The sequence below is a fragment of the Exiguobacterium artemiae genome (assembly GCF_033342815.1).
Classification (GTDB): Bacteria; Bacillota; Bacilli; order Exiguobacteriales; family Exiguobacteriaceae; genus Exiguobacterium_A; species Exiguobacterium_A artemiae_A.
On the sequence record NZ_JAWPEN010000016.1, the window covers coordinates 1 to 57671 of the forward strand.

The window sequence follows — 57671 nt, forward strand, 5'->3', positions numbered from 1 at the left end:
CCAAAGTATTGCCCGAGGGGCAATTTGATAAGAGGTGACGAAAAAATAAGGGATTGCGCATCGTGACGATGGCAATCCCTTATTTTCTTTACAAGTCAGCTAGTTATGTCCCAGCCTCTTTACTAGTTAATTTGGCTTAGTCTGCCATGGAACGTCTTTCACATTAAAGTATGCTTTCACTAAATCATGACCAATTTTCGAGTTGACGGTTTCCTGCTCCATATATGGAAGGAACACGGCCCATGCCATCTCCGGATTATCGTACGGTGCCCAGCCGACCAAGTTCGAGTTTAATGAACGAACCGGTTGTCCGCTGCCGTCCCGAAGTGCAATTCCGTCTTCGCCGTATACACTGACCTGAGCCGTTCCCGTTTTCGCTGCCGCATCAATACCGGTTTGGGCGATGATTTTGGCTGTCCCGCGTTCCCCTTTGACAACACGGTGGAATCCTTCGCGGACATGATCAATATTCGCTTGACTGACTTCAATCCGGTTTAAATAGTTCGTTTTAAAGCTGTAATCGACTTTTTTCGTTTCGTCTTCAATCGAGTTCGAAGCCAAAACTTCTTTTAAGAAGTGCGGCTGCACCCGGTATCCGCCGTTTGCGAGTGTCGAAACATACTGTGCAACTTGAAGCGGTGTAAAAGCATCATACTGACCAATCACGCGGTCCATCAAGAGTGTGACACGGTCCGGCGTCCCTTGTACCCCTTTGGCTTCGTACGGAAGATCGATACCCGTCGTTACGCCAAGACCAAACTGACTGTAATAGTTCTGCATGATCGCTGCCGCTGCATCGACGCTTGCACCGGCGACACCGTTACTCGGATATTTTGCCATCCGCATCGCAATATTAAACATGTAGACGTTTGAAGAACGTTCGAGTGCCGTCAGGTCCGTAATAGGTCCCATATTGACATACGATCCTTTTTTCGTACCACCAATTGTGATCGGTGCATCATTGATGACTTCGTTTTGACGGATGACTCCTTCTTCAAGTCCCATCGCGACCGTTGCCCCTTTAATCGTTGAACCGATTTGCAGAGAAGTCAACACGTTATTAATCGCAACATCACTGAATTTATTGGTTGCCGTATCGAGCTTTTGACCGGACATGGCCAAAATCTCACCGGTTTTCGGATTCATGACGACGGCATATCCTTCTTTCAGATAACCGCTTCCCATACCGCGCCCCATCTTGATGGCTTGTTGCAAGATCTGATCAACTTGTTTGTTGTATTCTGCATCAACCGTCAAGACAAGGTCTTTCCCGGATTCGCCTTCTTCACGATTCGGTTCACCAACCGGTTCACCGTTAAACGTTTCATAGACATCGTATGCCGGTTTTCCGCGGAGCAGATCTTCATACTGTTGCTCAAGGAATGATGTTCCGACCCGGTCGTTCAGGCTGTATCCTTTTGCTTTAAACTCCGCCTGCTGTTCAGCCGGAATTTTCGAGTACTTGCCGAAGATATTTCGCAGCGTTCCTTCATACGGATAAGAGCGTTCATAAAACGGCTCCACCGATACACCCTTTAAATCTTCCAGGTTTTCATCGATAATCGCCATCTCCTTGGCGCTCGCTCCTAGTTTAACGAGTTGCGGGTCAAGCGCGTAACCGACTTCCATGTTGTGTTTGATGGCGATGATTTCCATCGTCTTATCATCAAAATCGATATCTTTTTTCGTAATCGTATCGAGACGGATTTGATCCTGTTCCGAAATCGACAGCTTGTTCTGCTCTTCGGCATCTGGATAACGTTTTTCCACTGCCTGCTTATAGCGTCGATCCGATTCTTCACTGTTGACGGCTACCCAGTAATCTTTCATGTCGCGTTCCGTTACTTTCCAATCGTCTTTCGGAAGATTGATGATTGCCGCAAGACGAGATGCGATTTCAATCCGTTCGTCGACTTTCGTATTTTGGGAACGACGATAGACAATTGAATATTTCGAAATCGTATCGACCAACAGTCTTCCGTCCCGGTCATAAATCTTTCCGCGGGGAACTTCATATTTTGATGCAATCATTTCCGTCTTTTGAACTTCCCGTGAAATCTTTTCACCATTCACAATCTGGACGACACCTAAGCGAAAGATTAAAATCGCAAACAATAAAAATACTACAAAAAACATTAAGTTAAGGCGAAGCGGCAGATGATTCCGCCGTTTTCCCTTCACCGTGATTCGTTTCGCCATGGCGTACTCCCCTATCGTTCAAAAAGTCATCTTGTTTCATTATATAGAAGGAAACTTTCCATAACAACCTATCCCATCATTTTCCGCATTAAAAAAACATCGGTTCCCGGAACAGGAACCGATGTTTTGATATAACGATTATTTTGCGTCAGCGTAAAGTTTTGCCACGTGATCCCAGTCAACGACGTTAAAGAATGCGTTGATGTAATCAGGACGACGGTTTTGATAGTTGAGGTAATACGCATGTTCCCAAACATCAAGTCCAAGAATCGGCGTTTTCCCTTCCATGACTGGTGTGTCTTGGTTTGGTGTTGAAACGACTGCTAATTTACCGCCGTCAACGATGAGCCATGCCCAACCTGAACCGAAACGTGTTGTCGCTGCTTTTGCAAACTCATCTTTGAACGCGTCGAACGAACCGAATGACTCGTCGATTGCTGAAGCAAGTTCTCCAGTTGGAGCTGATCCGTCGTTCTTTTTCAAGAGTTTCCAGAAGAACGAGTGGTTCCAGTGACCGCCACCATTGTTACGGACAGCTGTTTGAATGTTTGCAGGAAGTGAATCCAGGTTTTGAAGTAATTCTTCAAGTGATTTCCCTTCGTGCTCTGACCCTTCAAGTGCTGCATTAACGTTCGTGACATACGTATTGTGGTGTTTAGAGTGGTGAATCTCCATCGTACGAGCATCGATATGTGGCTCCAGCGCATCATAAGCGTAGCCGAGTTCTGGTAATTCAAATTTTGACATTTTCATGTCCCCCTTTATCCTATTTTCGGAATTTCACTACTCTTTAAGACTAGCAAAAATAGTTGGTCAGGCGCAAGCAATGACCCTCAGAAATTACTGTTCGTCACGCGGGGCGAATACCGAGACACCGCCACCTGGAACAGGGAAAACACCGAAACCTTCTTCATCGATCACAACAGGCTCTTCTTGGTGATTCGTATAATCAAACCACTCTTCTCCGGCACGCGTTTCGCCGACGAACATCCGTTTTTCGCACATATCCGCATTCGAAAGCAAGACGGCACATCCCGAGTTCGGGAATTCTTCGACACCGCGACGGACCCAGCCGACGCAATGTGCATCATCCATATAATCTTCCTGTTCGCCGTATGCTTTATGGTAACGTGTATACAACAATGCATCGATCATCTCTTTTTTACCTTCGACCGGATGCGGTCCCTGGACACCGTAGTAGTCTCCATAAAAGACACACGGATAACCATCTTTGCGTAATAAAACAGAGGCATATGCATGTTGTTTGAACCAGTCATCAATCCACGACTCAAGCGATTCGCCCGGTTGGGAATCATGATTATCAACAAACGTCACGGCATTCGTCGGGTGGGATTCGACGAGTGTGTCCGCAAACAACGTCGTCAAATCAAAATCCTGTCCTTGTTGTGATGCTTCATGGAATTTATAGTGAAGCGGCACATCAAATAAGTCGATGGTGTAATCCACGCTGTCTAAAAATTGACGGCAATCATCTAAATCTGATTTCCAGAACTCACCGACCATATAAAAACCGTCCGGATCGTCTCCGATCATCGATTTCGCGAACTCGTTGACGAATTCGTAGTTGATGTGTTTGATCGCGTCCAATCGGAAACCTTGGCAATTGATCGTTTCCTTAAACCAATTCCCCCAGTTAATCATCTCTTCCCGTACTTCCGGATGGTTGTAATCAATGTTGGCGAACATCAAATAGTCATAGTTTCCGAATTCATTGTCTACTTGATCGTTCCAATCTTTATTTTTACCGGAAATCTTAAAGACACCCGTTTTTTCTTCGCGGGCATCAAAATCCGTCCCGTTGAAAAATTCATGTGTCCAGATGAAATCCGAGTATTTACCGTTTCGGCCCGGGAACGTAAACTTCGTCCAGGCTTCGATTTCAAACTCTTCTGAAATTTCTTGCGAACGGTCTTCCGGATGTACTTCGACTACTTTAATCGTTTCGAGTTCATCGGCGGCTGCTTTATGGTTCATGACGACATCGGCATAAATCGCGATATCATTCTCGTGAGCAACTTGAATCGCTTCGATCAACTCATCTTTTGTACCGTACTTCGTACGAACCGTTCCTTTTTGGTCGAACTCTCCTAAATCATAGACATCGTAAATGCCATACCCTGTATCTTCATCTGATTGCCCCTTTGACGCTGGTGGAATCCAAACAGATGTGATGCCTGCAGCACGCAGTTCCGGCGCTCTCTCTTTCAAGCGTTGCCAATGCTTCCCATCATTCTCTACATGCCACTCAAAAAACTGCATCATCGTATGGTTACGTTCCATCTCTCTTCGCTCTCCCTTAAATTGCCATAGTATGAATATTATTGTATGAACATTATTACAATATCTTTAATATTCCCCAAGCAACCAAAAATAAACGCACACCCTAAAAAAAGAGTGTACGTTTATACAATGGACCCTGCAGGACTCGAACCTGCGACCGGACGGTTATGAGCCGTCAGCTCTAACCAGCTGAGCTAAGGGTCCTTAAGTAATAGTAGCGGCGGAGGGAGTCGAACCCACGACCTCACGGGTATGAACCGTACGCTCTAGCCAGCTGAGCTACACCGCCATGATGGTTAAAAACAACTAATATTAGATTACTAAAACCGTTCTGAAATGTCAATAAATTATCTTAAAAAAACAAAGAGGAATTTCTATTCAGAAATTCCTCTTCCATCATATTTTTATTTATGCCGTTCCAGAACGTTGCTCAAGCACCAAATCCGTAATGTTAACAGCATGGTCCCCAATCCGTTCGAGGTTCGACAACAAGTCAACAAAAATCATACCGGCTTGACCTGTACATTCGCCTGAATTCACCCGTAAGACGTGGTGCTTCCGGAATGAACGTTCCAGTGAATCAAGCTTTCCTTCCAGTTCAAGCACTTGGCGTGCCAATGAAACATCATCGAGTTCAACTGCTTTGATGGCAGTCTCAACGATTTTTTGCGTCAGGATATACATTTCATCGAGTTCTTTTTTCGCTTTTTCGGTAAACGTGATTCGGTTAACGATCTGGAAATCGACCAACTCAATGACGTTTTCAACGTGATCACCAATCCGTTCAAAATCGTTGACCGCATGCATGAGAAGCGAGTGATCATTGGATTCGCGCTCCGATAAGTCATGTGCTGCGACCTTAACAAGATAGCTCGTGACTTCCGTATTCAGATGGTTGATTGCATATTCGATCTGCCCTGCATCCGACACATCTTTTTTATCGTGTGATTGTGTATAACGATGTGCTTTTTGAAGTGCGTCTTTCGAGAATTCTCCCATCCGCAACACTTCCAGTTTTGCCTGACTCAGCGCAAGTGACGACGATTGGTTCAGGATATTTTGATCGAGATGGCGCGGCTTTGAGTCGACGGTCGTATCCGTTCCCGGGACGACTTTTTGGACGAGCCATGCGATTTGGGCGATGAACCAGCATTGAATCAGCGTGTTGACGACGTTAAACGTCCCGTGGGCAAAGGCAATCTGCATTTTCGGTTCCAAATCAAGCGCACCGGTGATCCACGTAATGAAGCTTGAGAACAGCGGTAAAGCCAGTAGGAAAATAACCGTCCCGACGATGTTAAAGATGACGTGTGCCGCGGCTGTCCGTTTTGCAGCAATCGATGCGCCGAGTGCTGCGAGGACTGCCGTAATCGTTGTTCCGATGTTATCACCGAACAAAACCGGCAATGCTGCTTTGATATCAATCATACCGCCGTCATACAACTCTTGTAATATCCCGATCGTTGCAGAGGATGACTGAACGAGAATCGTAAAGATTGTTCCGACAAAAACACCGAGTAAAGGACTATCCGACATTGAAACCGTCAAGTCGCGGAACCACTCGCTCGATTCAAGCGGTGCCATCCCGTCTCCCATTAAGGTCAATCCATAAAAGAGAGCTCCAAATCCAAAGAAAATTTGACCGATGTATTGAATCCGTTCTTTATTGAAGAAGAAAATCAGGAACGCTCCAAGCGCAATCGCCGGGAGTGCTGCTTCTTTGACGTTAAAGCCGATGATGAAGGCTGTGATCGTTGTCCCGATGTTCGCTCCCATGACGACACCGATTGCTTGACGCAGGTTCATTAATCCGGCACTGACCAAACCAACAACGATGACGGTTGTTCCGGATGACGATTGGATAAGAACTGTGACGACAATACCAGCCAAAATTCCGAGAAACGGGTTCGACGTATATTTATCTAAAATATACCGCAGACGGTCTCCCGCTGTTTTTTGAAGACCATCTCCCATATACTTAATACCGAATAGGAAAATACCGAGTCCACCGATAAAGGTGAAAATCATTTCCTGTAAATCATAGTTCATCTTGTCATCTCCTCATATAAAAAGTGGAATTGATTTGTTGTAAAGAATTCATTGTTTCAACCTCCCTTATTATGTAAAGGTCTGATGAACTTGTAAATAGTTTTTTAAACATTCGATTGTTAAGGTTTTATTAATCTGTACCAATACAGTAAAACCCTTAAAAACAAACGATATATCATCATATTTAATCATTGTTATAAAACAGAAGAAAGAGTGATTTTATTGCATTTTTTAAGTCAACTACTTAATTACTTACAAACTACCTTAGTTCCAAACCGCGGTTTTTTAAAGACTCGCCTTGCCGATGTCTCCCTTTATTTTTGTGGATTAGCATGGATTTCCTTGTGGTCAACAATCATTGACAGCATCTTTCTTCAGCAGTCGATCCCGTTCGTTATTTGGTTCATCCTGCATTTCATCTTTATCGCCATCGCGATTTTATTGTATCTGTTATTCGTTTCCTATCTGAATCGATGGTTCATCCAATGGGTTCTGCCGAGACCCTGGGCTTACCGCCAAGTGTTTCCTTATACGGTCGCTGCCAACATCTGGACCTTTCCAATCGGTGTTTTCCTGTATCAGTTCGGCCATCCGACTTTAGGAGTTGTCTTCATCATCGCCGGTCACTTGATTTATTCGTTGACCCCGCTCCTGCTTGCCCGGCAAAAGAAAAAATCATCCCGTCCGTCTTCTTAATAACAGGAAGGACTGGATTTTCGTGAAAAACGTCCGTCCGGCGACGGATTGACTTTCCACTATTCGTGTTAAACAATTGTAAATGTTCAATTTTCGTTCTTGTTTCTCGATTTTTAGGGAATAGTTCGATATGATAGTACAAGTAGTCACAAACAATCTGGCGTTATGCCACAAAAGGAGATTTTCGATATGCCGAAAATGGTCCATCGCTCTAAGACTCGTCCCGTTCGTGTTGGGGACCTTGTCATTGGTGGAAATAATGAAGTCATCATTCAAAGTATGACGACAACAAAAACACACGACGTCGAAGCGACTGTCGCTGAAATTTTACGCCTTGAAGAAGCAGGATGCCAAATCGTCCGCGTTGCTTGTCCAGAAGAACGTGATGCGCTCGCACTTGCAGAAATCAAGAGCCGGATCAACATCCCGCTTGTCGTAGATATTCATTTCAACTATAAACTTGCGCTCATGGCAATCGAAGCGGGTGTCGATAAAATCCGCATCAACCCGGGTAATATCGGACGCCGCGAGAAAGTCGAAGCGGTCGTTACCGCAGCAAAAGCGAAAAACATTCCAATCCGGATTGGTGTTAACGCCGGTTCACTTGAAAAACACATTCTTGAGAAATATGGTTATCCGACAGCTCGTGGGATGGTCGAAAGTGCTTTGCACCACATTAAGATTCTTGAGGATCTCGATTTCCACGATATCATCGTTTCCTTGAAAGCATCTGACGTTCAATTGGCGCTTGAAGCATATCAACTCGCTTCCGAGTCGTTTGATTATCCGTTGCACGTCGGAATCACGGAATCTGGTCCTTTACGGACAGGTTCTTTAAAATCAGCTGCCGGTCTCGGAGCGATTCTGTCACGCGGTATCGGGAATACAGTCCGTGTCTCTCTTTCTGCTGATCCAGTCGAAGAAGTTAAAGTTGCAAAAGAAGTCTTGAAATCATTTGGTCTTGCTGCCAACGCGGCAACATTGATTTCGTGCCCGACATGCGGACGGATTGAAATCGACTTAATGGCGATTGCAGCAGAAATCGAAGATTATATCGATAAAATTCAAGTTAACATCAAAGTTGCAGTTCTCGGTTGTGCCGTCAACGGTCCTGGGGAAGCCCGTGAAGCCGATATCGGAATTGCCGGTGCCCGTAACGAAGGATTGTTATTCCGTCACGGAGAAATCATCCGTAAAGTTCCGGAAGCAACAATGGTCGAAGAATTGAAAAAAGAAATCGATGCGATCGTTCTTGAAAAAGAAGCGGAAAAAGAAGCCGCTAAAGCCAGTCAAGCATAATAAAAAAGAGTCCTCCTCGGGAGCGACTCTTTTTTTCGTTTCGGCTTTTCGACTGTGTTATACTAGTGGCAGAAAATTTATAGAATGTTGGTGATGTAAGTGAAAATCGGAATTGATATTGATGGAACAATCACTCATCCTTCTTCATGCTTTAACTATATGAACAAATATCTCGGGACATCGATTGATTTTGAGATGGCCTCTGAATACGAACTTCATACCTATACGGATATGGAGCAAATCGAGTTTTGGGAATTCATGGTCAAATCGGGTCATGAACTCGGCATCTACCGTGAATCCATCCCGCAAGAACTTGTCAAACAGCACCTTTGGGATTTAAGAAAACAATATGATCTCCATTACGTGACGGCCCGGTCAGAAATCGTTCGTCCCGTAACGGAAGAATGGATTAAACAGCACGAATTACCGCTCGACTCGCTGATCATGACCGGCTCACACGACAAAGTACAAGTCGTTCGTGATTTGTCCCTCGATCTTTTTATGGAAGATCGTCTCGAGAATGCGATTCAAATTGCAGAGGATACGTCGATTCCCGTCATTTTATTTGACGCTCCTTATAATCGTCGTCCCGTTCCGGACAATATTGTCCGTGTCTCCTCTTGGAATGAGGCCGTCCAACAAATTCATAAGTTTGCCCCAATTCGCTGAAACAATAAAAGCGGAAACGACATCATTCTGTCGTTTCCGCTTTTTTAGTTTCCAGTAAACAGATGATTTCTTCAAGCAGAACAGGTTTCGCAAAAAAATAACCTTGGAATAAATGAATTCCGATGTCTTTTGCAATTTGTACCTCTTCTCCCGTCTCGACCCCTTCGACGATACATTCCACATGCATCGATTGACTCAACTGAAAAATCGACTCTAAAATCGACTGTCTTTTTTCAGACTCTTCGACTTGTTCAATGAATTGTTTTGGTACTTTCAGCTGGCGAAGCGGCAATAACCGTTCCAGAACATGATACGAGGCGTGTCCTGTCCCGAAATCATCCAATGAGACCGGGAAATCCAGTGTCTTAATCCGGCGCAATGCCCGAAGAATCGGCTGACTTTCAAAATCCAAAGACTGGCTTTCTGTAATTTCGATTTTAATCTGCTTCGGCTTCAAGCTGTATTTCAGCAACATCCGCTCAATAAACGGCATAAACGACTCATGCGTCAATTGCCGCGGAGATACGTTGACCGACAGACTAAACTCCTCCGGAACGAGTCCAATCAGCCGTTTTCTTGTTTTACATCCTTCTTCGAAAACCCACTCGCCTAACCGGATGATCAAGTCACTTTTTTCTGCGATTGGAATGAAAACCGTCGGACGTTCTGCTCCCGGAATGGTCGTATTCCAGCGAATCAAGGCCTCTAATCCAATGAAACGGTCCTGATTGGAATCATACTGCAATTGGTAGACCAAATAAAAATCATGATTTACATCTGCTCGCGACAATGCTTTGGCGGCTTCAACACGAAGCGATTGTTCTTTGCGCCATTCTTGATTCAGGCACATCACTTTTTCCGAATCCCGGATACTTTCCGGAAAAGCGGAGGTGATCTGATGAATCCGTTTTGTCATACTGAGTTGATCCACTTCCCCGTCATCGATGACAATGTAGAGATTAACATAAATTTGATGGTGTTCGACCTGATACGGAGCAGACATACGTTGACTGAGACGTGTCATTTCCTCCTCACACGATACGCCGGGCGGTTTCTCCATGACGACCATCAGCGTTCCCCCTTCGACTCGCACCATCGTCAAATAAGGAGGTAACAATGTTTTCAGACGTTCTATGCAATCAAATAAGACCTGTTGCTGAATTTCCTCTCCAAAATATCGTGCGAGTTCATGATAGTTTTCCAGATGAACACCGACCAGTAACAAATTCTTCTGATCCACATGCAGAAATCGTTCTTCCAGTCCGCGGACATTAAGCAGTTGCGTCTGTAAATCGTGGCGGGCCGACTCATGCAATTGATCTGCCAGTTGTTGCAGACGACTGAGATTACGAAGATGCAGATGATTGATGATTAAAGCGATACAGATAGCAATCCCGATCATCCCCAGCCTGGCGTAATGATCTGTCGGATCAATCTCCACAAGAATCGTATCCGAGCGTACCATGATGAATACATTCGTCGCGACGATGAGGACAATGGCATACCAAATCATAATCCGGTCATAGGCAATCAGGGCGATCATTAAAAATAAAAAACAACTGGCCCAGACGGTAACTGCGGCATAAGGCAACATACTGATGGAAGCGAACGGAATACTCAGTAACATGACGGACAGAAAGTGTGATTTATGATGAGCCGTCAACCGACTGCGGCTGATCAAAAAGGTTATGATTCCAATACAAAGCAAAACAGCCACAGTCGTCAACTGATTTAAATAGGCATTTTGAATGGTTTGATCCGTCGTCCCTAAAAAAATCAGGGCGCCGACGCTCATTAAGAACAACGCAAAATTTCCGATCCAGCGCTGTTGATTACGGACAATTTCATCTATTGTTTTAACAGGCATCTGTCTCCTCCTTTCTTAAAATTAGACTGTTTAGCCATTCGGCGTCACTTCATCATACTCCTGCTCTTCCTCTGCCAGCAATTATTCTTTTAACAAAAGAGGTCTACTTCTTCTCAATTGAAGAAATAGACCTCTTGGCTCAGTTTTTTACTTGTCCAAGTTGATCAATCACATCCGTCGCCACGATACTGCTTGGATGAATATGTTGTTCCACCTGCTTGGATGCTTGGGCGTACCAGGATGCACCAAGTGCAATCAACTGTTCAACCGGGATGTGTTTAAAGTATTCCTTTTGACCAAGCAGACTTGTGAGGATACCAAACAGCGTATCGCCACTGCCTCCTTTCGCCAACCCGCTGGATGCCCCGTTTATCAGGTAACCACCGCCCTCTGGTGTTGCAACGAGAATCACATGGGCTTTTAAGACGACGATCACTTGATGCAAGACCGCATATTCGCTCGCCTGTCCGAATAAGTCATCCTGGATTTCCCGGACAGTCCGTTTCGTCATCCGTGCAAATTCCCCGATGTGTGGCGTGACGACAATCGCCGCCTTCCGTTCCGGATAGCTGTCGCGGATCAACGCCCCGGCATCAAGAACTACCGGAATGTCTTGCGCGAATAAGAGCTCGATCCAATCGGAAATCGAATCCGAAGTCAATCCGGGGCCGATTCCCGCGACATCCACCTGATCGAGCACCTCTTGAATGGTTGTCGTTATCTGATTGAGAACCATCGCTTCCGGTGCATTCATGATGAGTCCGATTTGTGCTGTCGGAACCGTTGCGACTTGTAATTTCCCGACTCCGGATCGTAACGCTGCGCGGGCAGCCAGTTGAATCGAACCGGGCATCGTCTCGCTTCCGCCAATCAACAGTGCTGTTCCGTATGTCCCTTTATGACCGTACGGATCACGGGTCAATAACGGCGCAATCGATTCGGACATCAGTTGCCATCCCCCAAAAGCCGGCAATCCCAAATCGATCTTCTCCAGCTTCCCGAAGAACGGAGCCGTCTTCAACAAGAAGGCGGATCGCTTAAAGGCGTGAAGTGAAAAAGTTACATCAGCACGGATTGCTTGTCCGGAAAACCCGGTCGTTTGATTGGACGGGATGCCGCTCGGTATATCGATCGCGTATAATTTTGCTCCTTGTTGTTGTTGTTCACGCACCCAGTCAAATACATCATGGATCGATTTCGTCAGTCGGTCTCCGTCAAATCCGGTTCCAAAGAGACCATCGACGATTACGTCATATTGTCCGCAGACTGCCTCCGTCGCGAGTCCGAAGTTTTCTGCATAGTACTGATGCACATGAGCGGTCGCGGTTTTCGCCTCGCCGAACGGCGCATGCATCGTCACGTCGTACCCGTCCCGGACGAGTTCACGGCCAATCACGTAACCGTCTCCCCCATTATTGCCTGTCCCGCACATAATCAGAATCCGCTCTTCCTTCGTATGCCTGTTCTTGATTCGCTTTGCGATTTCACTACCCGCTCGTTCCATTAATACTTCGAGCGGTAAACCGGATGTCTTTGCCCATTCATCAATTTGGCGTGCTTCTTGTGCATCATAAATCATTTTCATCACCTCTGTTCGTCCTATTCCCGTTTTGTTTCATTTCAAGCCGGGACGAATCGAGAGATTTTCAGCAAAAAGAGAGGGCCGGATGCGATCCGCCCCTCTACTTTATCAGTCGTCACTTTCGTTACACTCTTCAAACGCATCCCGCTTATTTCTGACAAGCGGCACAGCGTCCGTAAATTTCAAATTTATGATCCTCGACCTCAAAACCGGAGTCCTTAATCGGCGAAACCCATTCCATCGGACAGACATCGAGTGTCTCCGTCTTGCCGCATGTCCGGCAGATCAGGTGATGGTGATGATGTCCCGACTGACAGGCAGCTCGAAATTTCATTTCCCCGTCGAGTTCCGTCGTCTCTAAAATGTCGATTGCCGCAAAATCATTTAAATTCCGGTAAATCGTATCGTAGCTGAGCGAAGGATGCGATACACGCAACTCCTCCGCCACTTCCCGCGCACTGACATAACGGTTAGCTTCAAACAGATAGGCCAATAAATCGAGACGCTTAGGTGTCATTTTGAAACCGGATGCCTTCATCCGTTCACGCGCTTGTTCGATGTTTTTTTTCATGCAATTTCCCTCCGATCCAAAACCGTTCAATCACCATGACAAGAATAAGTTCTGCGACCGCCAGCATGACAATCATACCGCCCGGCGCCAAATCAAATTGATACGCCAGAATCAAGCCGGCAACTGTTGCCACTTCGCCAAACACGATGGCATAAAAAATCGTCGCTTTAAAACTTTTGGCAAGTCGAAGTGCTGCCGCAACCGGTAAGGTGATCAAACTGGAAACCAGCAAAATCCCGACGACTCGCATACTAATCGCAATTACCAAAGCAACAACGATCATAAATAGAATATGCACTAACCGAAGACGAATTCCGGAAACGCGTGCCTGTTCTTCGTCAAAGGATAAGAACAATAACTCTTTATAAAAGGCAATCACAAATAAGATGACCACACCTGTGACAATCAAAATCGTATAGACATCCGTCAAGGTGACAGCGGAGACTGTCCCGAACAAAAAGGACACAAGGTCCATCGAAAAGCCGTTTGCCAAGCTGATGAAAATCGCACCAAGTCCCATCCCCGTCGCCATGATGATCGGAATGGCAAGCTCTTGAAAATGTTTATATTTCGCGCGAAGCCAATCAATCGTCAATGCCGCGATGACCGAGGTCACGATCCCGAGGTAAAGCGGATTCAAATCGGCAAGACTCGCTACCATGCCGGATATCAGCAGGCTGAGGGCAATTCCGGCCAGGGTGACGTGTGATAACGCATCCGCAATTAAACTCATCCGTCGGACGACGACAAACGAACCGATTAACGGAGCGGTAAAACCAATCAGGACAGCCGCGACAAGTGCATATTGCAGAAACTTCAATGTCATGAATGCTTCAATCACTGGACGACCTCCCCTTCGTGTATCAGGACACGTCCCGGAACCGGGTACAAGGACCGAATCGTCTGCTCATCCAGTTCCCAGTATTCTTTAATACCACAATTACACCCGAGCCGTCCGTCGACGAGATGAATCACATCCGTCACAAGCTTGCTGACAAAGTGAATATCATGTGTCACAAGGACAAACGTCCGTTTTTTATCACGCCGCAGTTCTTCCAGGATTTCATAAAACTCTTTGACGTACCGCTGATCGACTCCGACCGTCGGTTCATCCAGTATCATCAGATCCGGATCATTGACGAGCGCGCGGGCGATAAAGACCCGCTGTTGCTGCCCACCGGATAAGTCACCGACTTTCGAATCACGTCGATCCCACATGCCGACGGTTTCAAGCGCAGTTCTTACTTTTTGGCGATCCTGTTTTGTCACACGCCGAAATAATCCTTTTTTCGCATACAGCCCCATTTCGACGACTTCAGCGACCGTGACCGGAAATCCTGAATTAAACGATGCTGCTTTTTGGGAAACATAACTGATGCGCCACCAGTCACTGAAGGCCGCTTGATCCTGCCCGAACAACCGGATCGTCCCCTTCGGTTTTAATAAGCCGAGCATACATTTGATCAACGTCGATTTCCCGGAACCATTTTCACCGACGATGGCGAGGAATTGTCCTTGTTGCACATTAAACGTCACTTCGTTTAGAACGCGCCGGTCCGGATAATCATATGTCAGTTGTTTGATTTCAATAATTGGTTCTGTCATGTCTATTCTCTCCTTCCGTCTCGTGTTAAAACGGAATAGTTACGTCTTATCAACTGTCTTATTATAGCGCCAGCCTCTCTGCGTTGCAACCGATGTAACTTTTTTGTGAATAGACGGTTTTCCGGAGATGCACAAGGTACAATAAAAGGATACAAGCTGTCGTTTTCAGAATCCCCGATTCGGGAAAAGATGGATTGAGTACTCAAAGGGGGCGGTTTTGTTTTGAAAAATGAACTAGCAGTCATCGATATCGGTTCCAACTCGATCCGGTACGTCATTTTCCATCCGATCGATTCCGGTCGATATATTGAAAAAATCAACGTCAAGGTCGTCGCTCGACTCTCCGCTCATATCGATGCGGAAGGTGCCCTCGACTCTGTCGGAATCCGCTTGCTCTGTGAAACACTGCAACGTTTTCACGAAATCGGTATTACGCATCATGTCGAAGAAACGATTTGTGTGGCGACAGCCGCGATCCGGAATGCAAGTAACCGGCAAGACATCGTTTATGCTGTCGAACAGGAGACACCCTTTACGATGCGGGTGCTGTCCGATGAGCAGGAAGCTTACTACGGTTATTTCGCCATCATCAATTCTACTTTCCTGACCGACGGGTACTCTGTCGATATTGGTGGCGGATCCATGGAAGTCACCTTAATTGAAAACCGGGAAATGATTGCTTATCACAGTTTTCCTTTTGGTGCGGTCACACTGACCCGGCAATTCCTCTCCGGAGAAACCATGACATCCGGTGAACAAAAGAAGCTGATTAAATTCTTGCGGGAACAATTCGATGAAATTACATGGTTAAAAAACAAAAAACTTCCTTTAATCGGTGTCGGCGGATCGGCTCGAAACTTTGTCCGTATTCATCAATCCACACTCGACTATCCTCTGCATGGTATCCACCAATACCAAGTCCGTTCGAAAGAGTTGGGAAAATTGATTGATGAGCTCGAAGACAAAGCCCCTAAACAGTTAATGAAAGTTGAAGGATTATCTAAAGACCGGGTCGACATCTTCTTACCTGCATTAATCGCAATTCATGAACTGGCACTACATATCGAGGCAGAGCAGTTCGTGATGAGTAATTACGGGTTACGGGAAGGCCTTGTCTACGAATATGATTTACACGAACAGGAACAGCGGCGGATCGAGAATGTACGCGAAGAAAGTCTTTACCAGCTGGAAAGTGATTACAAAGTCAACCGTGACCGGATGAACTATCTCGGAACGATTGCTAAATCAATTTACCGCCAACTGGTCACACTCGATATCATCCCGAACCGGGCGGCTGACTTACGATTACTCGATTCCGCCAGCCGCTTACTTTACTGCGGACAGTACATCAATCCGGATACCCGCTCCAACCAAACGTTTTATCTTTTGACCAATACGGATTTAAAAGGAATGACGCATAAAGACCGGTTAGCTCTGGCACTCGTCAGTTCCTATTCTTCTTCGAAACGGATGCAGCAACTCTTAAAACCGTTTAAGGACTGGTTTACGGATAAATCAATCGAACGGTTTGACTTACTCGGATCAATTCTCAAATTGACGGAAGCACTTGATGTGACAGAACGCCGTGCCGTCGACAGTCTTGAAATCGCACTTGAAACGGATAAAAAAGATATTCGAATCATTCTCGATACCGGTGATCATGATTACGGTTTCGAAGTCGAAAAAGCGGAGAAACAAAAAAAACACTTGGAACGAATCATTGACCGGTCCATTCAGTTTGAAAATAAAGGAGGCGGCCTTACGTGAAGATGGACTCACCTGAGTTTTTTAACAACCGGGAAATCAGTTGGCTACAATTTAATGAACGTGTCTTAGGCGAAGTGACGGATACACGAAATCCCTTGATGGAACGGTTTAAGTTTTTAGGTATCTTCAGTTCCAATTTGGATGAATTTTATATGGTTCGTGTCGGAGGCTTGAAGGACGAAGTACTGGCAGGATTCAATAAACCGGAAAATAAACAACAGCTGACACCAAAACAACAGTTACGTGCCATCGCGACTAAAACGAAAGAGCTTGTCGACCAGCAATATGAAGCATTCAAGGATGTCACTCAAGCATTAAAGGCAGAAGGTATCTCTTTTCTGAAGCATGACGAGTTAAATGAAATGCAGTCAGAGTATGTCAAAGCCTTTTTCAGAGAACAGGTTTTTCCGGTTCTGACGCCGGTCGCCGTCGATGCGTATCGTCCATTCCCGATGCTATCGTCTAAATCATTGAATATCGCAACGGCTCTTGAAGCGGAAGACGGCTCGAAACGGAATCTGGCGCTTGTTCAGGTCCCAGCCGTCCTGCCGCGTTTCGTCGATTTACCGGTCGATGATGAAGAAACGACCGCCGTGATCTTACTCGAAGATGTCATCATCTCCTTCATCGATTCTTTGTTCAAAGGATATCACGTCCTGTCTGCGATGCCGTTTCGGATTACACGGAACGCAGATTTACCGTTCCATGAAGAAGGAACACATGATTTATTGAAGTTGATTGAAAAAGAATTGAAAAAACGGCGCTGGGGAGTCGGAATCCGGCTTGAGATCCAAAAGAACGCCATCAATACGAACTTGCTCAATATGTTACGCGATGTCCTCGACTTACAGGATCGGGACATCTATGCTGTCGATGGTCCGATCGATTTGACATTCGCTTTCGCTTTTTACAACCAGATCGGTGTCGAGTATGACCATTTGATTTATCAGACGATCATGCCTGTCGAACCGCCGGCACTGGAGAAGTCCAAAAACCTATTTGATCAAATTCTGCAACAGGATTATTTGTTGCATCACCCTTACCATACGTTTGATCCAATCGTCCGCCTGATTGTTCAAGCTGCCAATGATCCCAATGTCTTGGCAATCAAACAAACGCTGTACCGCGTATCAGGAGATTCTCCGATTATTAAAGCATTGAAGACTGCTGCAGAAAATGGGAAACAGGTCACTGTCCTCGTCGAATTGAAAGCACGTTTTGACGAAGCCAAAAATATCGAGTGGGCGAAACAGCTTGAAAAAGCAGGTGCTCACGTCATTTACGGTTATAGTGATTTAAAGACCCATTCCAAGATCACATTAATCGTCCGATTACAGGAAGGCAGGATTCAGCGGTTCGTCCATCTCGGAACAGGTAATTACAATGACTCCACGGCTAAACTATACACCGATATCGGTCTTTTGACGGCAAAGGAACAAATTGCAGAAGATGCAACGAATTTCTTTAACTGGTTATCCGGTTATGGGGAGCAACCTGAATGGAATGCCCTTCATACATCACCGAATTCGATGCTCGAGAAATTTTTATCCTTGATTGATGAAGAAATCAAATATCATAAAAAACACGGTAATGGTCGAATCGTTGCTAAAATGAACAGTTTGACGGAAAAAGACATTATCGTGAAACTGTATCAAGCATCGCGGGCCGGTGTCAGAATTGAATTGATTGTACGTGGGGTCTGCTGTCTTCGTCCTCAAATCAAAGGCGTCTCGGAAAATATCCGGGTCACGTCCGTTGTCGATCGTTATTTGGAACATTCCCGTATCTTTTACTTCCATCATAACGGCGATGATTTGATTTATTGTTCGAGTGCCGACTGGATGACACGCAATATGCGGAAACGGATTGAAATCCTTTTCCCAATCGTGGATGAAGAACAGAAAAACTATATCAAGGATTGTCTGGCATTAACGATGGCGGACAACGTCAAAGCACGGGAACAAGACGAATCCGGTAACTATCATTATGTAACAAAAGGCAAACAGGAATGTGAATCCCAAATCCTCATTCAGCTTTATACGAATGGAAAACTAAAAACAAAACCGTCCTTTGAGCATCCGCTTGAGCAAAAATGGACACCGGTCGAACGTGCGGAAGAAAAGATCACCTTTGACCCGACTACCAGTAAAAAATAATCGTTGTTTAACGTCAGACATCTTCATATAATAATCTTGTAAGCGTTTTTTCATATGAAGAAAGGACTGGGCCTCATGCTTCAACAAATTTTATTATCCTTACTAGCTGGTATCATCTGTGGTGTCGTCTTTACCGCTCTTAAATTACCCATCCCCGCTCCACCTGTTTTTCCGGCTATCGTCGGGATTTTTGGTGTATTTCTCGGAATGAAGGTATTTTTATTCCTTGCGGATCGTTGGCCGTTTTAATGAATGGATTGATGTGATTGCTATAAAAAAGCGTTTTTCTTCTCTTGCCGAGAAGAAAAACGCTTTTTTTATTTCTTTAATGCTTCTGCAATGACTTTGTCCCAATTGACGTCATCGCATGCGGTTTGACACGTCGGTTCCACTTCACACGTCGCACATTTGCCTTTTTTCGCTTTTTTCGTGAAACGGATTAATGAGAAACCGGCATATCCAAAGACAAGCAGACCAATTAAAATATCAATTCCATGCATCCTGCTTTCCTCCCTTTATGAAAATCCGAGTGCGTGCCCTGTTTGATAAATCAAAAATGAAATACCGTAAGCAACAAATAAGCCATACAGACTGGCAATCCACGTCCATTTTGCACTACCGACTTCCCGACGGATGACGGCTACCGTCGCAAGACACGGTACATAAAGCAAAACGAATGCCATAAAACTATAGGCACTGAGCGGTGTGAACTGACCAGCCAACTGCCGTCCGAGTTCCGATTCGTTGACGGCATAAATAATCGCCATCGTCGAAACGACTACTTCTTTTGCCAGGAACCCTGTAATCAAAGCGGCTCCCGCCTGCCATGTTCCGAATCCGAGCGGAATCAGTAACATGGCAATCAGACCACCGATCATCGCAAGAAAGCTGTCATTCATATTGACGTTAAAACCACCCGGACCGGTATAAGCGAGCAACCAGATGACGACTGATCCTCCAAAAATGAATGTTCCTGCTTTACGGACAAATCCTTTTCCTTTTTGCCACGTGCTGCGCCATAATGTCAATCCTTGCGGCACACGGTACGGCGGTTGTTCCACTAAAAACAAGCTGGTCGCTTCTTCAGCTGCCAGAACCTTCGAAAATACTTTTGCTGCAAGCAGGGCTAAAACGATTCCCAGAATATAAAGTGACAAGACAATCATCGCTTGATTACTTGCAAAAAAACTTCCGGCGAACACGGCATAAATCGGTAAACGAGCCGAACATGACATGAACGGTGAAATGAATATCGTCACGAGTCGTTCACGTTCTTCTTCTACAGATCGTGCTGCCATGATGCCGGGAACATTACACCCGAATCCAATGATCATCGGGATAAAACTTTTCCCGTTCAATCCGACCATCTGCATGAAACGGTCCATGACGATGGCGACACGCGCCATGTAGCCCGAGTCTTCCAAAAATGAGATAAAGAAAAACAGAACAAAGATTTGTGGAACGAAGACCAGGACACCACCGACACCTGCGATGACACCATCAATCAACAAGTCTTGGATGAAACCGGATGCACCAAGTTGTGTCAGAACAAAGACGACTCCCGTCGAAATCGGTCCTTCGATAAAGGCACCCAATAAATCAGAGAGCGGGGCCCCGATCCAGTTAAACGTCACATGAAACAGCACATATAGGACAGCAAAGAAAATCGGCAATCCAAGAATCGGATGGGTGACGACCGCATCAATCCGGTCCGTCCACGTCTTACGGTCTGATTTCTCTTCGACGACCGAACCGGCACGAATCGCAACGGCCCAGTTTCGCCGACACTCTGTAATATGAGCATGGATGAATCGTCCAAGCTGATGCTCGAGTTCTTTTCTTACTTCAATGATTCGAGGAGATTTCTTCTCCAAATACTCTACGAAGACCCGATTCCCCGCTAAATACTGAACAGCCATCCAGCGTTCATGTTCTTGTAAATCGGCGATTTCGATGATCGTTGTAATCGCCTGTTCCGTTTTCTGTCCATAATCGATTCGTAACGCCGTATGTTTTTTTGCCGCTTCAGGAATCGATGACAGCAAAACTTCACAGCCGTCTCCCGTCCGCGCGACAATCGGAAACACATCAACACCGAGTTCCTTCGCTAGTGATTCAGCATCAATCGTCGTACCGCGAGTACGGGCGACATCCATCATATTCAGCCCAATTTGAATCGGCTTTCCAATTTCCAAAAGTTGAGCCGTCAATTGCAAATTCCGTTCCAACTGTGACGCATCAATGATGTTGATCATGCCGTCAAACGACTCTTCCATCAAGAAACGTGCCACGACGGCTTCATCTGCAGATAACGGATCTAAGTCATAGACACCGGGCAAATCAATCAATTGTCCACGGTTCCCATGTAATTTCCCGACTTTTTTATCGACTGTCACACCGGACCAGTTTCCGACATGGGCATATGACCCGGTCAAACGGTTAAACAAGGAGGTTTTACCGGTATTCGGATTTCCGAGTAATGCGATTTTTTGTGTCATGGTAAGAACACCCCGATGTTTTTTGCATCGCTTTTGCGAATCGCAATCATTTGATGGTGGTCTCGTTGTTCTATTGTCAAAGGACCCTGAAAGCTGGCTCGTCTTCTGACGACGACGGGACATCCTTCATAAAATCCGAGAGCAAGCAGTCGTCTCCGGAGTCGGTCTTCTATTTTATTTAAATCTGTCATCACTACAGGTTTACCAATCGGAATCATTGCTAAATCAGTCATGCATTTTCCCCCAGTTACTCCATTTTCACTGATAATAATTATCAGTCTTGATTATATCATGGAGACGCTCTCTAAAAAACAGTAAGCACCTCAGGAAAACCCACTGAGGCACTTACTGTTCAGGTAAGGCATGATCTGACGTTGCGGCAACGTCTTCCCTTTTTTCAATTCCTTGATGCGCGAGCCGATGACACGTCGGGCAAAGTGTCTTGAAGTGTCCATGATACTCATGCCATTCGAGAATCGATCGTTGTATGTTTCCACACATCTCACAACACGCCTTGAGCGGCTCAAGATGATTTCGCTCGCGAAAACGTTCCATCCGGCGATTTTTTGCTTGATCAATCGTTGTCACATCTGATTCAAAATGACCGGCTTGCCAGGCTTCCACCAACCATTGTCTGACTTTAAGGTCCGTTTGTCCGGGATTTACCTGTAATCCCGCTAAAGGCGATCCTAACAGTGGATGTCGTAAATCCACGCTGATTAAATCCAGGCAGGCATACGTGTGTTCTTGTTCATCTGCTTCTGTTAACCAATGAGGATCTGCCGGTCGTGTTGTGTATTCACTGAACAAAACTTCGGCATACGCAACGATTCCATCTTTCGTCGCCAAAAAGACTTCTTCCCCTTCTGCTAGCTCCGCCGGTAAATAAAACGGTTCTTTCGTTTCGTAATATAAGACGACCGCTTGACGTAAGGCAAATTCAGATTCTTCAATGACTAATAGATGGCACACGCGGCAGACACCTCTCTCGTTTAAATGGATGTACAAATCAGCGGCAAGCGCCACTCGGCATCAAAGTTTCCTGAGCGTAACATGGCAATCTCTTCACGATACGGTGCGACTTTCTTTTTCGGATCCAGCCCGATATAGGGTGTCTCAAGAATTTTTGGTAAATGCGCTAAATCCTGATGATGGACGATCCGATGCAACGGATCAAAACCAATTTCACCAAACCCGATATTTTCGTGGCGGTCTTTTTTAGCACCGCGGATATTTTTCGAGTCGTTGACATGAATCACACCAAGACGATCGATGCCGACAATCCGGTCAAATGATTCCAAAACTCCGTCGAGGTCATGGATCAGGTCATAACCGGCATCATGGATGTGACACGTATCGAGACAGACGGACAGACGGTCGTTGTGTGTCACACCCGCAATGATTGCTGCAATTTCTTCGAACGTCTTCCCGATTTCGGAACCCTTTCCGGCCATCGTCTCAAGAGCGATTTTGACTTTTTCGTCTCCCGTTAATACTTCATTGAGGCCTTCAATGATTCGTTTGATTCCGACGTCTTCTCCGGCACCTACGTGTGCGCCGGGGTGCAACACGATATGTTTTGCTTTTTCGAGTGCTTCCGCCCGTCGGATTTCTTCTCCTAAAAATGAAACGGCCAATTCAAACGTTTCTGGCTTCGTCGTATTGCCTAGATTAATGATGTATGGTGCATGGACGACGATTTCTTCAATCCCGTTTTCTTCCATGTGCAGTAATGCTTCCGGAATTCGTAAATCCGAAATCGGTTTTCGTCTTGTATTTTGAGGTGCTCCTGTATAAACCATCATGGTCGTTGCGCCGTAAGAGGCTGCTTCTTCACTCGCACCGAGTAACATTTTTTTGCCTGAAAGCGATACATGTGAACCGATTTTCATTAAAAATTCCACCCTTCTCCTGCTTCTAGTGTACCAAATGTCGAAAAAAACAAGAACCTTTAGCGATACTAAAAAACAAAGTCCACGAATGACATCGCAGACTTTGCTCAAACCGTTCAGCTTCGACTTGAACGCCGAAAACGGATTATTTGTTTTTACTTGCGTTTGCTTTACGTTCAGCGCGTCCGATTCCACGTTGTTCCTTGATCCGTTCGCGTTTTGCTGTTTCTTTCAGTTTATACTGGTGTTTCTTTTTGTAGCCTGGTTTGACACGTTTTTTCGCTTTTGCTGCTTCACCAGATAAACGGCTGTGGGCTGTTTTCGAAACGGCTGTCTTCATGTGTGGTTTCGCACGACGGCGTTCTTTCACTTCGCTGACTTGACCACTCTTGACATCAACGTTGATGAACTCGATGCCGCGGTCTTCGAGACGGTTGATCGAACCATTTTCGTGATCTTCAAATAACGTGTAAGCCAACCCGTCCTGATCGACGCGACCCGTCCGACCGACACGGTGAACATAAAAGTCGAGATCTTTTGGAATTCCGTGGTTGATGACATGCGAGACACCTGAGATATCAATACCGCGCGCAGCGAGATCTGTTACGATGACGTACTGGTATTTCGCTTCGTTGATTTCTTTGATGGCTTGTTTCCGACGGCGGGCCGGTAAGTCACCATGAAGCGAACCGACGTTGAGTCCCGCTTCAAGGAAGAGAGCTTCGAGTTCGATTGCTTCAGTTTTTGTATTCGTAAAGACAAGACAGATATACGGGTTGAGGGCTTTCGCCAGTTTCAACGTCAAATCAGAACGATCGCGGTGTTTGACCGGAACCGTATGGTGAACGATTTTTTTCGCTGTCTGTTGTTTTGGATCGACGTGTGCATAACGCGGATTGTTCATGTATTTTTTCAGGAACGGTTGCAGTTTTTCTGGAATCGTTGCCGAGAAGACCATCATTTGCAGCTTCTCTGGAAGTGCTTGAGCAATCCGGTCGACTTCCGGCAGGAATCCCATATCAAGCATTTGATCCGCTTCATCGATGATGTAGTGTTTTACAAAGTGCGGTTTCAAAGCTTGCTCTTTAAAGAGATCCAAAATCCGTCCCGGTGTTCCGATGACGATTTGCGGTGAGACTTTGACACGGCCGATTTGACGTTCACGGTCCATGCCGCCTGTGATCAGGCTTGTCTTGATGTAATCCGGTTGTTTGACGAGGATCGATTTCAATTCCTCGTGAATCTGCCAAGCCAGTTCGCGCGTCGGCGCAACGATGATGGCTTGCATTTCCTGAAGTTCCGGATTGACATTTTGGACGATCGGCAAGAGGAACGATAATGTTTTTCCTGTCCCTGTCTGTGATTGTCCAATGATATCCCGCCCTTTGAGCGCTGCCGGAATGATCCGGGATTGAATATCGGTTGGTTTTTTAATACGTGCGTCTTCGAGTGCTTCGACGACGAACGGGTGCAAATCGAAATGGCTGAATCCATTCATATTTGTCACCATCCTTTCTCTACTCTTTAACAATTAAAGGCGAATCGTCCGCCTTCACCATCTATTTCTTTAGTTCAACATGGGTATTGGTCTACTACCGTCATACAAATATGAATACGTATAGAAACGATCGGGAATTTTTTTGTTTTTCGTATGAAGCTTCAACGCGCTGAAGGCGACTTTCATCATCTCTTCAGCGGACTGGACGACTGTTGCGTCCATCGATTTCATGTCAACAGCTTCTAATATAGCACGATTCCCATCGATTCCGACAACTATTTTTCCGGAAATGTTTGCTTTTTTCAATGCCTCGAGGACACCCATCGCAATATCGTCATTGTGACAGTAGACTGCATCAAACGGAATTCCGGAGTCAATCACTTGTCGCATGACACGTTCGGATGTGACCGGATCATAGTTTCCGCTGACCGAATCGACGATGGAAAGTGTCGGCTCATTTTCGATTCCTTTCAAGAATCCCCGGTGTCGTTCATTTGTCGTATAGACATTCGCCGTACCTGTAATTTCAACGATACGACCCGCTGATCGACCTGTCTGCTTAATTAACTCATTCTTAATATAGGAAGCCAATTGTTCGCCGATCATTTGATTATTGGAGGTAATCGAACTCACGACCGCATCCGAGCGAATCATACGGTCGATCGCAAATACAGGAATCCCTGCTTTCTTGGCTTCTTCAATTGCACTTCCGATATAGACATCATCCAGTGTCGTGATGAAGATGGCATCGACCTTCAAATGAACGAACTCTAAAATCTGTTCCCGTTCACTGATTCGGGAATTTTGTGACGTCGCTACCAATGCTTCATATTTATTTGCTTTTGCCTCCGCTTTAAAGGCATTGATCAACCGCTGGGCAAATTCATGTTTGTCGTTAACAATCGTAAATCCGACGATATTCCGTTTAGGACTGGTTTCCTTTTGGACAAACAGATTGGAAATGACAAGGACGGATGCAATCCAAATGATTAAGACGAACAACCAGGACTTATTGAACCTCATGCCTGCTCCTCCCGTCTCGGGAAGAAGAGTTGCACGGTCGTACCGACGCCAATCTTGCTGTCGACTTCAATTCGCCCGTTATGCTGACGGACGATTTGATTGGACATGAACAACCCTAAACCGTTTCCATTAATCTTCGACGTATTGAACGCCTGACCGAGCATCTGAATCTGATGTTCGTCCATTCCGACACCGTTATCCTGGACGATAAATACAAACTGATCCGGATAGACATGAAGATGAACGTGACAAATTCCGTCCGGTCCTTTTGATTCAACGGCGTCCAGTGCGTTTCCGATACAGTTCGACAACACTTGCAACAATCCGTTTTCCGAGGCATACAACGGCGGCATATGTGCCGGTGTATAAATCTTACAATCCGCTTCGTAAGGGTGCGATTTCGATTCGAGGATAAACGTTAACTTTTCCATCATTTTTTTCATATCAATCTGTGCCATCGCCAGCGTCGTTTTATCATTTTTGGATAAATCGAGCATCGTCTGGATCAGCTGGTTGGCCCGGTCCAGTTCGGACAAGGCGATATCCATCATATCCGGATTATTTTGTTTTTCTTCCGACAGCAGTTGCAACGCCATTTTGACCGGTGTCAACGGGTTGCGGATCTCGTGTGCAATTCCTGCCGCCAGTTGTCCGAGTGAAGCCAGTTTCTCCTGATGTAAGATAACCTGTTGCTGACTCAACTGTTCAACCCGCGCATGTTCCATCCGTTGCGCATACTCGTTGTAGGCGGAAACCAACGTCTTGATTTCATTGGAACCGGATCGCTCCAAGGTGATCGGTTGAGGCGTCGTACTTTTTTCAATTTTTTGAACAAGTTCTAATAGAGGTGCGGTCAGTTGACGGGACATCAAATAACCGACAATCAGACTAAGGACCAGGGTGAGTGCCGCAATGACCAAATATTGTTGCCGTGTCGTATACACCGGTTCATAAAATACATTCCGCGGCGTCCGTACTAATATCTTCCAGTCTGTTACTTTCAAATCACGTGCGAAATAGTACATATCTTTATTCGTACTAAAGATTTCGTACGGCTTAGTGCTTTTAAAGGCCCGGTCGACCACACTTTGACTTAACAGACGTTCTTGATCGGTCACAAGATTCTTGGAGGTTGCGAGCGGCTCTCCCTGACTGTTGAATAAGTAGGCCATCGTATCATCATCAAACGACTCCAGGGAGTTTCGGAACACGACGGAATTCATGAGACTGAGTCCGCCACCAAATACGCCGACCCGCTCATTGCCGTTTCGAACGGAGACATACATATACGTCAGAGAATCGTTCGCTATGTCATACCGCGGACTCATATGAAAATCTGTGCTCGTCAAAGCTTGTAAAAAAGAATCGTCCCGGCGAATATCGGCATCCGGAATACGTCGGTCTTCACTCGAAAACCAGGTGATCTTATCCGTTTTGCGGTCATAATAAAAGAAACTCTTAAATCCGGTATCGATATCCAGCAAATTCGTATCACGAATGGCTCGATCGAGATTGTCCATATTCGTGACATTCAATTGAAGGCTCATAATTTTTTCATGTAAGTTCCCGACGCTGTCACGTAATGCATTACTTGAGACTTCGACACTTTTTTCACTCTGTTTTTCTGTCTGCTGTTCGACTCGCGAAATCGTGACACGGTCTGCTGTAAAGACAAGTGCCGAGATGACAAGACAAATAAGAATAAATAAAACAGCCGTGATTTGGAAAAAATAGGACCGCATCATCTTTTTCGTCTCCATCTTTTCACCCCTCCCTCATTTCTAGACAACTCAATTAGTATATCATGATATTCTCTTTCGGCAGACTCCTCTATTTTCATTCAACTTGAATCAATGGTACACTCTAAATAATCATTCTTTCCATACAAAAGGAGAATTTAGACTATGCTTGTTAAAAAAATCAGTCCCCGTGGTTATTGTTACGGTGTTGTTGATGCAATGAAGCTTGCTCAACAAGCTGCACTAAACGATAACTTACCACGACCAATCCATATCCTAGGCATGATTGTCCATAATGCACACGTCACACGTGAATTCGAACGAATGGGTGTCTTAACCGTAGACGGTCCTGACCGTTTGGAAGCACTCGAAACAATCAAAGAAGGAACCGTCATCTTTACAGCACACGGAATTTCACCGGCTGTCTATGCCCGCGCCGCTGAGAAAAAACTGACTGTCGTTGACGCGACGTGCCCGGATGTCACCCGGACACACGATTTGATCCGCAGTGTCGTCGCGGATGATTATGAAGTCATCTATGTCGGTAAACACGGTCATCCGGAACCGGAAGGCGCTGTTGGTGTCGCACCGGAACACGTCCATTTGATCGAAAAAGTCGAAGACATCGAAGCATTACCCGCTCATCTCGCTGACAAAAAAATCATCGTGACGAACCAAACGACGATGAGCCAATGGGACGTTCAGGCACTAATGGGACATGTTCGTGAAAAATATCCGCATGTCGAAGTGCACAACGAAATTTGTAATGCGACGCAAGTCCGCCAGGAAGCTGTTGCCGAACAAGCCGGAGATTGCGACCTAGTCATCGTGGTCGGCGATCCGCGTTCCAACAACTCGAATCGTTTGGCACAAGTTTCATTCGATATTGCCGCAACGCCGGCTCACCGGATCGGTGATTTAACGGAACTTGATCTGTCCTGGCTCGACGGAGTCAACCAGGTAGGTGTAACGTCTGGTGCTTCAACGCCGACACCGATCACTAAAAAAGTCATCGACTTCTTGCAACAGTATGATCCTGCCGATATCAGCACTCACGATAAGACGCCGTTCCTTGAACTGCGCCGTATCTTACCAAAAGTTAAAATTCTTTAAAAAATAGTTCCCGGCCGTATATAAACGGCCGGGAATTATTTTTATAGGAATTGAAACGGATTTGTATTCGTCTCTGACACAAACAATTCAACACCTCTGATGTTCTGTTTTTCGAACCGCTCTGTCAGCAGGTCAACGACGCCCTGTTTCATGACCGACTCGACATGGTGGCCGGGATCGACTACGGCAAGCCCGAGTGCCATGGCATCGTGTGCGACATGGAAATATAAATCACCCGTCACTAAGACATCTGCTCCGGCAAAGGCTGCCGTCGAAACATACTTATTGCCGTCTCCGCCTAATACCGCCACTTTTTGAATCAAGCGGTTCTCGTCACCGACAAACCGTAAGTTCTCGACACCAAAAGCTGATCGTACCTGCTCAGCAAACGTCTTTAAAGGAACAGCTTCTTCTAATCGGCCAATCCGTCCGAGCCCGAGTGACGGAGCTGAAAGCTCTTGACGTATCACGTCATACGCAACTTCCTCGTACGGATGGGCTTGTTTCATTGCCCGAATGACCTGCTTTTGATTTAATTCCGTGACAATCGTTTCAATCCGCACTTCTTTGACATGTTCCAGTTGGCCCGGTTCCCCTACATATGGATTCGCTTCCGCCGTTGCTTTAAATTGTCCGATTCCCGTCGTATGGAACTGACAATCACTGTATGCTCCAATATGCCCTGCTCCTGCTCGCCCTAACGCTTCCGAGACCTCTTGCACGGCAACTTCAGGAACGAAGACAACGAGTTTATAGAGTGTGTTTTCGAATGACGGAACGAGAACCGTTGTATCTGTGAGTCCTAATGCCGTTGCCATCAGGTCATTGACGCCGCCTTGTGCGACATCCAGGTTCGTATGGGCGGCGTAGACAGCGATATCATGTTTGATACATTTCATGACGATACGACCCGCTGCTGATTGATCCGTCACTTTCGGTAATTTGCTAAAAATCGGCGGATGATGGGCAATGATCAAATCGATTCGTTTTTCAATTGCTTCATCCACGACAGATTCCAGCACATCTAACGTAACAAGGACCCGCTTGACCTCTTTGTTGAGCGTTCCGATTTGTAAGCCGATCGGATCTCCTTCAAAGGCAAATTTTTTCGGCGCAAATGTCTCAAACTGTTCGATGACTTGTTGACCGTTTGCCATCAGTTCGTCACCTCTTTCATTTTTTCAATCAGCCGTTCGATGTTCGCCATTTTCTCCTGTAAGATATCCGAATCATTTCCGCGTTGCATCTGTTCCAGGATGTATTGCCGCTTTTGCTGTTCCGTCTGCCACTTTTCAATGAATGCCGGTGCTTTTTCCCGTGTCAATTGCGGACCAAAATACAATTCCCAGTCCCGCTGTTCGCTATCGTCCGAATATAGGGATTCTTCTCCTTTTTCTGCGACAAGAATTTCATAAATTTTCTCGTTTTCTTTAACAATCGCTTCCGAAAGCAGCGCATAGCCGTTCGCGAGCAACCATTTCCGTACATCGACCGCATCGACATTCGGTTGGAGAATCAACCGTTCTTCTCCGGATAAGTGATTTTTACCTTCTTCCAAAATCGAAGCAATCAACGTTCCACCCATTCCGGCAATCGTCACCGCCGTCACTTCTCCAGGTGTCAAGACCGTCAAACCACTCCCAAGGCGGACATCGATTTTATCTTCTAGTTGAACAAGCGCAACCTGCCCTTGCGCCGCTTCCATCGGTCCGACGTTGACTTCACCGGCAATCGCGCGTTCAATCAAGTTTTGTTGGAGACAGTAGCAAGGCACAAAAGCATGATCGGATCCGATATCCGCGAGTACCGCCCCTTGTGGAATATAAGATACAACCTTTTGTAAACGTTGATCGAGTATGACGTTCGTTTGCATGTCTTTCATCCTTCCTGATTCATGTTCTCATTTAAAAATAGCGGACTTGGCGAAAAAAAGAAACCGTCGACTTGATTAAAATCTTCACAAAAAAACATCCATCTCGGAGAAGAGACGGATGTTGATTCGCTTATTTCTTTGCAGCAAGCCATTTTGCTAAAGCAGCGGCTTCTTCGTCGTTCGCAAGACCGCCAGGCATTTGCCCTTTACCGTTCATAGCGATTTCTTTAATTTCTTCTTCTTTCAGCTTCGAACCGATCTTTGTTAAGTTCGGACCGACTCCACCTTCAAGATTTCCACCGTGGCATCCGGTACATCCTTTAGATGCAAACAGATCTTCCGGCTTCATTTCAGCTGTTGATGGACCTTTTTCAGCTTGTTTTACCTGATCGACCCCAAAGTATGACAATGAAATCATGGCGATGATGGCGATGATCGCAATCGATGCGAACGGTACTAACGGATTACGCATTTGGATTCCCCCCCATATTCTCTACCCAACCAAGTTGGTGACTGAATGGTATTCCCCGTTACTATTCTACTGTAAAAAAAACAGAGAAGGAAGAAAAAAACAAAACTTTTTCTCCCTTCTCACTAAAATTTCATATTTTCTTCACACTTTAAATTAATCGAGGAAATCTTTTAGACGTTTTGAACGACTTGGATGACGTAATTTCCGTAACGCTTTCGCCTCAATCTGACGAATCCGTTCACGTGTGACGCCAAATACTTTCCCGACTTCTTCAAGTGTCCGCGTCCGGCCATCGTCTAGGCCGAAACGAAGGCGCAAGACATTTTCTTCACGGTCCGTCAACGTATCGAGGACATCTTCAAGCTGTTCTTTTAACAACTCATAAGCAGCCGCATCTTGAGGAGCTGTTGCATCTTGGTCTTCGATGAAGTCTCCGAGATGTGAATCGTCCTCTTCCCCGATTGGTGTCTCGAGTGATACCGGTTCTTGTGCAATCTTCAAAATTTCGCGTACTTTTTCCGGTGTAATTTCCATTTCCTTCGAAATCTCTTCCGGAGTCGGTTCACGTCCTAAATCTTGAAGTAATTGACGTTGGACACGGATCAGTTTGTTGATCGTTTCAACCATATGAACCGGAATCCGGATCGTCCGTGCTTGGTCGGCAATCGCACGTGTGATGGCCTGACGAATCCACCAGGTCGCATACGTCGAGAATTTATATCCTTTTGTATAGTCAAACTTTTCAACTGCTTTGATCAGTCCCATGTTTCCTTCTTGAATCAAATCAAGGAACAACATGCCGCGGCCGACATAACGCTTCGCAATCGAAACGACAAGGCGTAAGTTCGCTTCCGCCAAACGTTTCTTAGCTTCTTCGTCGTTCTGTTCAATCCGTTTTGCGAGTTCGACTTCATCTTCTGCATTCAACAGATCGACGCGGCCGATTTCTTTCAGGTACATCCGGACCGGGTCATTGATTTTGACGCCCGGTGGGACCGAAAGATCGTTTAAATCCGCTTCTTCCTTGTCGTCACCCGTTCCGTCATTATTGACCTTAATGCCTTCAGTTTCGAGCAGTTGAAGGAATTCTTCGAATTGTTGTGCATCCATCGATTCAAACGAACTGAGTTTATCCTCGATTTTTTGATGCGATAGTTCACCATTCTTGTGTCCGAGCGCGATTAGTTCATCCTTCGCGAGACGGAGTATTTCTGCTTCTGATCTTGCTTTTTCTGCCATCGAACCATACACTCCTTCCACATCATGCAACAGGTCATCGATCTTTCAAACGCCGTTTCCGTTCGATGATCGCCTGCATTAGCTCCGCTTGAGCACGGATATCTGTTTGTTGACTTAACTGTGACTTTTCTTCGTCCAGCGTCCGTCGTTGTCGTTCATTTTGAACGGCACGAATATAATGACTCAATAAATCCGGATCGTATTCCGGCATTAACATAAACTCTAGATCCGCTACGATCCGCTGAAGCGATGCATCGTGGAGCATCGTCAGGAAACGATCGGGATCCGCTGGGGTGTTTGTTCCGTAAAATTCATATAGTTTTCCTGCAATCAACTGATGAGCGGGATCATTAAACGCCACACCAAGCTGATCACGTACCTCAAGACCCACTTCCTCGGAACGAATCATATAAGCAAGCAGAAAACGTTCAGCTCGTTTCCAGTTCGAGAAAGTCCGGTCTTGAGGAGAAGAAGTCACGACTTGCGTCTCTTGCCGCCGCTCTTGTTTCGGTTTAGCTTGTTGCGGTTGCAACGGCTTAACTTGCGACAACAGGGATTCTTTCGACAAGTGAAACTCTTCCGCCAGTTTCCCTAAATAGATATCGCGTAACAATGGATTGGCCGTTCGACCAATCTCCTCAAGCATAGTTTCAATATAACGGACCCGTTCTCCTTCTAATCGAAGGTTTTTTCCTTGTCGAAAATAAAAAGATTTAAATTCAAGGCTCGAAATCCGTTCCTGCTCGATGACACGAAGAAAGGTCTCTTCCGATTGTGCGCCGATAAAAGAATCGGGGTCTTCTCCATCCGGAAGACGAATCACAGAACAATCGACTGCAACATCCTCTAATAAGCGTAATGCCTTTAGTGTCGCAGCACGTCCCGCTTTGTCTCCGTCATAACAAACTATGACTTCATCGACGATTCTCCCTAAATTTTGAGCATGAACAGGAGTCAGTGCCGTACCGAGAGAAGCTACCGTATAGGGTATACCCGCTTGAGCGACACGTACAACATCTAAATTCCCTTCCACCAACACAACTTGCTTATTTTTTCGCATGGCACCACGCGCCTGTGCGAAACCAAACAGCAATTCGCTTTTATTAAAGAGAGGGGTTTCCGCTGTATTGACATATTTCGGGTCTCTTCCGTCAATGGAGCGACCACTGAATCCAACAATCGTGCCATCACGATCTGAAATTGGAAATACGACCCGTCCGTTGAATCGATCGCGGTAATCGCCATCTCTGCCTATCGAAATCAGTCCTGCTTCCACCATCTCATCCAAGTCGAAGTTACGCCGTGCCAATGAATCCACCGTAAACCGGTCTTGGTCCGGTGCGTAACCTAGTTTAAACTCCCGCATCGCCGGTTCTTGGATACCCCGCTGTTCAAGGTATTCTCTCCCGGCGTCACCGGCAGCTGTCTGCAACATGACTTCATGGTACAAGTCCGCTACAATCCGGTGCGCTTCCCGCATCCGGTATTTCTTTTCCTGGTCGGGTGTCGACTCCGTTTGATCAGACCGTTCAAATTCCGGTAACTTGATGTCTGTTCGATCCGCAAGCTTGACGACCGCTTCCGGAAAACTCATCCCTTCCGTCTCCATGACAAAAGTAATGGCGTTTCCACCCGCTCCACATCCGAAACAATAATACATGCCTTTATCCGGAGAAACAGAAAAAGAAGGGGATTTTTCAGAGTGAAAAGGACATAACCCTGAATAACGATTCCCTTGTTTTTTTAATTCTACACGTTCTGATATCAATTCAACGATATCCGTTGCTTGTCGGACTTGGTCAACCAATTCGTCAGGAAGCCGTTTCAATTGGTCACCTCTCCTTTCGAACGTTTATATACATATACCCGCAATGAAACGGAACGAATACTCGTTCCGTTTCATTAGAAAATTTGCATCATCTCATTAAGCAGCTAGATTAGTATACTACGTGAAACCATACTTTACTAGTCATGTGATTTGCCGGAAATCCCTGTCAAAATGAGATTCGCCGTTTCCTCGACCGCTTTGTTCGTCACATCGATGACTTGACAGCCGATCCGGTCATACAGTTTTTTCGCATAATCGAGTTCACGGTTGATTCGATCCATCTGTGCGTACGCCGCTTCCGGTTTCAGTCCAAGCGACCGCAGCCGCTCCATCCGGATATCAATCAGCTTCTCCGGAGAAATCAATAATCCAAAACATTTTTCTTTTGGAATATCAAACAGTTCTTCCGGCGGAATCGATTCCGGAACGAGCGGTACATTCGCCACTTTATACCGTTTCAGCGCCAAGTACTGAGAGAGCGGTGTCTTCGAGGTCCGTGATACACCAATCAGGACGATATCCGCCCGTTTGATGCCGCGTGGATCGCGACCATCATCATATTTCACGGCAAATTCAACGGCTTCAATTTTCCGGAAATACTCTTCATCCAACCGGTAAATCAGTCCCGGTTCTTCTTTCGGCTGCATCCCGAGACGCCCTTCCATCGTATCCAGTAACGGTCCGAGTAAATCGATCGCCTTGACTTCATGTGCATGTGCCGTTTCCGCAAGAAGTCGGCGATGGGTCGCATGAACAATCGTATAGACGATTGTCGCTTGCTCCTCTTTTGCATGTAACACTAAATCGTAAATGACTTGATCGTCATCGACAAATGGAATCCGGACCGTTTCAATCGCTTGCTCCGGAAACTGGATTGCCGCTGCCCGCACGACCAGTTCACACGTCTCACCGACCGAGTCACTCACTACATAAATACGTTGTCTCATCTGCGAACCTCCTCTTAAAGTTCTTCATCTCGTGCCAACGCGACTAATACTTTCGTCATGTTCGTCTTTGTCATCCGTCCGACGACTTTTAAGATCCCGTCGACCTGTTCAACGACCGGCATGGAATCAATCTGTTTTTCGATGAGTTTCATCCCTGCCCCAATCAACGTTTCTGATTTCTCACAAACCGTCAGATTTGGCATCCGTGTCATGATGATGTTAACCGGTAACGAGTCCAGCTCCTGATTCCCGATTGCCGCCCGTAAAAAATCTTTACGTGACAGGACACCGACTAACGCATGATCTTTTCCGACGACGAACAACGAGCCGACGTCTTCAAGGAACAAATGGACGATTGCATCATAAACCGTCATCCCTTCATGAATGACTTTCGCAGAAGACATGAATTCGCCAACAGTCAACGTATCCAATTTTTCATGTAACATGGAGGTATTTTTTTTACCGACATACATATAACCGACGCGTGGACGTGCTTCCAGCATTCCAGTCATCGTCAAAATGGATAAGTCCGGACGCAGGGTCGCCCGTGTCAAGGAGAGTTCAGATGCAATCTGCTCTCCTGTGATCGGACCGTTTTCTTTGACGATTTGGAGTATTTTTTTCTGCCGTTCATTTAACTTCATCGGCTCATCCGTCCTTTATTCACACTAAAGTGAGTGCATTGAATCGTGCGACTTGTTCGATCGCCGTCGCAAATCGTTTCATCTCGCTGAGACGATTCGTGCGAACTGCTTCGTCATCCGCCATGATCATCGTTCCATCAAAATAAGCCGTAATGGCCGGAACACTCGATTCAAGGACTCGAATCGCCTGGTCATAGTCAGAAGCTTTTACAGCGGCTTCGACTTTCGGAATCAGTTGCTCGATTTGTTCATGCAAGTCACGTTCGGCATCATTTTCAAAGAGCGCCGGGTTTACTGCAACAACCGTTTCGGCTTTTTTCGAGATGTTTAAGACACGGCTGAGTTGCTCCACGGTCTTCTTAAAGGTTGGTTGTTGTGTGGCCTGTTCAAGCATCGATGCCCGTTTTTCATTGGCTTCGACCGTCAGCTTCGGATCAAGAGCCGCTTCGATGACATCATGACGGTATCCTTTTTCCGACAGGCGGAACTTCAAACGCTGATTAAAGAAGTCTTCCATTGCTGCTTTAACTGTTTCTGCATCTGCTTGATAAAGACCTGCTTTTAATTGAGCAGATACGACGAAATCAATCAGCTCCGACAACGTCATCTCAATCTGACGGTCCGAAAGAATCTGAACGATTCCTTGTGCCTGGCGTCGTAAGGCATACGGATCAGCAGAACCGCTTGGAATCATACCGACACCAAAGAAGCCAGCCACGCTGTCCATTTTGTCAAGAACGGCTAATACCGTACCGGTTGGTGTGCTTGGACTTTCATCTCCAGCAAAGCGCGGTAAGTAGTGTTCCCGGATTGCTGCCGCGACTTCAACGTCTTCGCCTTTCATGTTGGCGTAACGTTCGCCCATCATCCCTTGCAGTTCTGTAAATTCATATACCATCTGGCTGACGAGATCAAATTTATAAATCGTTCCCGCCCGCTCGACTTTCGTCGAATCGGCATTAAATCGTTCCGCCAACTGTAAAGCCATCTCGCGCACACGACGGACTTTTTCACCTGTCGTTCCGAGTTTTTCATGGAAGACGATTTTATCAAGTCGCGCTGCCTGGGCATCGATGTCGGCTTTTTTATCTTCTTCATAGAAGAACTGGGCATCGGCAAGACGTGCCCGAATGACTTTTTCATTTCCGCGGGCCACGTTCTCTATATGTGTCGCATTCCCGTTACGGACCGTAACGAAATAATGGAGTAACGTCCCGTCTTTTTTAACCGGGAAGTAACGTTGGTGTTCCTTCATCGTCGTGATGAGGACTTCTTCCGGAAGTTCGAGATAAGCTTCGTCAAATGCTCCGAATAATGCTGTCGGGTATTCGACCAGATTCGTGACTTCTTCAAGCAATGCCGGATCAATCGGGACTTCAAATCCTTCTTGTTCGCTGAGCTGTTGAATTTGCTCTTCAATCAGCTGACGACGCTGTTCATAACTGGCAATGACATGTTCTCCCGCCAGCGCTTCGACGTAGGCGTTCGGCCGTAAAATCGTAATATCCTGTCCGAGGAAACGGTGTCCGCGTGACGTTCGCCCGGTTGCCACATCTGCCACTTCAAACGGAATTACTTGATCGTCCAGTAGGGCGATCATCCAACGAATCGGACGCATGTAGCGTAACGATTGTGTGCTCCAACGCATGTTTTTCGGGAACGACATCGCTTCGACGATTTGTTTCAGTCCCGGCAGAAGTGTTGCTGTTTCTTGTCCCGACTCTTTGCGGGTCGCGAAGATATACTCGACACCCTTCTCTTCTTGAAGGAACAGATCATCCGTTGTCAAACCTTTACCGCGCGCAAATCCTTGTGCGGCTTTTGTCCAGTTACCGTCTTCATCCTGAGCAATCCGCTTCGCCGGTCCTTTGAGCGTCTCTTCTAAGTCCGTCTGACGTTCAGACATTCCGGTTACGAGAATAGCTAAACGACGTGGAGTTGAAAACGACTCAATCGTGTCGAAGGTAATGCGTGCTTCATTTAAAAATGTCGTCACACGTTCTTTTAATTGTGTCTCGGATTGTAAGACAAAACGGGCCGGCATTTCTTCAAGACCGATTTCAAGTAATAACTCATGCATGCGATTCACCAGCTTTCGATTTAATCAATGGGAAGCCTAGACGTTCCCGTTCTTCGATGAAGCTTTGCGCACAACGGCGCGACATGTTCCGGACGCGGTGAATGAACCCAGTCCGTTCCGTAACGGAAATCGCTCCTTTGGCATCCAGCAGATTGAACGTATGCGAACATTTTAAGATGTAGTCATACGCCGGGAAAACCAGGTTCTCATCGAGTGCCCGGTTTGCTTCTTTTTCATACTGATCGAACAATGTGAACAAGAGATCGACATCCGATGTCTCAAACGTGTACTTCGAGTGTTCGAATTCCGGTTGATAGAAGATATCGCCGTATTTAAAGCCGTCTGTCCAAACCAAATCAAAGACACTTTCGACATCCTGGATATACGACGCGAGGCGTTCGATTCCGTATGTGATTTCAACGGCAATCGGATTACATTCAATCCCACCGACTTGTTGGAAGTATGTGAACTGTGTAATTTCCATTCCGTTTAACCAGACTTCCCATCCGAGTCCGGCTGCACCGAACGTCGGGTTTTCCCAGTTGTCTTCAACGAAACGAATATCATGTTCAAGCGGATTAATCCCGAGCAGTTCAAGACTTTGTAAATACAGTTCCTGAATGTTGTCCGGTGACGGCTTCATGATGACTTGGAACTGGTGGTGTTGATACAAACGGTTCGGGTTTTCCCCGTAACGTCCATCCGCCGGGCGGCGTGATGGTTCTGTATAACAGACGTTCCATGGTTCTGGTCCAAGACTCCGTAAAAATGTCATCGGATTCATTGTTCCTGCACCTTTTTCGACGTCATAGGCCTGCATCGTCAAGCACCCTTGCTCAGCCCAAAATTTTTGCAGTGTTAAGATCATTTCCTGTACTGTCATCTTCAAGACTTCCACCTCCAAATTTATGCGGGAACACAAAAACGTCCCTATGTACAACAAGGTTGTACATAGGGACGAGACGAGCCCGCGGTTCCACCCTACTTGCATGCGTCTGCATGCCACTCTTTGACCAGGAACACTCAAAAATGCCGTTCACACCTGCTTCATTTCCGGCTCGCACTATCCCGAAATCGCTTGACTGAACATCAGGTGTTACTCCTTTTTCTCATCGTGTTCGTTTAGTTAGTTCTTCCGCACTTATTCTACCGAACGTACGGCGTATCTGTCAATCGTCTCCGAGATTCAGCAATTGATCGAGAACCCGTTTTGAACGAAGACGCAGTCCGCTGTACCGTTCCATGTAGGCATCCATGATTTGACGCAACAAACGTTTCGTCTCCGGCTTCACTTCCACCTTGCCAATCCGGGAAAAATCATACACCGAAAAGACATATAACATTTTCGCCACGGATTCCGTCAAATAAACAGCATGTTCATCTTCATGACGGTGGCGTCTGCAAAGTAAACCACCGTGATTGAGCGAGAAGGCGAACGGTGCTTCAGCACTGCCGCAAATCGTACAGCCGTTCAAATGCGGGGCAATCCCCAGATGCCGTAATAACCGTAATTCGATGATGAAAGAAACGACATCCGGATCAAGCCCTTCGTCCATCGCCTCTAGACCACCAACGAACAAATCATAGAGTGCCGGTTGCGGCACCCGCTCATCAAGCGCCTTATCGGCAAGTTCCAACACATACATGGCATACGCCATCAAAAATACATCTTGGCGAATGTTCGAATAACCTGTGATGACGTCTGCTGATTTTAATTGACCGAGACCACGTGAGCGCGGATAGACGTAGACCGCTCGAATAAACGGCTGGCTCGCCGCATTGAAACGGCTGCCGGGTTTTTTAGCACCACGGGCCATGACGGCGAGCTTGCCATATTCACGTGTCAACAGTGTAATGATTTTATTCGATTCACCATACACGACCGTCCGTAAGACAAGCCCTTCCGCCTTATCAATCATCGCTTAATACTCGTCGTCGCGGAATCCGAGTTCGCGTAATTGACCGGCTTTGTTGCGCCAGTCTTTTTGAACTTTCACCCACAGGTTCAAGTAAACTTTCGTCCCGAGTAACATCTCGATATCCGTTCGGGCTTCTGAACCGATTTCTTTTAACAGGGCACCACGTTTCCCGATGATGATTCCTTTTTGTGAATCCCGTTCGATCAAAATGGTTGCGTGAATATCGACCATATTTCCGTCTTCGCGTGTCTTGATTTGATCAATGGCGACAGCAATCGAGTGTGGCACTTCGTCACGTGTCTTTTGCAGGACTTTCTCCCGAATCATTTCCGAGATGATGAACCGTTCCGGGTGGTCGGTAATTTGATCCGCCGGATAATACATTGGTCCTTCCGGTAAGATTTTCGAGATTTCTTGTAACAATGGCTCGACGTTATTACCTTGAAGAGCAGAAATCGGAACGACTGCTGCGAAGTTCAATTCGTTTTGATACGATTCGATGATTGGCGGAATATCATTCGGATGAATCAAATCGACCTTGTTCATGACAAGAATGATCGGTGTATCCAAATCCTTTAACTTCTCAATGATGAATTCGTCGCCTTTTCCTTTCGGCTCCGTCACATTGATCATAAAGAGAATCGCATCGACTTCGCGTAACGCGTTCGTCGCGACTTTCATCATGAAGTCTCCGAGTTTATGTTTCGGTTTATGAATTCCCGGTGTATCGATGAAAATCGTTTGCACGTCATCCGTCGTATAGACACCTTGAATCTTATTCCGTGTCGTTTGTGGTTTATCCGACATGATGGCGATTTTCTGTCCGATGACTCGGTTTAAGAACGTTGATTTCCCAACGTTTGGACGACCGATAATCGAAACGAATCCTGATTTAAATCCTTCTTTAAACATGAAGATCTCCCTTCGTGAATGCACCCGGTAAGAGCGCCCCAACTGTCGTTTCCGTGACGATACCCGTCAGGTTCGTCAAGTAAACCGGCATATCCGCGTCACACATTTCAAACAATACTTGACGGCATTGGCCGCACGGTGCGACAGGTCCTTCTGTATCGGCTACGACAGCCATCGCTGCGTACTCCCGTGCATCTTGTGCCCATGCTGAGAAGATTGCTGTTCGCTCAGCACAGTTGCAAAGACCATAGGCTGCATTTTCGATATTACAGCCATGGAAAACCTGTCCGTCTTTCGTAAGCAGAGCTGCTCCGACTTGGAACTTCGAATATGGAACATACGCTTTTTCGCGTGCGATTTTAGCTTGCTCGAGTAATTGTTCTGTTTTCATGTCATTTTTCCCCTTTTAGGAACGGTATTGGCCAAAAAAGGCCGGATTCTTATTGTACCAAATATGGAACGAAGATGCATAGTGCAATCGCAACCGATGTAAGCGCCAACACAAGAACAGCTCCACTTGCGATATCCTTTGCCGCTTTTGCAAGGGGATGCCATTCTTCCGTAACGAGATCGACGGTCCGCTCAAAGGCGGTATTGAACATCTCCGCACTGAGAACGGCACCGATCGTTAAACATAAAATCGCCCGTTCCGTCCACGTAAGCGGTAAATATAGGGCAACCGCCAAGACGATCAGTCCAATCGTAAAATGGACTTTCATATGCCGTTCTTCCTTCATCGCTTGACGAATCCCATTCATCGCATGGGTGAAAGGTAACCACCACGTCTTCACAATTTTCCTCGGTACAGTTCAAAGTGATGCAGGATTTCCTCCTGACGCTTCGTCATGACCTCTTCATCTGCTTTTTCGATATGGTCGTACCCGAGGAGATGCAGGAAGCCATGAACAGCGAGGAACCCAAGTTCCCGTTCAAAATGATTCCCGTACTCCGAAGCCTGCTCGCGGCAGCGTTCCACGGAAATAATCAGATCACCGAGAATAACAGGCTCATCTTCAAGCAATTCAAAATCAATCTCGTCTTCTCCAAGTTCATCCATCGCAAACGAGATGACATCCGTCGCTTGATCTTTCCCGCGCCATTCCCGGTTGATTTGCTGAATCTCATCATTCGTCACGAACGTGACGGACAGTTCACTGTTTGCTTCAATCTTTTCTTCTGTTGCGGTATAAACCAAAATCGCTTCCACTAACTTTAGCTGCTCTTCCGTCAACAATGTACCTTCATCTGTCATGTAAATATTCATGTAAGTTCCTCTTTCTTTAATTCAGGATATTCAATCCGTTCATGGAATAACCCGGACAACGTATGGCAGGCACTTTCACCGACCCGGTAAATGTCACGTGTCGTCATTTCACAGTCCAAAAATTGATCGTCGAGCAGTTTTTCACGAATGATTTTTTTAACCAGCTCTTGAATTCCTGTTTCCGTCGGAGACTTCATGGACCGGACAGCCGCCTCGATGGAATCAACAATCATAATGACTGCGGCTTCGCGCGTTTGAGGTTTTGGACCCGAATACCGGAAATCTTCTTCATTGACTTCACCTTGTTCCGTTGCCTTCACATAAAAATAACGGAGTAATGATGTGCCGTGGTGTTCTCGACAAATATCGACGATGACACCCGGTAACTTTGCTTCTTCGAGCAAATCTACCCCGTCATCCGTATGGGCAAGAATCACTCGGGCAGATTCTTCCGGTGTCAGACGATCGTGCGGATTGAGTCCATGTTGGTTCTCAATGAAATAAAGTGGACGCCGTGTTTTTCCTAGATCATGATAGTACGCACCAACGCGAGCGAGCAACCCATCCGCACCGATGGCTTCACAAGCCGTCTCGGCGAGGTTCGCAACCATCATACTGTGGTGGTACGTTCCAGGCGCCTCGACCAATAGTTTTTTTAATAAGGGATGGGTCGGGTTTAACAATTCCAAAAGACGGGTCGGGGCTAAAATACCGAACGTCATCTCAAGAAACGGTAATAATCCAATCGCCAAAATGGCACTGAATATCCCGCTGGCAACGGCAAATCCCAGCAGAATCGATGTCTCTTTCACTTCCAGTTGTCCGCTGCGCATGAGTACAAAAGCGAGGAAAACAGCTACGTTTGCTAAAGCAATCGTCAAGCTGCTGACAAAAATCCGCCGGCGCGACAAGCTGGAGCGCAGGAAATAGGTGGCCACTAAACCGCCGACCAGTAAGTAAATCGCGATATTAAAGCTGAAATTCTGGTTCGTACTGTAGAAAAAAGTACCTGCTAGAGCCATGAACAAGGTACTTGATAAGGCAATTCGTTCATTCAATAAATTACGCAGAACTAATGCTGAAAATGCTGTCGGCGTCAGTAAATACAAGGCTGGGTTGATATCATCCGCCAAAAAAGCCATTCCATACGTCACGACAAGTTGTAAAATCACAACTAAGTACACCAAGCTGAACAATTTCACTTTCCCCATCTTTGCATAACGTAAGTTGGACCGACTAATGAATCCAAATAATAGCAAAGTCATCAACGCACTGACAATCAAGGTTCCAAATAAAGGCTTAAACGATTGCCGGTCGGAAATCAGACCGACCAGTTGCAGTTGACGGTACGCATCCTGGGAAACGACTTCTCCCCGTTTGACAATGACTTCCCCTTCAGAAATCAAAACCGGTTCCACCTTATCACTGGTTTGCTTACGCAACTGTTCTGTTTTCTCAGGATCATATACATAGTTCGTGACAATCAATTGATCAGTCAACGTTTTCCCGACAGCCTTCATCGAAAACGACAGGGCGGACCGCTCAATATCAAGCCGTGCATTCTCACGCGCTTCCGCCACTTCACCACCATCGGAAGAAATCCGTTGCCGCATCGCTTCTTCGATAGCTGTGATTACAACGTCACGTGTCGTTGTCCGCATCGCTGCAGACGATGTCGCAAGCAGACGTAACTCGTCATCCTGTAACAGGTCTGCCGCTTCCGTGCCACGCAGACGCTGTTTGATTCGACCGACGTCTTCTGCTTTTTTAATCCCTTTAAGGCTTGCAAACAGTTGCTCGACTTTATCGATTTGCTGTGCGGCATATTCCTGTTTAATCGTGTATTGGCTATCAATCGCAGCTATCGTATTTTCTTTTAATAACCGGGTAGCTTCCCGGTCTTCAATCGTCAATGGCGATCGAATGTCTTCTTCCGCAATCGAAAATGGGTCTGCTGACAAGGCTTCAGGCCGGACACTGACATACATCATCGTCGAAACGATGACGTAAAATGCCAGTGTCAGCAGACTGATCCACATACCTACTTTGCGCATCCGTTCGTCTCCTTTCCACTTCAAGACTCACCTGTTGCGCTTTAATCGAGTTCTTGACTGTACGCATCAATGATTTTCCGGACAAGTGGATGCCGGACGACATCTGCCGAACTAAAGTGCTCAAAATGAATACCGCGAACATTGCCAAGTAAATTCAACGCTTCTTGTAATCCGGATGCTTTCCCGCGCGGTAAATCAACTTGCGTTAAATCCCCTGTGACAATCATCTTCGAATGGAAACCAAGACGTGTCAAAAACATTTTCATTTGTTCTCTTGTCGTATTTTGCGCTTCATCCAAAATGACGAAAGCGTGCTCCAGTGTCCGTCCCCGCATATAGGCGAGTGGTGCAATCTCAATGACACCCCGTTCTAGCAAACGTGCTGTGTGTTCGACGCCGAGTACGTCATGTAACGCATCATAAAGCGGGCGTAAATAAGGATCAACTTTTTCTTTTAAATCCCCCGGTAAGAATCCGAGATTCTCTCCTGCTTCAACAGCAGGACGCGTTAACACGAGACGTTTGACATATCCTTCTTTTAAGGCTTTTGCTGCCATGACGACCGCCAGATACGTCTTCCCGGTTCCGGCCGGTCCAATCCCGAATGTTAAATCACATTTTTCGATTCCCCGGACGTAACGGGCTTGGCCGAGTGTTTTGGCCCGGAGTGGTTTCCCTTTGTGATTCGTGTGGATGACCGTATCGTATAGTTCGAGTAATTCATCGACCCGGTCTTGTCGTGCCAGTTGAATCGCACTTGTCGCATCACGTTCCGTCAAAACGGCTCCCCGGTCAACCAGTTGTTTTAAGACACCGACGACCTGTTTCGCTAACACGACAGACCGTTCTTCTTCCGCCTGTGCCAGTAATTCATCACCACGATGAGTAAGCTGGACTTCAAGCTCCGCTTCCATCGTTTTTAGTACGGCATCGTTCGGTCCTACGAATGCTTGAATCTGTTCTGAATTCGAAAATACGAATGGGATTCTTTCATTGAATATCACGTTATGATTGGCCTCCTAATGATGGATAACAGTACGTCATCTCTATAAATCTGTTCTAGTCCACTTTATCATTTAAGAAGATTAGATGGAAAGAAAAACCCATCCTCTATGCGTCGTTTCCTCATTTTAACTGTATTCGTCCGCAGGCGATTCTGAACACCTGCTTGACTTTGCTTTTTCCTCAAAAAAAATCGGCTCTCATTTACACGAGAACCGACCTTTTCTTAACGATGAGGAGACTTCGACGTACGTTTTGAAACCGGTGGACCGAGGACTTCACTCCAGATCATCGCTTGGCGAATCTCTTCTTGTGTCGTACGCATTCCTTTTTTCTGATTACGCCGCTTGCCAATTTCATCACTGGCAATGCTACCCGTAATTTTACCGATGTTTGACTTCGCTTGTTTTTGCGCTTTCACACGATCCCGTTCATCCAGACGCTGCTGCAACTCGGTCCGTTGGTGTTTGACCGGTTGTGTTTGTTTTTGTTGTTTCCGCTTGATTGCAGGAGGAAGATCACGTCCCTCCGGTAACTGGGTTTCAACTTGATCGACCATTTTTTTGACATAGTCGCCAAATTCCTTCGAGGGAACTCGTGTTGAAGAACTCGTTTTTTTCTGATCAGCTGCCTTGGATATGACAGAGATGACACCGAAGGCGATCATCAATCCGACCCAAATTAAACTTTCCATCTTAGATCACCCTTTATTGTGAGTCATTCGGCGAAGATTGACCACCAATCGCTTGACGCATTTTTGTATCAGCTGTCACATTCAAGTAGTTGGCATAATCCATCACACTGAAGTTGCCGTCACGTAATGCCTCGGCAATCGCAAGTGGAACTTCAGCTTCTGCCGCCACGACTTTCGCACGCATTTCTTCAACACGCGATTTCATCTCTTGTTCGCTTGCAATCGCCATCGCCCGACGTTCTTCCGCTTTCGCTTGAGCGATGTTTTTATCGGCTTCTGCCTGATCCGTTTGAAGAACAGCACCAATGTTTTTACCGATATCAATGTCAGCAATATCAATCGAGAGAATTTCGAATGCTGTTCCTGAATCGAGACCTTTTGCAAGGACAGTCCGGGAAATCATTTCCGGATTTTCAAGAACTTCTTTTTGATCTTGACATGAACCAATCGTCGAGATGACCCCTTCACCAACACGGGCGATGACGGTTTCTTCACCCGCACCACCGACGAGGCGGTCGATGTTGGCACGAACCGTAATTCGTGCTTTTGCTTTGACTTCAATCCCGTTCATTGCAACACCTGCAATGAATGGCGTTTCGATGACTTTCGGGTTAACAGACATCTGGACGGCTTCAAGCACGTTCCGACCGGCTAAATCAATCGCCGCTGCGCGTTCGAAGCTCAGTTCGATGTTTGCACGGTGCGCCGCAATCAAGGCGTTGACGACACGGTCGACATTACCACCGGCAAGAAAGTGACTTTCGAGTTGATTGGTATTGAGGTCGATACCCGCTTTAACTGCTTTAATCAACGGATTAACAATTTTTGACGGTGTAACGCGACGAAGCCGCATTCCGACCAATGTAAAGATGGAGACGCGGACTCCAGCTGCTAGTGAACTGATCCAGAGCGGGATCGGGACAAGTGTGAAGAAAATGGCGAGGAAAATAAGAATTCCTCCCGTTATGAGTAGCACGGTCAATAATTCGGGTGTCATGTGAGTGACTCCTCCTTCGTTTTTTGGACTCGGACAATGACTCGTCCGTGTGTGACGTCTTGCACGATCACTTGTTCACCGGAGTTGATAAAATTACCTTCCGTGACGGCATCGACGCGATTCCCATCAATTTCAATCGTTCCTGCCGGACGAAGCTGTGTTAAACTAATTCCGATTTTGCCACGCAGTTGTTCTTTATCTTGATGAGAAAGATATCCTTTTTCCGACGATGTGGAATCTGTCAAAATCAAACCTCTCCATAATAACGATTGATTTGATTTAATCCGACGATACGCCCAAAACCCGGCAGCAAGTGATAAAAAGACTGCCAAACCGACAGCTAGACCAACTTGGCCGACTGTCGCACCTGCCATGATCAAACTGGCAAGGACTGCGGCGATGCCAAGTACACCGAATATGCCGAATCCTGTTACGAATATCTCGACCAGCAACATGAGGACACCGATCATGAAGACCGCTAAAATCATCCCTAAGCTAAAAGACATTACTTCGTTCACCCCTTTTTCATCAGAATCAGACGACAACATGTTTCATCTTTCTGAACATGGCTCATTGTTACTATTATTATATACGCTTTCATCTTAGAAAAGGTTTCATAACTTTTACCAATTTTCGAATTTTTCCGATTTTATTGCACAAAAAAAGGCATCCCGGAGGACGCCTTTCAAAACGGGTTAATGCAGTTGTTGTTTAACAAGGCGATTAATTAAAGCACCGTCCGCTTTACCCTTAAGTTGCGGCATGACGACACCCATTACTTTCCCCATATCAGAAGGAGCTGAGGCACCCGTCTTCGCAATTGCTGCGTTGACGATTTCCTGAACTTCTTCTTCCGAAAGTTGTTTTGGCATATAAGCTTCGAGCACGATTATCTCTGCTTGAATCTTCTCGACGAGGTCGTGACGATCAGCGCGTTCGAATTCTCGGAGGGAGTCGTTGCGCTGTTTCATCTCACGTGAGAGTATAGTTAGCTCTTCCTCATCAGTTAATTCTTGCTTACCGAGTTTAATCGCTTCATTTTGCAGGGACGACTTCACCATCCGAATCGTCGTAAGACGATCTTTCTCACGCGAACGCATGGCTTCCTTCATATCCACTGTCAAACGCTCTTGAAGACTCATGAGGATACACCCTCTCTTACGTTAGAACTTCTTACGCTTACGCGCAGCCTCCGATTTAAGCTTACGTTTTACACTTGGCTTTTCGTAGTGTTTACGTTTACGAACTTCAGCAAGCGTACCATCTTTTGAAACACCACGTTTGAAGCGGCGAAGTGCATCTTCAAGTGATTCATTTTTACGTACACGAGTTTCCACTAGTTTTCCCTCCCTCCGATATTACCGACTAAAGGAAACGTGTCAGACACGTCATACAACATTATAGTAGGAATATACAAAATGGTCAATAGTTGTTTGACCGCTTTTGAAGTCTTCCCGAGATGTTCCTTTTTGTTCTTTTCTATCGTCCCATATCGACCCGTTATTTACAACAGATTCATGGTTTTTCGCTAAAAAAAATCGAAATAATTTGTAAGCGTTTTCTTAAAATTTTTAAAATGTTTTGTCAAAATGGTGAATGATGTGTCAAAATAGACACAGTTATCTGAAAAAGGAGTTGTTCTCATTTTATGAAAGAAGCCAAACGAATTATTTGGGGATTGATCCTCGGGGTTGTCCTCGGAATCATTCTCGCAACATTACCGGATAAGTCGATTTATGAAGGATTAAATAAGTATGCTCTTCAACCGATCGGGACCATCTTCTTGAACTTAATCAAGATGCTTGTTGTACCAATCGTATTCTTCTCGATTTCCCTCGGTGTCATGGGACTCGGAAATCCAAAAGAACTGGGTCGTGTCGGCGGAAAAGCCATCGGCTATTTCATGACGACGACAGCGGTCGCTATCGTCATCGCACTTGGTTTGTCCTTACTGATCAAACCGGGTACGTTCGGGAACTTTGCGACAGACAACTTGAAGTATGATCAAGGAAACTTACCGGACACAAGTTTAATCAATACGATCGTCGGGATGTTCCCGACGAATCCGATTGCTTCGATGGCAGAAGGCAATATGCTGCAACTGATTGTCTTCAGTGTCTTCATCGGTTTCGGTATTACGTTCCTCGGCAGCAAAGCATCGACGTTACGTTCGTTCATCGAACAAGGAAATGATTTGATGACGTATTTGATCGGGCTAGTCATGAAAATGGCCCCGCTCGGTGCATTTGCATTGATTGCTTCCGCCGTCGGTGCACAAGGATTTGATTCACTTAAAGCCATGTTCTTCTACATGATGGTCGTTGTCTTATCGCTGGTTGTCCATTCTTTATTGACGTATGGATCAACCGTCTCACTGCTCGGAAAAATGAATCCATTTTTCTTCTTCAAAAAGTTTGCACCGGTCATGCTGTTTGCCTTCTCGACTTCGTCGTCGAACGCGACGTTACCGGTCGCGATGCAAACAGCGCAGCGTGAACTGAAAGTACCGCGTTCCGTATCAAGTTTTGTTCAACCGCTCGGTGCGACGATCAACATGGATGGAACAGCGATCATGCAAGGGGTTGCGACTGTCTTTATCGCTCAAGTCTATGCGGTTGATTTATCCCCTGCGCAACTGGCGACGGTCGTCCTGACTGCCGTTCTCGCGTCTGTCGGAACAGCCGGCGTACCGGGCGTCGGTCTCGTCATGTTGACGATGGTTCTTCAGTCGGTCAACCTGCCTGTCGAAGGGATTGCCTTAATCATTGGCGTCGACCGTCTGCTTGATATGATGCGGACAGCGGTCAATATCACGGGTGATGCGGCCTGTGCCGTCATCGTTGCGAAATCAGAAGAAGGTAACCTAAAAGAAGAAGAGGAAGAGGACGAGCGTTACGCTTAACTTTTCCTTGATTTTAAAAAAACGTGCCGCCTTTGTGAGTCATTCACAGAGGCGGCACGTTTTTAGGTTAGTTATTTTTTTAATACGTACGAGCTGAGCGGATCGACTGTAACACTGCCCGACACTTTTTTCAGTGTTTTTGTTCCGGCGGTTTTACCGTCGACAATTACGTTCCATGTTCCTTTTGGTAATGTCATCTTGACAGCTTGACGTTTCGCATTGTGAACGACGTAAAGATCCGTTTTTTGCTGAGGCGCATCATCTGAAAGTTGATAAGCCACGACTTGCTCCGGTACATCTTTAAACGTCAGGTAACGTCGGATATCTTTGGCTGTTCCTAAATGAAGAACAGGGTTTGCTTTACGGACTTGAATCAGTCCTTTCATATAATCGACGTCGGCTTGACGGTCCATTTTACGTTTCCAGTCGAGCTGGTTAACAGAATCTGGTGACTTGTACGAGTTGTGGTCGCCACCTTTTGTCCGCATGAAATCTTGACCGGCATGGATAAATGTTGTTCCTTGTGACGTCAGCAGGATGCTTGATGCTAAGCGGTGCATCTTAGTTTTCGTCGCATCCGTATCATTCGGATTCGTTAAGTTCAACTTGTCCCACAATGTGTGGTTATCGTGAGCTTCGACGTACGTGATGGCTTGATTCGGCTCTGCTGCGAATCCGGTGATGTCTTTATTGTACGTAATCTCACCGACGATTCCGCGTTTAATTCGTGTTTCAAGACCTGTTTTACCATTGACGAAACCGGCATCCGCGTCTTCGAAGACACTGCCTTTCAGCGCATCACGCAAGTTATCGTTAAAGTGGGCGATACCCGGCATTTGTTTGGCATTCGTTTGGTTGGCTTTGTCTGCTTCCGGAAGCGGTGTTCCGAGGCTCCAGCCTTCCCCGAAGACGAGAATCGATGGATCGATTTTAGCTGTCGTCTTTTTGACGGCATTCATCGTCTTGACATCATGAATCCCCATCAAGTCAAAGCGGAAGCCGTCCCAACGGTATTCTTTTGCCCAGTAATCAACCGAATCGACGATCAGTTTATGCATCATTTTCCGTTCGGAAGCGGTATCGTTTCCGACACCTGTTCCGTTGGCGAGATCGCCGCCTTCAGTGTAGCGGTAGTAGTAACCCGGTACGATTTTATCGAGATTTGATGCTTTGGCATCAAACATATGATTATAGACCACATCCATGACAGCACGGAGTCCGTTGTCGTGTAATCCTTGAATCATTTGTTTCATTTCTTTAATCCGGACCTTTGGATCGTACGGATTCGTTGAATAAGAGCCTTCCGGTGCATTGTAGTTTTTCGGATCATATCCCCAGTTGTATGTTTTTAACGGATTTGTCTCGTCGACAGAAGCCGTATTGAAATCATAGACTGGAATGAACTGGACATGTGTGATGCCGAGCTCTTTCAAATGATCGAGTCCTGTTTTCGTCTTTGTTTTTTTACCGTCTTTCATCAGACGTGTTCCCGGCTCGACGACACCAAGATACTTGCCTTTTTGTTTGATACCTGAATCATACGTGTCTCCTGTGACGTCAAACATCGACAGATCACGGACATGTGTTTCGTAAATGATGGCGTCTGTCGCTTGTTTCAGCGGCATTTTTGCTTTTGTCCAGCGTTTCGGGTTCGTCTCTCTTAAATCGACGACGACGCCTTGATCTCCGTTAACCGCCACAGCTGTCGCATACGGATCGACGGCCCGTGTCGTTTCTTTGGCGTGCTTGACTTCGTAGGTGTAGCCTGTTCCGTCGAGGTCGCCTTTGATTGTGACGCTGAAGACACCGCGGTCACCACGAACCATCTTCACTTCACGAACGATATCCTTGGTTGTCGCTGCTTGTTTTTTTGGCAGTTTATACAGTTCCAGTTCGACGGCCTGCGCAGTCGGTGCCCAGACGCGGAACGTCGTTTTTCCTTTTTGATACGTTGTGCCGAGTTTACCGTCATACGCATATTTTTTGTCAAAAGCTTCAGACCGCAAGACGTTTCCTGCTTCTAAAATCCCTTCCCCAAACACCGGGTGTGAGACCGTAATGACATCTGCTAAATCAATATCCGTTGTGACAGTTACTTTTAACGTCTTCGCATCCACTTGTGTAACAAGCGGATTGACGAGTCCCTTGAATGTCAGGGTTTTTAAATCTTCTGTCGTGATCGGCGAGTTCGTTTTCAACGTCATCGTCTTAAAATCATCTGCTAAGAAACTTGTAAACTTTGGTGTCCGATCGATATCCGGTTGGCTGTAATAAACGGTTTGGTCGCCTTCAATCAACCAGATATCCTTTGCTCCTGCATAATAGAAACGGTCGGCCCCATCTTTTTCAGACCATCCTTCAATGTGAGGAATGATTCCGACAAGACGTTCCTTCGTCGCATTCGTCAACGTGACGTTGGCAACAGCGCCAAACTCATCTTGTGCGTCAAATTCAAACCGTTTTCCATCCTGAGCGTTTGGCCATGCCCACACCCCGTATTTCTCGTAGTCATTATCATACCGGTAATAATGAATATTCGTGTTGACGGACTCGACGTCACTGCCCCCCGTCGGATTAACAGGTGAAACGTCTTTGCTGCCTGATTCAATCCAGACTTCCGCCACACCGTCTTTTATAATGTCTTTTGTGATGAAGCGGTCGTTTTCTGAACCCGCATCTTTGTTCCAGGAATCATCGCGGACGATAAAACCGATTTTTTCCGGCTGATCCACCGGAAATTCGTAAGCGGCAATTTTCCCGTATGCATCTTGTCCGTTAAAGGCATGTGCTTTATTCGGGAAGTAATCAGGTCCATTTGCCCATAACCAGAGATTCCAATCTTTCGGTGCTGTTTTATCTTCTTTGTAATGAATGATGACGAGTGTCGATTTTCCTTTTTCCAGTGCCAAACCGTTTACTGGAAACAAACTAAACATCAGTGCAAACGTTAGCACAACTGCACAGACTGATTTCAATCGATTCATACCGTATCCTCCTTGGATTTATGTAATCGTTTTCATTTCCATTCTCCATTCGTTCGACTTATCTGTCAAAGCTTATTTTAGTTCACTAAAGAAAATAAGACTTTTGGACCAACAAGCGAATCGAAAAAAGACTGTGTAAAAGAGCTTCCCTTTTACACAGTCCTTGCTAACGATTTAATTAACTTTTCGTCAGTTTATCAATTGCCTGTTTGGCTTCTTTCATCGATTGATCCGAGGCAAAAAAGTACCAGACGCCGTCACTCGCGATATATCCTTCCCCATCCAATTTTAATGGTTTCAGACGTTCAAATCCGGTTTGATTTTCTTGTGCCAGTTGAGCTGCTTCTGAAAACGTAACATTTGTACTGAAGTTGTTTTTCAGGACCCGACTGATTTCCTCCAAGTTCGTCAAAATATCAGGACCGGCTAGTTTCATACCGACTGCTTCCAAGACCTGTCGCTGACGAATTTGTCGTCCCATATCACCGAGCGGGTCTTGTTTTCGCATCCGGGCATATCCGCTTGCTTCGAGTCCAGTCAGTTTGATTTTCCCTTTCGCGTAGTCTTTTTGCAGGCGGCGGTCATTCCAACTGAACGCAGATGGATTATCAACCGTCACGCCACCGACCGCGTCAACGAGTTCAATCAATCCATCCATATTGATTTTGGCGTAGTAGGGGACTTTGGTCTCAAACGTCTGCTCGACCGTCTCAATCGTCTCTTCCACCCCACCGTAAGCATACGTATGATTGATTTTTGTCTTTTTGCCATCTGGTAGCGTGACTTGCATATCACGCGGAATCGAAAGAGAGGTCGCTTGTTTCGTTTTCGGATTAAACGACAACAACATGATCGCATCGGCTCGCCCCGGATCATTTTTTCGTTCATCAACTCCGATCAATAAGACATTGACCGGTTGCATCACCTCAAGCGGGAGCTTTTTCGCTCCTTTTAATGGTGTGATGAATGAATCTGCTGTTTGCTGGAACTTTAAGAATGCAAATCCGGTTGTGGCACTGACGGTTAAGACAAACAACAACAAGACAGCACTGGCAATCCACCAACCGATACGCGGTTGTTTTTTCCGTAGACGTGATCTCATGCGGCACCTCCTTTACAATTTCTGCTGATACGTCTTCATTAATCCGTTAATGTTCGCATTGTGCAAAAAGACGACGGCATCCACGTTTTTTTGATTCGCAAATTCAGATGCATCAAAATCTTTGTTGACGTATCGCACATCGACGACCTCAAGATTGGCACTCTTGGCAAGAAACGGCAGGACCGGATTGGCAAACGAATCTTTGAGGACAAGCAACTTCGGTCCTTTCGTCTGTGACGTCATTGACAAAATACCGTGATTACCGCGCATGAACACTTCATAGCGGTCGGCATAGTCGCCCTCTTCCTTGATGAATTGCTCATCAATCAACGGTTGACCACATTTCTTGTCGTAGCAGACATCGATTCCTTTAAACTGATCCGCACCATAGTATTCGATTTTGTCTCCTGTGCTCGCATACGCGAGTGTCGTCTTCCGGGCGAGTGAACCAAAGTACGGATGTTCCGATGCCCGTTTTGATTCAGGATCGACTTCCACTTTTTTTAACGTCGGTTCTGTTTTTGCGACTGTTCGGACAATTTCACCATAGGCTTGATAGGCGCCGTCTATATTCCAGTGATGGTCGGTCTTAAAGTAATCGGACAACTGTAAAGCATCGAGGGGAATCGAGATAATACCGGCTTGCTTGAAACCGGCTTGCATCGTCTGATACCGTTGTTCCGCGTTCGAAGCCACATAATCCGGAATGATTCCATCACGTTCCGCGACAACTGTTTTCGACGGTGCGAGGGCAAAGTAAACCGGACGATCAACGTCTTTCGTGAACTGTCGGAAAGCATTCGGGACGACTGGTTGCGCTGCTTGACTCGGTTCAATCAAGTAGCCGTCTTTTGCCGTATAAATGCCGTTACGGAACGGTTGTCGCAGGATGTTTTTTGATAATTGGGCCTGCATTTCAACAAAGGTTCCACGCAACACTAATTGATCGGTGAAATAACTTTCCAGCTTCACCATATCGTCACCAGAAGTAACACCTTGGACGGTCGGTTTGACAGACTGTGCAAGGGATCGATTTTCCAGTTGGGAACTGATGCGGTCTTCCCGAACAATCGTCCCCACGCCGATTGCCATCAAGATGACAAAAAAACTGATCGTTGTCAGCCACATCATCTTCCGTTCAAAGGACGAGGACGGTTGACCGACCGCTTTCGGCTTTGATTTACGTTCGATTGGTTGTGCCATTTCGTCTTCTCCTTTCTAGAAACGGAAATAAATAAAGGGATTAAAGGTACTTGCGACCAGTGCGGATGTCGCGAGGAACAATAAGACCATCGCGTATCCATATTGCATCGTCTGTCCGATTTTGCCGGATGATTCGACAAATCGTTCGCCGATTCGTTTTGGAATCGGGGTCGCAGCAAGACATGCCAGCACTAAAATAACACCATTTTGGACGAGTTGATAACTCGCGCGGTCATCCCACAAAACATCCGGGACGAACATCGCTTGAATGTATGTGATGGCTTCCGGGAACGTTTCCGCCCGAAAAAAAACCCATCCGACCAAAACGAGTACCAGTGTCCACACAGTCGCGAACACGGGAACCCGTGCCAGCAGTTTCCCGAGGAATGCTTTTTCGAGCATAATCCAAATTCCGTAATAAACTCCCCAGGCCACAAACGTCCAGCTTGCGCCGTGCCATAGTCCAGTCAACATCCAAACGATTCCGAGATTACGGTACTGTTTCCACGGCGACACCCGGTTCCCTCCAAGGGGAATATAGACATAATCCCGGAACCAAGAGCCTAATGAAATATGCCACCGGCGCCAAAATTCAGAGACTGATTTTGAGATGTACGGATAGTTAAAGTTTTCAAGAAAGTGAAACCCAAACATCAATCCCAGTCCAATTGCCATATCACTGTAACCGGAAAAGTCAAAATAAATTTGTAAGGCATAGGCAATGATTCCAATCCAAGCGAGGCCCATTGATAGATCCTTCATGTTAAAAATCGTATCCGCGATCTGTCCACAGCCGTTCGCTAAAATCAATTTTTTGGATAAGCCGATGATGAAGCGACGGACCCCAAGTGCAAATTCAGGCAACGTTTCCCGCCGGTGATTGATTTCGTCCGCCACCGTCTCGTACCGGACAATCGGACCGGCAATCAACTGCGGAAATAACGCGATGTATAATGCGAGATCAAGCGGATTTTTTTGAACCTGTCCCGCTTGACGATACACATCGATGACGTAACTCATCGCCTGGAAAGTAAAGAATGAAATCCCGATCGGTAAAACGACTTCCGGGACAAACAACGTCGTTTGAAACGTCTCGTTGATTGAAGTCATGAAAAAACCGCTGTATTTAAACCAGCCGAGCAATCCCAGATTGACGGCAATCATACTAAACATAATCCACTTAACACCGATCCGCGTACGATAGGCATGGACAGCGAGCGCAAATAAATAATTGATCACAATACTGGTCAGCATTAAAAAGACAAATCGTGGTTCACCCCAGGCATAAAAGAAAAGGCTCGCTACAAGGAGCCAGCCGTTCCGAAACATGCGTGGCAACAAGTGGTAGACAAGCAACACGATCGGTAAGAATAGAAATAAAAAAATCGTCGAACTAAATAACATGATAGGATTCCTCCTGCTTAATCGGAACAAGCCGGTTGACGTGTAACCCCGTCAAATGAACACGCATGTCCCCTTCGAGTAAAAACTTGAATGCAATTTTGAAGTAATCGGCGCCTTTAACTCGTTTCAGTTGTAACGTACATGTCGTCGGACCATCTATGGTCAGCCATTCCGTCTCTGAATGCATCCGTTTTTTTTGCCCGTATTGCATCTTGAACACCTGAACGTCGCATGATGATTCCGATTCCAGGTCGCACATGAATGTGACGGACTCAGCCTGTTCAAAGGAAGCATCGGCACGATACAACTTCGAGGGGGGATATTGAAATCCCTGATCAAACAATTGGATATAAAGCTTATCAGCCGGATCCGCCTGTTGAAAATCGAACCAAACACCGTCCGCATCTTCTTCGAGCAGAATTTTTTCCCGGTTGCCTTGCGGAAAAAATTGATAACTTGCCAGTTCCAGTGGACGTGAACTCATACCGGCACCTCGCTTAAAATCGCATCAACAATCCGTTCTGCCGCATGACCGTCTCCATATGGATTCGCCGCCTGCGCCATCGCGTCATAGGCCCCTTGATCCGTCAACAACAGATGACCTGTTTCATAAATGCGTTCCGGATCCGTCCCAACAAGCTTTAACGTACCGGCCGCAACACCTTCCGGACGTTCGGTCGTATCACGCAAGACGAGGACCGGTACACCAAGCGATGGTGCCTCTTCTTGAATCCCGCCAGAATCGGTCAAAATCAAAGTGGCGCGGGCTGCCAAGTTATGAAAATCAAAAACATCGAGTGGTTCAATCAAACGAATGCGCGGATGGTGGTTCAATTGTTCCGCCGCCTCAAGGACAATCGGGTTCGGATGGACCGGATAAACGATTTCGATATCCGGATGACTGTCGGCCAATCGTTCGATAGCATCAAAAATCTGAGACAATTGCAGGTGATTTTCCCGTCGGTGAACCGTCAACAAAACCAGCTTCCGTCCGCTCTCTGTAAGGTCCGTCAGCACCGGATGCGTGTACTCAGCCGAAACCGTTGTTTTTAACGCGTCGATGACCGTATTTCCCGTCACGATGATCGGACTCTGTTTATGCTCGAGCCGTAGATTTTCCGCTGCCTGCTCGGTCGGAGCAAAATGGTAATCCGCGAGTACACCCGTCAATTGACGATTCATCTCTTCCGGAAATGGCGCATACTTCTGATACGTCCGTAAGCCGGCTTCAACATGACCAACCGGAATCTGTTGGTAGAAAGCCGCAAGTGAAGCCGCGAATGTCGTTGTCGTATCCCCATGGACCAACACCAAATCCGGTTGCTCTTTTTCCAAGACACGGCGCATCGCATTTAAAATCCGTGCCGTCATCTCTTCGAGTGTCTGACGTGGACGCATCAAATCAAGATCATGGTCGGGAACGATTTGGAACAGTTCAAGGACTTGATCAAGCATTTCCCGGTGTTGTGCCGTCACGACGACAATCGGTTCGATCCCCTCCCGTTTTTCCAATGCTTTGACGACAGGTGCCATCTTGATTGCTTCCGGTCTCGTTCCGAACACTAACATGACTCGTTTCATTCGTTCCATCCCCTATCCGTTATTCATGACGATAATTCAATCGTTT

General features: G+C 46.2%; 53 protein-coding genes and 2 tRNA genes (1 of these 55 running past the window's edge). 8 read left to right on the forward strand and 47 right to left on the reverse strand.

The features are described 5' to 3' along the window. Positions 1-126: 126 nt before the first annotated feature. The 6 genes from R7V76_RS13360 to R7V76_RS13385 all read right to left on the reverse strand — a co-directional run bounded on the left by R7V76_RS13360 (position 127) and on the right by R7V76_RS13385 (position 6549). Positions 127-2199: a peptidoglycan D,D-transpeptidase FtsI family protein gene (locus R7V76_RS13360; protein WP_318093120.1), complete on the reverse strand. Its 2073-nt coding sequence runs from the start codon at positions 2197-2199 to the stop codon at positions 127-129. A gap of 138 nt (positions 2200-2337) precedes the next feature. Next, on the reverse strand, positions 2338-2946 hold the full coding sequence (locus tag R7V76_RS13365) for a superoxide dismutase (protein WP_318093122.1): 609 nt from the start codon (positions 2944-2946) through the stop codon (positions 2338-2340). Between the two features lie 93 nt (positions 2947-3039). Beyond that, entirely contained in the window at positions 3040-4500 is a 1461-nt protein-coding gene (locus R7V76_RS13370) for an alpha-amylase (RefSeq protein WP_318093124.1), read from the reverse strand. Positions 4501-4630: 130 nt separating this feature from the next. Continuing rightward, positions 4631-4704 (reverse strand) — tRNA-Ile (locus tag R7V76_RS13375). An 11-nt stretch (positions 4705-4715) separates the two neighbouring features. Further along, positions 4716-4789: transfer RNA gene (locus R7V76_RS13380), tRNA-Met, on the reverse strand. A 119-nt stretch (positions 4790-4908) separates the two neighbouring features. Further along, positions 4909-6549, reverse strand: a complete 1641-nt coding sequence (locus tag R7V76_RS13385; protein WP_318093126.1) for a Na/Pi cotransporter family protein — start codon at positions 6547-6549, stop codon at positions 4909-4911. A gap of 342 nt (positions 6550-6891) precedes the next feature. Here R7V76_RS13385 and R7V76_RS13390 point away from each other — a divergent pair, with 342 nt between their 5' ends. From R7V76_RS13390 to R7V76_RS13400, 3 genes are all read left to right on the forward strand, one after another. Further along, on the forward strand, positions 6892-7245 hold the full coding sequence (locus R7V76_RS13390) for a hypothetical protein (RefSeq protein ID WP_318093128.1): 354 nt from the start codon (positions 6892-6894) through the stop codon (positions 7243-7245). A 189-nt stretch (positions 7246-7434) separates the two neighbouring features. Beyond that, a complete protein-coding gene (gene ispG / locus R7V76_RS13395; protein ID WP_012369758.1) occupies positions 7435-8544 on the forward strand; it encodes a flavodoxin-dependent (E)-4-hydroxy-3-methylbut-2-enyl-diphosphate synthase in 1110 nt (369 codons plus the stop codon). A gap of 99 nt (positions 8545-8643) precedes the next feature. Next, positions 8644-9213, forward strand: a complete 570-nt coding sequence (locus R7V76_RS13400; protein WP_131503170.1) for a 5' nucleotidase, NT5C type — start codon at positions 8644-8646, stop codon at positions 9211-9213. Positions 9214-9235: 22 nt separating this feature from the next. On the opposite strand, the gene R7V76_RS13405 is transcribed toward R7V76_RS13400, so the two are convergent. The 5 genes from R7V76_RS13405 to R7V76_RS13425 all read right to left on the reverse strand — a co-directional run bounded on the left by R7V76_RS13405 (position 9236) and on the right by R7V76_RS13425 (position 14838). After that, a complete protein-coding gene (locus R7V76_RS13405; RefSeq protein WP_318093129.1) occupies positions 9236-11080 on the reverse strand; it encodes a GGDEF domain-containing phosphodiesterase in 1845 nt (614 codons plus the stop codon). Between the two features lie 139 nt (positions 11081-11219). Beyond that, complete coding sequence (locus R7V76_RS13410) at positions 11220-12665, reverse strand: NAD(P)H-hydrate dehydratase (RefSeq protein ID WP_318093130.1); 1446 nt, start codon at positions 12663-12665, stop codon at positions 11220-11222. Between the two features lie 145 nt (positions 12666-12810). Further along, positions 12811-13233, reverse strand: coding sequence for a Fur family transcriptional regulator (locus R7V76_RS13415; protein WP_012369754.1), 423 nt, complete (start codon positions 13231-13233; stop codon positions 12811-12813). Beyond that, the gene (locus R7V76_RS13420) at positions 13205-14074 is read right to left on the reverse strand and encodes a metal ABC transporter permease (RefSeq protein ID WP_318093133.1); all 870 of its coding nucleotides are present in this window, start codon (positions 14072-14074) and stop codon (positions 13205-13207) included. The genes R7V76_RS13415 and R7V76_RS13420 overlap by 29 nt, the downstream gene beginning before the upstream one ends. Beyond that, positions 14071-14838, reverse strand: a complete 768-nt coding sequence (locus R7V76_RS13425; protein WP_318093135.1) for a metal ABC transporter ATP-binding protein — start codon at positions 14836-14838, stop codon at positions 14071-14073. The genes R7V76_RS13420 and R7V76_RS13425 overlap by 4 nt, the downstream gene beginning before the upstream one ends. Before the next feature lie 222 nt (positions 14839-15060). Between R7V76_RS13425 and R7V76_RS13430 the strand changes: the two genes are divergently transcribed. The 3 genes from R7V76_RS13430 to R7V76_RS13440 all read left to right on the forward strand — a co-directional run bounded on the left by R7V76_RS13430 (position 15061) and on the right by R7V76_RS13440 (position 19010). After that, entirely contained in the window at positions 15061-16605 is a 1545-nt protein-coding gene (locus R7V76_RS13430; RefSeq protein WP_318093136.1) for a Ppx/GppA family phosphatase, read from the forward strand. A gap of 2 nt (positions 16606-16607) precedes the next feature. Beyond that, positions 16608-18761, forward strand: a complete 2154-nt coding sequence (locus tag R7V76_RS13435) for an RNA degradosome polyphosphate kinase (RefSeq protein WP_440137051.1) — start codon at positions 16608-16610, stop codon at positions 18759-18761. 75 nt (positions 18762-18836) lie between these two features. Beyond that, a complete protein-coding gene (locus tag R7V76_RS13440) occupies positions 18837-19010 on the forward strand; it encodes a XapX domain-containing protein (protein WP_012369749.1) in 174 nt (57 codons plus the stop codon). A 68-nt stretch (positions 19011-19078) separates the two neighbouring features. On the opposite strand, the gene R7V76_RS13445 is transcribed toward R7V76_RS13440, so the two are convergent. The 8 genes from R7V76_RS13445 to R7V76_RS13480 all read right to left on the reverse strand — a co-directional run bounded on the left by R7V76_RS13445 (position 19079) and on the right by R7V76_RS13480 (position 27432). Further along, a complete protein-coding gene (locus R7V76_RS13445; RefSeq protein WP_012369748.1) occupies positions 19079-19261 on the reverse strand; it encodes a FeoB-associated Cys-rich membrane protein in 183 nt (60 codons plus the stop codon). Positions 19262-19276: 15 nt separating this feature from the next. Beyond that, on the reverse strand, positions 19277-21259 hold the full coding sequence (feoB, locus tag R7V76_RS13450) for a ferrous iron transport protein B (RefSeq protein WP_318093141.1): 1983 nt from the start codon (positions 21257-21259) through the stop codon (positions 19277-19279). Further along, on the reverse strand, positions 21256-21492 hold the full coding sequence (locus R7V76_RS13455) for a FeoA family protein (RefSeq protein WP_026828966.1): 237 nt from the start codon (positions 21490-21492) through the stop codon (positions 21256-21258). Before R7V76_RS13455 ends, feoB begins: the two co-directional genes overlap by 4 nt. 112 nt (positions 21493-21604) lie before the next feature. Continuing rightward, positions 21605-22231, reverse strand: coding sequence for a hypothetical protein (locus R7V76_RS13460; RefSeq protein ID WP_318093143.1), 627 nt, complete (start codon positions 22229-22231; stop codon positions 21605-21607). 20 nt (positions 22232-22251) lie between these two features. Beyond that, positions 22252-23151 carry a deoxyribonuclease IV gene (locus R7V76_RS13465; RefSeq protein WP_318093145.1) on the reverse strand — a complete coding sequence of 300 codons (900 nt, stop codon included), beginning with the start codon at positions 23149-23151 and terminating at the stop codon, positions 22252-22254. A gap of 145 nt (positions 23152-23296) precedes the next feature. After that, positions 23297-24649, reverse strand: a complete 1353-nt coding sequence (locus tag R7V76_RS13470; RefSeq protein ID WP_012369743.1) for a DEAD/DEAH box helicase — start codon at positions 24647-24649, stop codon at positions 23297-23299. 69 nt (positions 24650-24718) lie between these two features. Further along, positions 24719-25672 (reverse strand): sugar ABC transporter substrate-binding protein, encoded by a 954-nt coding sequence (locus R7V76_RS13475; RefSeq protein ID WP_318093146.1) that lies wholly within the window; start codon positions 25670-25672, stop codon positions 24719-24721. Next, entirely contained in the window at positions 25669-27432 is a 1764-nt protein-coding gene (locus R7V76_RS13480) for a sensor histidine kinase (protein ID WP_318093147.1), read from the reverse strand. The genes R7V76_RS13475 and R7V76_RS13480 overlap by 4 nt, the downstream gene beginning before the upstream one ends. Before the next feature lie 144 nt (positions 27433-27576). On the opposite strand from R7V76_RS13480, the gene R7V76_RS13485 reads away from it, so the two are divergent. Then, a complete protein-coding gene (locus R7V76_RS13485; protein ID WP_290830104.1) occupies positions 27577-28524 on the forward strand; it encodes a 4-hydroxy-3-methylbut-2-enyl diphosphate reductase in 948 nt (315 codons plus the stop codon). A 41-nt stretch (positions 28525-28565) separates the two neighbouring features. On the opposite strand, the gene R7V76_RS13490 is transcribed toward R7V76_RS13485, so the two are convergent. The 21 genes from R7V76_RS13490 to rpsU form a co-directional block, all read right to left on the reverse strand. Continuing rightward, the gene (locus R7V76_RS13490) at positions 28566-29681 is read right to left on the reverse strand and encodes a Nif3-like dinuclear metal center hexameric protein (protein WP_318093148.1); all 1116 of its coding nucleotides are present in this window, start codon (positions 29679-29681) and stop codon (positions 28566-28568) included. Then, positions 29681-30397: a tRNA (adenine(22)-N(1))-methyltransferase gene (locus R7V76_RS13495; protein WP_318093149.1), complete on the reverse strand. Its 717-nt coding sequence runs from the start codon at positions 30395-30397 to the stop codon at positions 29681-29683. Before R7V76_RS13495 ends, R7V76_RS13490 begins: the two co-directional genes overlap by 1 nt. 130 nt (positions 30398-30527) lie before the next feature. Continuing rightward, entirely contained in the window at positions 30528-30869 is a 342-nt protein-coding gene (gene cccA, locus R7V76_RS13500) for a cytochrome c550 (RefSeq protein WP_012369737.1), read from the reverse strand. A 153-nt stretch (positions 30870-31022) separates the two neighbouring features. Continuing rightward, positions 31023-32108 carry an RNA polymerase sigma factor RpoD gene (rpoD, locus tag R7V76_RS13505; RefSeq protein ID WP_012369736.1) on the reverse strand — a complete coding sequence of 362 codons (1086 nt, stop codon included), beginning with the start codon at positions 32106-32108 and terminating at the stop codon, positions 31023-31025. A 34-nt stretch (positions 32109-32142) separates the two neighbouring features. Beyond that, positions 32143-33936 carry a DNA primase gene (gene dnaG / locus R7V76_RS13510; protein ID WP_318093150.1) on the reverse strand — a complete coding sequence of 598 codons (1794 nt, stop codon included), beginning with the start codon at positions 33934-33936 and terminating at the stop codon, positions 32143-32145. Positions 33937-34073: 137 nt separating this feature from the next. Then, positions 34074-34883: a pyruvate, water dikinase regulatory protein gene (locus R7V76_RS13515; RefSeq protein ID WP_318093151.1), complete on the reverse strand. Its 810-nt coding sequence runs from the start codon at positions 34881-34883 to the stop codon at positions 34074-34076. 14 nt (positions 34884-34897) lie between these two features. Further along, positions 34898-35527, reverse strand: a complete 630-nt coding sequence (locus R7V76_RS13520; RefSeq protein WP_026828978.1) for a helix-turn-helix transcriptional regulator — start codon at positions 35525-35527, stop codon at positions 34898-34900. A 19-nt stretch (positions 35528-35546) separates the two neighbouring features. Beyond that, positions 35547-37607 carry a glycine--tRNA ligase subunit beta gene (gene glyS, locus R7V76_RS13525; protein ID WP_318093154.1) on the reverse strand — a complete coding sequence of 687 codons (2061 nt, stop codon included), beginning with the start codon at positions 37605-37607 and terminating at the stop codon, positions 35547-35549. Continuing rightward, a complete protein-coding gene (gene glyQ, locus R7V76_RS13530; protein ID WP_012369731.1) occupies positions 37600-38490 on the reverse strand; it encodes a glycine--tRNA ligase subunit alpha in 891 nt (296 codons plus the stop codon). Before glyQ ends, glyS begins: the two co-directional genes overlap by 8 nt. Positions 38491-38776: 286 nt before the next feature. Next, positions 38777-39526, reverse strand: coding sequence for a DNA repair protein RecO (gene recO / locus R7V76_RS13535; protein ID WP_318093156.1), 750 nt, complete (start codon positions 39524-39526; stop codon positions 38777-38779). Positions 39527-39529: 3 nt separating this feature from the next. Then, entirely contained in the window at positions 39530-40438 is a 909-nt protein-coding gene (era, locus tag R7V76_RS13540; RefSeq protein ID WP_012369729.1) for a GTPase Era, read from the reverse strand. Then, complete coding sequence (locus tag R7V76_RS13545; protein WP_318093159.1) at positions 40431-40829, reverse strand: cytidine deaminase; 399 nt, start codon at positions 40827-40829, stop codon at positions 40431-40433. Before R7V76_RS13545 ends, era begins: the two co-directional genes overlap by 8 nt. A 49-nt stretch (positions 40830-40878) precedes the next feature. Then, entirely contained in the window at positions 40879-41196 is a 318-nt protein-coding gene (locus tag R7V76_RS13550) for a diacylglycerol kinase family protein (RefSeq protein ID WP_440137049.1), read from the reverse strand. A 29-nt stretch (positions 41197-41225) separates the two neighbouring features. Then, a complete protein-coding gene (gene ybeY, locus R7V76_RS13555) occupies positions 41226-41702 on the reverse strand; it encodes an rRNA maturation RNase YbeY (protein ID WP_318093163.1) in 477 nt (158 codons plus the stop codon). Then, a complete protein-coding gene (locus tag R7V76_RS13560; RefSeq protein WP_318093165.1) occupies positions 41699-43756 on the reverse strand; it encodes an HD family phosphohydrolase in 2058 nt (685 codons plus the stop codon). The genes ybeY and R7V76_RS13560 overlap by 4 nt, the downstream gene beginning before the upstream one ends. A 41-nt stretch (positions 43757-43797) precedes the next feature. Continuing rightward, positions 43798-44760 carry a PhoH family protein gene (locus tag R7V76_RS13565; protein ID WP_131503954.1) on the reverse strand — a complete coding sequence of 321 codons (963 nt, stop codon included), beginning with the start codon at positions 44758-44760 and terminating at the stop codon, positions 43798-43800. A gap of 224 nt (positions 44761-44984) precedes the next feature. Continuing rightward, positions 44985-45452 carry a hypothetical protein gene (locus R7V76_RS13570; RefSeq protein WP_318093167.1) on the reverse strand — a complete coding sequence of 156 codons (468 nt, stop codon included), beginning with the start codon at positions 45450-45452 and terminating at the stop codon, positions 44985-44987. Between the two features lie 13 nt (positions 45453-45465). Next, positions 45466-46449, reverse strand: a complete 984-nt coding sequence (floA, locus tag R7V76_RS13575) for a flotillin-like protein FloA (protein ID WP_318093168.1) — start codon at positions 46447-46449, stop codon at positions 45466-45468. Continuing rightward, complete coding sequence (locus R7V76_RS13580) at positions 46446-46937, reverse strand: NfeD family protein (protein WP_318093169.1); 492 nt, start codon at positions 46935-46937, stop codon at positions 46446-46448. The genes floA and R7V76_RS13580 overlap by 4 nt, the downstream gene beginning before the upstream one ends. Before the next feature lie 207 nt (positions 46938-47144). Then, positions 47145-47591 carry a GatB/YqeY domain-containing protein gene (locus R7V76_RS13585; RefSeq protein ID WP_012369720.1) on the reverse strand — a complete coding sequence of 149 codons (447 nt, stop codon included), beginning with the start codon at positions 47589-47591 and terminating at the stop codon, positions 47145-47147. A gap of 21 nt (positions 47592-47612) precedes the next feature. Beyond that, positions 47613-47786: a 30S ribosomal protein S21 gene (gene rpsU / locus R7V76_RS13590; protein ID WP_012369719.1), complete on the reverse strand. Its 174-nt coding sequence runs from the start codon at positions 47784-47786 to the stop codon at positions 47613-47615. Positions 47787-48097: 311 nt separating this feature from the next. On the opposite strand from rpsU, the gene R7V76_RS13595 reads away from it, so the two are divergent. After that, positions 48098-49351, forward strand: coding sequence for a dicarboxylate/amino acid:cation symporter (locus tag R7V76_RS13595; RefSeq protein ID WP_318093172.1), 1254 nt, complete (start codon positions 48098-48100; stop codon positions 49349-49351). Between the two features lie 71 nt (positions 49352-49422). On the opposite strand, the gene pulA is transcribed toward R7V76_RS13595, so the two are convergent. The 7 genes from pulA to tagH all read right to left on the reverse strand — a co-directional run. Beyond that, complete coding sequence (pulA, locus tag R7V76_RS13600; RefSeq protein ID WP_318093174.1) at positions 49423-52335, reverse strand: type I pullulanase; 2913 nt, start codon at positions 52333-52335, stop codon at positions 49423-49425. A gap of 178 nt (positions 52336-52513) precedes the next feature. Next, positions 52514-53437, reverse strand: coding sequence for an LCP family protein (locus R7V76_RS13605; protein WP_318093175.1), 924 nt, complete (start codon positions 53435-53437; stop codon positions 52514-52516). Positions 53438-53449: 12 nt separating this feature from the next. Further along, positions 53450-54640: a DHHW family protein gene (locus R7V76_RS13610; protein WP_318093177.1), complete on the reverse strand. Its 1191-nt coding sequence runs from the start codon at positions 54638-54640 to the stop codon at positions 53450-53452. A 15-nt stretch (positions 54641-54655) separates the two neighbouring features. Further along, on the reverse strand, positions 54656-56044 hold the full coding sequence (locus R7V76_RS13615) for an MBOAT family O-acyltransferase (RefSeq protein WP_318093179.1): 1389 nt from the start codon (positions 56042-56044) through the stop codon (positions 54656-54658). Continuing rightward, positions 56034-56528, reverse strand: a complete 495-nt coding sequence (locus R7V76_RS13620; RefSeq protein ID WP_318093181.1) for a hypothetical protein — start codon at positions 56526-56528, stop codon at positions 56034-56036. Before R7V76_RS13620 ends, R7V76_RS13615 begins: the two co-directional genes overlap by 11 nt. After that, on the reverse strand, positions 56525-57634 hold the full coding sequence (gene wecB, locus R7V76_RS13625; protein ID WP_440137050.1) for a non-hydrolyzing UDP-N-acetylglucosamine 2-epimerase: 1110 nt from the start codon (positions 57632-57634) through the stop codon (positions 56525-56527). Before wecB ends, R7V76_RS13620 begins: the two co-directional genes overlap by 4 nt. 14 nt (positions 57635-57648) lie before the next feature. Continuing rightward, positions 57649-57671, reverse strand: partial view of a teichoic acids export ABC transporter ATP-binding subunit TagH gene (gene tagH / locus R7V76_RS13630; RefSeq protein ID WP_318093185.1) — the 3' end only. It continues 808 nt past the right edge of the window; only the last 23 of its 831 coding nucleotides appear in the window; its start codon lies off the right edge, out of view — the gene reads right to left on this strand; it ends in the stop codon at positions 57649-57651.

Coding starts and splice junctions, on each gene's coding strand:
- cccA (WP_012369737.1), bottom strand. CDS start 30,869: ATGCGTAATCCGTTAGTACCGTTCGCATCGATTGCGATCATCGCCATC.
- R7V76_RS13585 (WP_012369720.1), bottom strand. CDS start 47,591: ATGAGTCTTCAAGAGCGTTTGACAGTGGATATGAAGGAAGCCATGCGT.
- R7V76_RS13410 (WP_318093130.1), bottom strand. CDS start 12,665: ATGAAAATGATTTATGATGCACAAGAAGCACGCCAAATTGATGAATGG.
- R7V76_RS13610 (WP_318093177.1), bottom strand. CDS start 54,640: ATGGCACAACCAATCGAACGTAAATCAAAGCCGAAAGCGGTCGGTCAA.
- R7V76_RS13365 (WP_318093122.1), bottom strand. CDS start 2,946: ATGTCAAAATTTGAATTACCAGAACTCGGCTACGCTTATGATGCGCTG.
- recO (WP_318093156.1), bottom strand. CDS start 39,526: ATGATTGATAAGGCGGAAGGGCTTGTCTTACGGACGGTCGTGTATGGT.
- R7V76_RS13440 (WP_012369749.1), top strand. CDS start 18,837: ATGCTTCAACAAATTTTATTATCCTTACTAGCTGGTATCATCTGTGGT.
- R7V76_RS13520 (WP_026828978.1), bottom strand. CDS start 35,527: ATGAAGTTAAATGAACGGCAGAAAAAAATACTCCAAATCGTCAAAGAA.
- R7V76_RS13475 (WP_318093146.1), bottom strand. CDS start 25,672: ATGAGGTTCAATAAGTCCTGGTTGTTCGTCTTAATCATTTGGATTGCA.
- glyQ (WP_012369731.1), bottom strand. CDS start 38,490: ATGACAGTACAGGAAATGATCTTAACACTGCAAAAATTTTGGGCTGAG.
- wecB (WP_440137050.1), bottom strand. CDS start 57,634: ATGGAACGAATGAAACGAGTCATGTTAGTGTTCGGAACGAGACCGGAA.
- R7V76_RS13485 (WP_290830104.1), top strand. CDS start 27,577: ATGCTTGTTAAAAAAATCAGTCCCCGTGGTTATTGTTACGGTGTTGTT.
- R7V76_RS13580 (WP_318093169.1), bottom strand. CDS start 46,937: ATGATTTTAGCGGTCTTCATGATCGGTGTCCTCATGTTGCTGGTCGAG.
- R7V76_RS13385 (WP_318093126.1), bottom strand. CDS start 6,549: ATGAACTATGATTTACAGGAAATGATTTTCACCTTTATCGGTGGACTC.
- ispG (WP_012369758.1), top strand. CDS start 7,435: ATGCCGAAAATGGTCCATCGCTCTAAGACTCGTCCCGTTCGTGTTGGG.
- R7V76_RS13435 (WP_440137051.1), top strand. CDS start 16,608: ATGGACTCACCTGAGTTTTTTAACAACCGGGAAATCAGTTGGCTACAA.
- rpoD (WP_012369736.1), bottom strand. CDS start 32,108: ATGGCAGAAAAAGCAAGATCAGAAGCAGAAATACTCCGTCTCGCGAAG.
- R7V76_RS13415 (WP_012369754.1), bottom strand. CDS start 13,233: ATGAAAAAAAACATCGAACAAGCGCGTGAACGGATGAAGGCATCCGGT.
- R7V76_RS13550 (WP_440137049.1), bottom strand. CDS start 41,196: ATGAATGGGATTCGTCAAGCGATGAAGGAAGAACGGCATATGAAAGTC.
- R7V76_RS13465 (WP_318093145.1), bottom strand. CDS start 23,151: ATGAAAATCGGTTCACATGTATCGCTTTCAGGCAAAAAAATGTTACTC.
- R7V76_RS13620 (WP_318093181.1), bottom strand. CDS start 56,528: ATGAGTTCACGTCCACTGGAACTGGCAAGTTATCAATTTTTTCCGCAA.
- R7V76_RS13370 (WP_318093124.1), bottom strand. CDS start 4,500: ATGGAACGTAACCATACGATGATGCAGTTTTTTGAGTGGCATGTAGAG.
- R7V76_RS13560 (WP_318093165.1), bottom strand. CDS start 43,756: ATGCGCAAAGTAGGTATGTGGATCAGTCTGCTGACACTGGCATTTTAC.
- R7V76_RS13595 (WP_318093172.1), top strand. CDS start 48,098: ATGAAAGAAGCCAAACGAATTATTTGGGGATTGATCCTCGGGGTTGTC.
- R7V76_RS13445 (WP_012369748.1), bottom strand. CDS start 19,261: ATGCATGGAATTGATATTTTAATTGGTCTGCTTGTCTTTGGATATGCC.
- ybeY (WP_318093163.1), bottom strand. CDS start 41,702: ATGAATATTTACATGACAGATGAAGGTACATTGTTGACGGAAGAGCAG.
- R7V76_RS13605 (WP_318093175.1), bottom strand. CDS start 53,437: ATGAGATCACGTCTACGGAAAAAACAACCGCGTATCGGTTGGTGGATT.
- R7V76_RS13515 (WP_318093151.1), bottom strand. CDS start 34,883: ATGAGACAACGTATTTATGTAGTGAGTGACTCGGTCGGTGAGACGTGT.
- pulA (WP_318093174.1), bottom strand. CDS start 52,335: ATGAATCGATTGAAATCAGTCTGTGCAGTTGTGCTAACGTTTGCACTG.
- R7V76_RS13405 (WP_318093129.1), bottom strand. CDS start 11,080: ATGCCTGTTAAAACAATAGATGAAATTGTCCGTAATCAACAGCGCTGG.
- R7V76_RS13360 (WP_318093120.1), bottom strand. CDS start 2,199: ATGGCGAAACGAATCACGGTGAAGGGAAAACGGCGGAATCATCTGCCG.
- R7V76_RS13470 (WP_012369743.1), bottom strand. CDS start 24,649: ATGAATGGATTCAGCCATTTCGATTTGCACCCGTTCGTCGTCGAAGCA.
- R7V76_RS13545 (WP_318093159.1), bottom strand. CDS start 40,829: ATGAAAACAGAACAATTACTCGAGCAAGCTAAAATCGCACGCGAAAAA.
- R7V76_RS13495 (WP_318093149.1), bottom strand. CDS start 30,397: ATGCAAACGAACGTCATACTCGATCAACGTTTACAAAAGGTTGTATCT.
- R7V76_RS13480 (WP_318093147.1), bottom strand. CDS start 27,432: ATGGAGACGAAAAAGATGATGCGGTCCTATTTTTTCCAAATCACGGCT.
- feoB (WP_318093141.1), bottom strand. CDS start 21,259: ATGACACAAAAAATCGCATTACTCGGAAATCCGAATACCGGTAAAACC.
- R7V76_RS13490 (WP_318093148.1), bottom strand. CDS start 29,681: ATGGCAAACGGTCAACAAGTCATCGAACAGTTTGAGACATTTGCGCCG.
- era (WP_012369729.1), bottom strand. CDS start 40,438: ATGTTTAAAGAAGGATTTAAATCAGGATTCGTTTCGATTATCGGTCGT.
- R7V76_RS13455 (WP_026828966.1), bottom strand. CDS start 21,492: ATGACTGATTTAGCAATGATTCCGATTGGTAAACCTGTAGTGATGACA.
- floA (WP_318093168.1), bottom strand. CDS start 46,449: ATGACACCCGAATTATTGACCGTGCTACTCATAACGGGAGGAATTCTT.
- R7V76_RS13615 (WP_318093179.1), bottom strand. CDS start 56,044: ATGTTATTTAGTTCGACGATTTTTTTATTTCTATTCTTACCGATCGTG.
- glyS (WP_318093154.1), bottom strand. CDS start 37,607: ATGCATGAGTTATTACTTGAAATCGGTCTTGAAGAAATGCCGGCCCGT.
- R7V76_RS13425 (WP_318093135.1), bottom strand. CDS start 14,838: ATGACAGAACCAATTATTGAAATCAAACAACTGACATATGATTATCCG.
- R7V76_RS13570 (WP_318093167.1), bottom strand. CDS start 45,452: ATGGAAAGTTTAATTTGGGTCGGATTGATGATCGCCTTCGGTGTCATC.